The organism is Rhizobium sp. P1_E6, from assembly GCF_056405875.1.
In genome coordinates this window covers 1-57671 of the sequence record NZ_JBFUBG010000009.1, presented here as the reverse complement: position 1 = coordinate 57671, position 57671 = coordinate 1, and the positions used below count along the sequence as shown (strand labels likewise).

At 60.5% G+C, this 57671-nt stretch carries 48 protein-coding genes and 2 pseudogenes (1 of these 50 running past the window's edge); 21 read left to right on the top strand and 29 right to left on the bottom strand.

Features of this window, described 5'->3' with window-relative positions; genetic code table 11:
- Positions 1-4610: the 3' portion of a Ti-type conjugative transfer relaxase TraA gene (gene traA, locus AC1D35_RS07460; RefSeq protein ID WP_477938420.1), read on the top strand. Its footprint begins 25 nt before the window's first position; the window shows 4610 of its 4635 coding nt (coding positions 26-4635); its start codon lies beyond the left edge, outside the window; it ends in the stop codon at positions 4608-4610.
- 376 nt (positions 4611-4986) lie between these two features.
- Here the strand turns inward: traA and AC1D35_RS07455 are convergent, their stop codons facing one another.
- The 7 genes from AC1D35_RS07455 to AC1D35_RS07425 all read right to left on the bottom strand — a co-directional run bounded on the left by AC1D35_RS07455 (position 4987) and on the right by AC1D35_RS07425 (position 12093).
- Positions 4987-5289 (bottom strand): hypothetical protein, encoded by a 303-nt coding sequence (locus tag AC1D35_RS07455; RefSeq protein WP_477938419.1) that lies wholly within the window; start codon positions 5287-5289, stop codon positions 4987-4989.
- 896 nt (positions 5290-6185) lie between these two features.
- A complete protein-coding gene (locus AC1D35_RS07450) occupies positions 6186-6311 on the bottom strand; it encodes a hypothetical protein (protein ID WP_477938418.1) in 126 nt (41 codons plus the stop codon).
- A 205-nt stretch (positions 6312-6516) separates the two neighbouring features.
- The gene (locus AC1D35_RS07445) at positions 6517-6756 is read right to left on the bottom strand and encodes a hypothetical protein (protein ID WP_477938417.1); all 240 of its coding nucleotides are present in this window, start codon (positions 6754-6756) and stop codon (positions 6517-6519) included.
- 182 nt (positions 6757-6938) lie between these two features.
- Positions 6939-7178 carry a hypothetical protein gene (locus tag AC1D35_RS07440; protein ID WP_477938416.1) on the bottom strand — a complete coding sequence of 80 codons (240 nt, stop codon included), beginning with the start codon at positions 7176-7178 and terminating at the stop codon, positions 6939-6941.
- Between the two features lie 142 nt (positions 7179-7320).
- Positions 7321-8007: a glycosyltransferase family protein gene (locus tag AC1D35_RS07435; protein ID WP_113297770.1), complete on the bottom strand. Its 687-nt coding sequence runs from the start codon at positions 8005-8007 to the stop codon at positions 7321-7323.
- 35 nt (positions 8008-8042) lie between these two features.
- Positions 8043-9785 carry a glycosyltransferase family 8 protein gene (locus tag AC1D35_RS07430; RefSeq protein ID WP_477938415.1) on the bottom strand — a complete coding sequence of 581 codons (1743 nt, stop codon included), beginning with the start codon at positions 9783-9785 and terminating at the stop codon, positions 8043-8045.
- 982 nt (positions 9786-10767) lie between these two features.
- Positions 10768-12093: an acetyl-CoA hydrolase/transferase family protein gene (locus AC1D35_RS07425; protein ID WP_477938414.1), complete on the bottom strand. Its 1326-nt coding sequence runs from the start codon at positions 12091-12093 to the stop codon at positions 10768-10770.
- A gap of 511 nt (positions 12094-12604) precedes the next feature.
- Between AC1D35_RS07425 and AC1D35_RS07420 the strand changes: the two are divergent.
- Positions 12605-12700: pseudogene (locus AC1D35_RS07420) on the top strand (lactoylglutathione lyase); the annotation flags it as partial.
- Positions 12701-12717: 17 nt separating this feature from the next.
- Here AC1D35_RS07420 and AC1D35_RS07415 read toward each other — a convergent pair.
- Positions 12718-14592: a sigma-54-dependent Fis family transcriptional regulator gene (locus AC1D35_RS07415; RefSeq protein WP_477938413.1), complete on the bottom strand. Its 1875-nt coding sequence runs from the start codon at positions 14590-14592 to the stop codon at positions 12718-12720.
- A 222-nt stretch (positions 14593-14814) separates the two neighbouring features.
- On the opposite strand from AC1D35_RS07415, the gene AC1D35_RS07410 reads away from it, so the two are divergent.
- Together AC1D35_RS07410 and AC1D35_RS07405 are read left to right on the top strand one after the other, a co-directional pair.
- Complete coding sequence (locus tag AC1D35_RS07410; RefSeq protein ID WP_477938412.1) at positions 14815-15867, top strand: NAD(P)-dependent alcohol dehydrogenase; 1053 nt, start codon at positions 14815-14817, stop codon at positions 15865-15867.
- 114 nt (positions 15868-15981) lie between these two features.
- Positions 15982-16272 carry a ribbon-helix-helix domain-containing protein gene (locus tag AC1D35_RS07405; RefSeq protein ID WP_477938411.1) on the top strand — a complete coding sequence of 97 codons (291 nt, stop codon included), beginning with the start codon at positions 15982-15984 and terminating at the stop codon, positions 16270-16272.
- 57 nt (positions 16273-16329) lie between these two features.
- On the opposite strand, the gene AC1D35_RS07400 is transcribed toward AC1D35_RS07405, so the two are convergent.
- Genes AC1D35_RS07400 through AC1D35_RS07385 form a run of 4 tightly spaced genes read right to left on the bottom strand, consistent with a single transcriptional unit; the run spans position 16330 to position 18335 of the window.
- Positions 16330-16506, bottom strand: a complete 177-nt coding sequence (locus AC1D35_RS07400; protein ID WP_477938410.1) for a hypothetical protein — start codon at positions 16504-16506, stop codon at positions 16330-16332.
- 26 nt (positions 16507-16532) lie between these two features.
- Positions 16533-17651: a WD40 repeat domain-containing protein gene (locus AC1D35_RS07395; RefSeq protein ID WP_477938409.1), complete on the bottom strand. Its 1119-nt coding sequence runs from the start codon at positions 17649-17651 to the stop codon at positions 16533-16535.
- A gap of 1 nt (position 17652) precedes the next feature.
- Positions 17653-17988, bottom strand: a complete 336-nt coding sequence (locus AC1D35_RS07390) for a hypothetical protein (protein WP_477938408.1) — start codon at positions 17986-17988, stop codon at positions 17653-17655.
- Positions 17985-18335, bottom strand: coding sequence for a hypothetical protein (locus tag AC1D35_RS07385; RefSeq protein ID WP_477938407.1), 351 nt, complete (start codon positions 18333-18335; stop codon positions 17985-17987). The genes AC1D35_RS07390 and AC1D35_RS07385 overlap by 4 nt, the downstream gene beginning before the upstream one ends.
- Before the next feature lie 567 nt (positions 18336-18902).
- Between AC1D35_RS07385 and AC1D35_RS07380 the strand changes: the two genes are divergently transcribed.
- The 7 genes from AC1D35_RS07380 to groEL all read left to right on the top strand — a co-directional run bounded on the left by AC1D35_RS07380 (position 18903) and on the right by groEL (position 26886).
- Positions 18903-20576: an aromatic/alkene/methane monooxygenase hydroxylase/oxygenase subunit alpha gene (locus AC1D35_RS07380; RefSeq protein ID WP_477854843.1), complete on the top strand. Its 1674-nt coding sequence runs from the start codon at positions 18903-18905 to the stop codon at positions 20574-20576.
- 92 nt (positions 20577-20668) lie between these two features.
- Positions 20669-21754: a 2Fe-2S iron-sulfur cluster-binding protein gene (locus tag AC1D35_RS07375; protein WP_477938406.1), complete on the top strand. Its 1086-nt coding sequence runs from the start codon at positions 20669-20671 to the stop codon at positions 21752-21754.
- Positions 21755-21839: 85 nt separating this feature from the next.
- Positions 21840-22898: an aromatic/alkene monooxygenase hydroxylase subunit beta gene (locus AC1D35_RS07370; protein WP_477938405.1), complete on the top strand. Its 1059-nt coding sequence runs from the start codon at positions 21840-21842 to the stop codon at positions 22896-22898.
- Between the two features lie 17 nt (positions 22899-22915).
- On the top strand, positions 22916-23284 hold the full coding sequence (locus AC1D35_RS07365) for an MmoB/DmpM family protein (RefSeq protein ID WP_477854846.1): 369 nt from the start codon (positions 22916-22918) through the stop codon (positions 23282-23284).
- Between the two features lie 74 nt (positions 23285-23358).
- Entirely contained in the window at positions 23359-24381 is a 1023-nt protein-coding gene (locus tag AC1D35_RS07360) for an amidohydrolase family protein (RefSeq protein WP_477938404.1), read from the top strand.
- Between the two features lie 5 nt (positions 24382-24386).
- Positions 24387-25178: an iron-sulfur cluster assembly protein gene (locus tag AC1D35_RS07355; protein WP_477938403.1), complete on the top strand. Its 792-nt coding sequence runs from the start codon at positions 24387-24389 to the stop codon at positions 25176-25178.
- Positions 25179-25251: 73 nt separating this feature from the next.
- Positions 25252-26886 (top strand): chaperonin GroEL, encoded by a 1635-nt coding sequence (gene groEL, locus AC1D35_RS07350; protein WP_477938402.1) that lies wholly within the window; start codon positions 25252-25254, stop codon positions 26884-26886.
- 141 nt (positions 26887-27027) lie between these two features.
- Here groEL and AC1D35_RS07345 read toward each other — a convergent pair whose 3' ends face one another.
- Both AC1D35_RS07345 and AC1D35_RS07340 read right to left on the bottom strand, forming a co-directional pair.
- Entirely contained in the window at positions 27028-29085 is a 2058-nt protein-coding gene (locus AC1D35_RS07345; RefSeq protein WP_477938401.1) for a sigma-54-dependent Fis family transcriptional regulator, read from the bottom strand.
- Between the two features lie 76 nt (positions 29086-29161).
- The gene (locus tag AC1D35_RS07340) at positions 29162-29644 is read right to left on the bottom strand and encodes a hypothetical protein (protein WP_477938400.1); all 483 of its coding nucleotides are present in this window, start codon (positions 29642-29644) and stop codon (positions 29162-29164) included.
- 197 nt (positions 29645-29841) lie between these two features.
- Between AC1D35_RS07340 and AC1D35_RS07335 the strand changes: the two are divergent.
- Positions 29842-30198, top strand: a pseudogene (locus AC1D35_RS07335) (transposase); the annotation flags it as partial.
- An 825-nt stretch (positions 30199-31023) separates the two neighbouring features.
- On the opposite strand, the gene AC1D35_RS07330 reads toward AC1D35_RS07335, so the two are convergent.
- The 5 genes from AC1D35_RS07330 to AC1D35_RS07310 all read right to left on the bottom strand — a co-directional run bounded on the left by AC1D35_RS07330 (position 31024) and on the right by AC1D35_RS07310 (position 36632).
- Positions 31024-31281: a CrpP-related protein gene (locus AC1D35_RS07330; RefSeq protein ID WP_477938399.1), complete on the bottom strand. Its 258-nt coding sequence runs from the start codon at positions 31279-31281 to the stop codon at positions 31024-31026.
- A gap of 504 nt (positions 31282-31785) precedes the next feature.
- Positions 31786-33345 (bottom strand): gamma-glutamyltransferase family protein, encoded by a 1560-nt coding sequence (locus AC1D35_RS07325; protein ID WP_477854889.1) that lies wholly within the window; start codon positions 33343-33345, stop codon positions 31786-31788.
- 72 nt (positions 33346-33417) lie between these two features.
- The gene (locus AC1D35_RS07320; protein WP_477854852.1) at positions 33418-34899 is read right to left on the bottom strand and encodes an FGGY-family carbohydrate kinase; all 1482 of its coding nucleotides are present in this window, start codon (positions 34897-34899) and stop codon (positions 33418-33420) included.
- 15 nt (positions 34900-34914) lie between these two features.
- Positions 34915-35715, bottom strand: coding sequence for a BtpA/SgcQ family protein (locus tag AC1D35_RS07315; RefSeq protein ID WP_477854853.1), 801 nt, complete (start codon positions 35713-35715; stop codon positions 34915-34917).
- 65 nt (positions 35716-35780) lie between these two features.
- Positions 35781-36632, bottom strand: coding sequence for a DeoR/GlpR family DNA-binding transcription regulator (locus AC1D35_RS07310; protein ID WP_477938398.1), 852 nt, complete (start codon positions 36630-36632; stop codon positions 35781-35783).
- Between the two features lie 165 nt (positions 36633-36797).
- Between AC1D35_RS07310 and AC1D35_RS07305 the strand changes: the two genes are divergently transcribed.
- Together AC1D35_RS07305 and AC1D35_RS07300 are read left to right on the top strand one after the other, a co-directional pair.
- Positions 36798-37583: an SDR family NAD(P)-dependent oxidoreductase gene (locus AC1D35_RS07305; RefSeq protein WP_477938397.1), complete on the top strand. Its 786-nt coding sequence runs from the start codon at positions 36798-36800 to the stop codon at positions 37581-37583.
- A gap of 46 nt (positions 37584-37629) precedes the next feature.
- A complete protein-coding gene (locus AC1D35_RS07300) occupies positions 37630-38778 on the top strand; it encodes an ABC transporter ATP-binding protein (RefSeq protein WP_477938396.1) in 1149 nt (382 codons plus the stop codon).
- A gap of 113 nt (positions 38779-38891) precedes the next feature.
- Here the strand turns inward: AC1D35_RS07300 and AC1D35_RS07295 are convergent, their stop codons facing one another.
- The 3 genes from AC1D35_RS07295 to AC1D35_RS07285 all read right to left on the bottom strand — a co-directional run bounded on the left by AC1D35_RS07295 (position 38892) and on the right by AC1D35_RS07285 (position 42097).
- Positions 38892-39710, bottom strand: a complete 819-nt coding sequence (locus AC1D35_RS07295) for a carbohydrate ABC transporter permease (RefSeq protein WP_477854856.1) — start codon at positions 39708-39710, stop codon at positions 38892-38894.
- Positions 39707-40648: a carbohydrate ABC transporter permease gene (locus AC1D35_RS07290; RefSeq protein WP_113310879.1), complete on the bottom strand. Its 942-nt coding sequence runs from the start codon at positions 40646-40648 to the stop codon at positions 39707-39709. The genes AC1D35_RS07295 and AC1D35_RS07290 overlap by 4 nt, the downstream gene beginning before the upstream one ends.
- Positions 40649-40810: 162 nt before the next feature.
- A complete protein-coding gene (locus AC1D35_RS07285) occupies positions 40811-42097 on the bottom strand; it encodes an ABC transporter substrate-binding protein (protein ID WP_113297782.1) in 1287 nt (428 codons plus the stop codon).
- Positions 42098-42316: 219 nt separating this feature from the next.
- Here AC1D35_RS07285 and AC1D35_RS07280 point away from each other — a divergent pair, with 219 nt between their 5' ends.
- From AC1D35_RS07280 to AC1D35_RS07260, 5 genes are read left to right on the top strand one after another with little or no spacing between them, the layout of a single operon-like run.
- Complete coding sequence (locus AC1D35_RS07280) at positions 42317-43768, top strand: FAD-dependent oxidoreductase (protein ID WP_477938395.1); 1452 nt, start codon at positions 42317-42319, stop codon at positions 43766-43768.
- Positions 43765-44802 (top strand): questin oxidase family protein, encoded by a 1038-nt coding sequence (locus AC1D35_RS07275; RefSeq protein ID WP_477938394.1) that lies wholly within the window; start codon positions 43765-43767, stop codon positions 44800-44802. Before AC1D35_RS07280 ends, AC1D35_RS07275 begins: the two co-directional genes overlap by 4 nt.
- An 18-nt stretch (positions 44803-44820) precedes the next feature.
- A complete protein-coding gene (locus AC1D35_RS07270; protein ID WP_477938393.1) occupies positions 44821-46017 on the top strand; it encodes an amidohydrolase in 1197 nt (398 codons plus the stop codon).
- A 37-nt stretch (positions 46018-46054) separates the two neighbouring features.
- Entirely contained in the window at positions 46055-47404 is a 1350-nt protein-coding gene (locus tag AC1D35_RS07265; protein WP_477938392.1) for an 8-oxoguanine deaminase, read from the top strand.
- Positions 47405-47413: 9 nt separating this feature from the next.
- Positions 47414-48646, top strand: a complete 1233-nt coding sequence (locus tag AC1D35_RS07260) for an amidohydrolase family protein (RefSeq protein ID WP_477938391.1) — start codon at positions 47414-47416, stop codon at positions 48644-48646.
- Between the two features lie 183 nt (positions 48647-48829).
- Here the strand turns inward: AC1D35_RS07260 and AC1D35_RS07255 are convergent, their stop codons facing one another.
- From AC1D35_RS07255 to AC1D35_RS07225, 7 genes are read right to left on the bottom strand one after another with little or no spacing between them, the layout of a single operon-like run.
- Positions 48830-49720, bottom strand: a complete 891-nt coding sequence (locus AC1D35_RS07255; protein WP_477938390.1) for an MBL fold metallo-hydrolase — start codon at positions 49718-49720, stop codon at positions 48830-48832.
- 46 nt (positions 49721-49766) lie between these two features.
- Positions 49767-51152 (bottom strand): zinc-binding metallopeptidase family protein, encoded by a 1386-nt coding sequence (locus tag AC1D35_RS07250; RefSeq protein WP_477938389.1) that lies wholly within the window; start codon positions 51150-51152, stop codon positions 49767-49769.
- A gap of 1 nt (position 51153) precedes the next feature.
- The gene (locus tag AC1D35_RS07245; RefSeq protein ID WP_477854864.1) at positions 51154-51774 is read right to left on the bottom strand and encodes a cysteine hydrolase family protein; all 621 of its coding nucleotides are present in this window, start codon (positions 51772-51774) and stop codon (positions 51154-51156) included.
- A gap of 16 nt (positions 51775-51790) precedes the next feature.
- Positions 51791-52591 (bottom strand): ABC transporter permease, encoded by an 801-nt coding sequence (locus AC1D35_RS07240; RefSeq protein ID WP_477938388.1) that lies wholly within the window; start codon positions 52589-52591, stop codon positions 51791-51793.
- Complete coding sequence (locus AC1D35_RS07235) at positions 52588-53460, bottom strand: ABC transporter permease (protein ID WP_477938387.1); 873 nt, start codon at positions 53458-53460, stop codon at positions 52588-52590. The genes AC1D35_RS07240 and AC1D35_RS07235 overlap by 4 nt, the downstream gene beginning before the upstream one ends.
- Positions 53461-53462: 2 nt before the next feature.
- Positions 53463-54515: an ABC transporter ATP-binding protein gene (locus AC1D35_RS07230; RefSeq protein ID WP_477854890.1), complete on the bottom strand. Its 1053-nt coding sequence runs from the start codon at positions 54513-54515 to the stop codon at positions 53463-53465.
- Between the two features lie 14 nt (positions 54516-54529).
- Entirely contained in the window at positions 54530-55645 is a 1116-nt protein-coding gene (locus AC1D35_RS07225; RefSeq protein WP_477938386.1) for an ABC transporter substrate-binding protein, read from the bottom strand.
- Between the two features lie 307 nt (positions 55646-55952).
- Here AC1D35_RS07225 and AC1D35_RS07220 point away from each other — a divergent pair, with 307 nt between their 5' ends.
- Together AC1D35_RS07220 and AC1D35_RS07215 are read left to right on the top strand one after the other, a co-directional pair.
- Positions 55953-56585: a cysteine hydrolase family protein gene (locus tag AC1D35_RS07220; RefSeq protein ID WP_477854867.1), complete on the top strand. Its 633-nt coding sequence runs from the start codon at positions 55953-55955 to the stop codon at positions 56583-56585.
- Positions 56586-56596: 11 nt separating this feature from the next.
- On the top strand, positions 56597-57671 hold a 1075-nt coding region (locus AC1D35_RS07215; protein WP_477938385.1), incomplete at its 3' end, for an MATE family efflux transporter.

Genomic DNA, 57671 nt, shown 5'->3' with positions numbered 1-57671 from the left:
AGGTGATCAGCAGGGGAGCGGGACGCAGTATCGTCTCGGCGGCCGCCTATCGCCATCGCGCCCGGATGATGGACGAGCAGTCCGGCACCTCGTTCAGCTACAGGGGTGGGGCAACGGATCTCGTGCACGAGGAGCTGGCACTTCCTGAGGGTATACCGGTCTGGCTGAAGATCGCGATCGACGGAAAATCCGTCGCCGGCGCCAGCGAGGTCCTGTGGAATGCGGTCGATGCTTTCGAGACGCGCGCCGACGCACAGCTCGCGCGGGAGCTGATCATTGCGCTGCCGGAGGAGCTGACGCGAGCCGAGAACATCGCGCTGGTGCGGGAATTCGTCCAGGACAATCTGACGTCGAAGGGCATGGTTGCCGACTGGGTGTTCCATGACAAGGACGGCAATCCTCACATCCACCTGATGACGACGCTCAGACCTCTGACGGAGGAGGGGTTCGGGCCGAAGAAGGTGTCTGTCCTGGGTCAGAATGGAGAGCCGTTGCGGGTCGTCACGCCAAATCGTCCGAATGGTAAGATCGTCTACAAGCTATGGGCCGGCGACACGGAGACAATGAAAGCCTGGAAGATCGCCTGGGCGCAGACAGCCAATTGTCATCTGGCGCTTGCCGGCCATGAGATCCGCCTCGATGGCCGCTCCTATGCCGAACAGGGCCTCGACGGCATCGCGCAGAAACATCTTGGGCCAGAGAAGGCCGCGCTCGCCCGCAAGGGGATCGAGATGTATTTCGCCCCGGCCGCTCTCGCCCGCCGGCAGGATATGGCCGACCGCCTGTTGGCCGATCCGGAGCTTCTGCTGAAGCAGCTTTCCAATGAACGCTCCACCTTCGATGAGCGCGATATCGCCAAGGCGCTGCATCGCTATGTCGACGATCCCGTCGACTTCGCCAATATCCGCGCACGGCTCATGGCCTCGGACGATCTGGTGCTTCTGAAGCCGCAGCAGATCGAAGCCGAGAGTGGGAGGATATCGGAGCCGGCGATATTCACCACGCGGGACATCCTGCGCATCGAATATGACATGGCGCAGTCGGCGCGCGTGCTTGCGGATCGCCGAGGGCTCATTGTGGCCGGCGAGCGTGTGTCCAAGGCAATCAGCAGTGTCGAGACCCAGGACCCGGAAAGGCCGTTCCAGCTGGATCCGGAGCAGGTCGATGCTATCAGGCATGTCACGGGCGATACCGCCATCGCTGCCGTCATCGGGCTTGCGGGCGCCGGCAAGTCGACCCTGCTCGCGGCGGCACGCGTCGCCTGGCAAAAGGAAGGCCGACGGGTAATCGGTGCGGCGCTGGCCGGCAAGGCGGCCGAAGGGCTCGAAGACAGTTCCGGCATCAAGTCCCGGACACTGGCCTCCTGGGAACTGGCGTGGGCCGGCGGCCGCGAGTTGCTCGAACGCGGCAATGTGCTTGTCATCGACGAGGCCGGCATGGTGTCGTCGCAGCAGATGGGTCGCGTGCTAAAAATCGCCGAGGACGCCCACGCGAAAGTCGTCCTGGTCGGTGACGCGATGCAGCTTCAGCCGATCCAGGCGGGTGCGGCGTTCCGGGCGATCACCGAGCGGATCGGCTTTGCGGAACTTGCCGGCGTGCGCCGCCAGCGCGAAGAATGGGCGCGCGATGCCTCGCGGCTCTTTGCCCGCGCCGAGGTCGAGAAAGGTCTCGATGCCTATGCACAGCACGGCCATCTCGCCGAGGCAGCGATGCGAGATGAAATCATCGGGCGGATTGTCGACGACTGGACGGAGGCGCGTCAACAGGCGGTCCAGAAGTCAGCCGCGGCAGACAATGATGGCCGTCTTCGCGGTGATGAGCTTCTCGTGCTCGCCCACACCAATGATGACGTGAAGCGGCTGAACGAGGCGCTGCGATCGGTGATGACGAGAGAGGGTGCGCTGGGGGACAACCGCTCTTTCCAGACGGAACGCGGCGCGCGGGAATTCGCCGTCGGCGACCGGATCATCTTTCTTGAGAATGCCCGCTTCGTTGAACCGCGGGCAAGGAGCTTCGGTCCGCAATATGTGAAGAACGGCATGCTCGGCACTGTCGTTGCCACGGGCGACAAACGCGGCGACGCATTGCTCTCCGTGCGTCTCGATAATGGCCGCGATGTCGTCATCAGCGAGGACAGCTATCGCAATGTCGACCACGGCTATGCGGCGACCATCCACAAGTCTCAAGGGTCTACCGTCGACCGGACTTTCGTGCTTGCCACCGGCATGATGGATCAGCATCTGACCTATGTGTCGATGACCCGTCATCGTGATCGCGCCGACCTCTATGCGGCGAAGGAGGACTTCGAGGCGAAGCCGGAATGGGGGCGCAAGCCGCGTGTCGATCATGCGGCTGGCGTCACCGGCGAGCTCGTGGAAACCGGGCTGGCGAAGTTCCGCCCCAATGACGAGGACGCTGACGAAAGCCCCTATGCGGATGTCAAAACCGACGATGGCGCTGTTCATCGCCTCTGGGGTGTCAGCCTGCCGAAGGCGCTCGAAGAGGGCGGCGTGTCGGAAGGTGACACCGTGACGTTGCGCAAGGATGGCGTCGAACGGGTCACGGTGACTGTCCCAGTTATCGACGAGAAAACGGGCGAAAAGAGTTTCGAGGAACGGACGGTTGATCGCAATGTCTGGACCGCCAGGCAGGTCGAATCCGCAGAAACCCGCCAGGGGCGGATCGAACGCGAGAGCCATCGGCCGGAATTGTTCAAACAGCTTGTGGAGCGTCTTGGCCGATCCGGTGCCAAGACGACGACGCTCGATTTCGAGAGCGAGGAAGGTTACCGGGCGCACGCGCAGGATTTCGGGCGGCGCCGCGGTATCGACACGCTTGCCGCGGTCGCGGCCGGGATGGAGGAGGGTGTTTCGGGGCGGCTGGCGTGGATTGCGGAAAAGAAGGAGCAGGTGGCGAAACTCTGGGAGCGGGCGAGCGTGGCGCTAGGTTTTGCGATCGAGCGCGAGCGGCGCATTTCCTACAATGAGACCCAGAACGAAAGGCTCGCATCCGAAATCCCGGTCGACGGAAAATATCTGATCCCGCCCACGATCATGTTTGCCCGCAGCGTCGACGAGGACGCGCGTCGCGCACAGCTCGCCTCGGAGCGATGGAAGGAACGGGAAGCTATCCTGCGTCCGGTGCTCGAAAAGATCTATCGCAATCCGGATGAAGCGCTGGTCGGCCTGACCGCGCTGGCATCGGACGCGGCGATCGAACCCCGCAAGCTCGCTGACGATCTGGCTGCCGCACCTGATCGGCTCGGACGCCTTCGTGGTTCCGATCTCCTGGTCGACGGTCGTGTTGCTCGCGACGAGCGCGACGCGGCCATAACTGCCCTGTCGGAGTTGCTGCCGCTTGCGCGTGCCCATGCTACCGAGTTCCGCCGGCAGGCAGAGCGGTTCGGCATCCGCGAGGAGCAACGCCGCGCCCACATGTCCTTACCGATCCCGGCATTGTCGAAGTCGGCAATGGCGCGCCTTGTCGAAATCGAGGTCATTCGCGAGCGCGGTGGCGACGACGCCTACAAGACCGCCTTCGCCTGCGCCGTCGAGGACCGCCTGCTGGTCCAGGAGGTCAAAGCCGTCAACGATGCCTTGACCGCACGCTTCGGCTGGAGCGCCTTTGCCCCGAAGGCCGATGCGATTGCCGAGCGCAACATGGCCGAGCGCATGCCGGAAGATCTCGTTCCGGAGCGCGGCGAAAAGCTCGACCGCCTGTTCACTGTCATCAGGCGCTTTGCGGAGGAACAGCATCTGGCCGAACGGCAGGATCGCAGCAAGATCGTTGCCGGCGCCAGCGTCGAAGCCGGAAAGGAGGCGGTGTCCATGTTGCCGATGCTTGCCGCCGTGACCGAGTTCAAAACGCCGGTGGACGAGGAGGCACGAACACGTGCAACCGCGGTCCTGCACTATCGTCACTATCGCGCCGCGCTCGCCGAGACAGCGACGCGCATCTGGCGCGATCCCGCCGGTGCGGTCGCAACGATTGAGGAACTCCTCGTCAAGGGTTTTGCTGGCGAGCGGATCGCTGCGGCTGTCAGCAATGATCCCGCCGCCTATGGTGCGCTGCGGGGCTCCGATCGCATCATGAACAAGCTGCTCGCCGCAGGGCGGGAACGGAAGGAGGCACTGCTGGCGGTGCAGGAAGCGGTCGGCCGCGTGTGTTTGCTCGGCGCGTCCTGGATCACTGCCCTCGACACGGAGATCCAGGCCGTTACTGAGGAGCGGCGACGTATGGCGGTTGCCATTCCCGGTCTGTCGACACCAGCCGAGGACGCGCTCAAACAACTGGTGACCGACATGAAAAAGAAGAGGAACAAGGACAGGGTGGCGAAAGTAGACGTTACCGTCGGCACACTCGATCCGCGCATCCAACAGGAGTTCGTTGCCGTCAGCTGGGCACTCGACGAGCGTTTCGGCAGGAACGCGATCCTGCGCGGCGAGCAGGATGTCGCCAATCGCGTGTCGCCGGCACAGCGCCGCACCTTTGAAGCGATGCAGGGGCGGTTACAGGTTCTGCAGCAGGCGGTGCGGATGCAGAGCAATGAAGAGATCATTTCGGAATACCAGCGGCGCGCCATCGATCGTTCTCGCGGTCTCACCCGATAGGCAATTTGGGGAAGCGAAAGGAAAAGTACTCCTACGATGCGGTCGTCCGCGCCGAGATCTCGATAGAGATCCTCAACCAGGCGCGTGCGATCGTTACACCAGCATCAATGAACTCGAGGATACGGACGCCCAAGCGGCGGAGCGCTGCGCCGGCGGGATCTCATCGGGGCGTGGGGATCGCGCGTTCAGGATGAAGCCCGCTGCTGGGCGGAGTCCTGATCATGGTCGAGGCGCGATCCGGCCCGGGTGTGCCGGAGAGAACCGCCCTTTCCTTGCTGGATGTCCCCAGGCGTCCCTCAGACCCAAAAGCAGGAGGGGTGACTGGGTCCAAGGAGGCCCGTTTTTCAAGACGGGTCGATCGAGCGCGGCATGATGATCAACTCTCGAGCGGCCGTCCCATTGCTATGGCGCCGATCGTGTAGTTCAGGTCCACGCCCTCGAAGGCAAAGCCCCTGAATATCTCGCGGATGGAAAGCACGAAGCGGCTTTTCAGCTGCGCCAGCCTGTTAGCGATCTTTGTGAATGCTCTCGGCTGAACAGAGCCTTCCGGTAGTCCCCTCGCAGCCGAAGTAGGGTGGGTCAAGATAGATAGCGTGCCAGGCCGATCGTAGCGGTCTATGAAATCTAGCCAGTCCAGGTTCTCGATAACGACAGGCCAGCCGTTCGTGGACGTCCTCAAGCAACGGCGCCAGGCGCGTCAGGTTAAACCGTGCGCTTCCACTGTGCTAAACGCCGAAGTTCTGGCTCCCCCGCGCAGGCGGAAGGTAAAACCGCTCACGTGCACTGCGCTTCACGGCCAAGGTCGTTCGAAAGCCAAAATAGCCGAAAGGCAATGATCTGATCGGAACAACACGTCCTCGTAGCTGGAAGGCGTCGCGACCCGCCGATCTGCGAAGGAAGGGCTGCCCGATAGGGCAAATGACCGTGGTCTTCCCGGCGTACCTTGGAAGCTAATCTTGGGAGTACTCCCAACGATTCCCACCACCACAGCCCGCGCGCTTAGCCGAGGCGCGCTTTGTCGTAGCCAGCATTGGTGGTGGCCGGGATGAAGGCGCTACTGCCGTTGGCTAGTGCGCCGCTGATCGACGATGCGCCCATCTCTTTGACGGACCCCGATCTCGTAGCGCACCCCGTTGCGGACTGCGCGATAGGTAAAGTACCTGCCGCGGCAATTAACCTGACGGACACCGCGAAAGCCTCGAGTACGAAGCAGCCGCGCGCCCTGAGGGCAGGATATACCTCGTCCGTGGTTTAGGCTGCTGCCGGAGCCGATGATAACCTGAGCGCTCGCGTCCGCGGGGACCGCGATCGGTGAGACGAAGACTGCAAGAGCAAGCGTACATGAGAGAAGCGAAGATCCAAGTAGAGCCTTGACACTCATAATCAACCTCCGGGTTAGCCCGCCAGAAAAGTCAGGACATGAGAAAATCGCCTAAGTTGTGGATCAATACAAGAGGTGAACGTCATACGGTCGTATTGGCTGGCTGACGGCGTCATCCAATTCGAGTCGCGTGCACCACTATGAACCACCCGGTCGAGATCTGTGACGGGCGCTTTGACAGAGCATCCCAAGTGCTACTGCAGGGACTGACCGGTCGTAAAGAACACCAGGTAGGCCACCGCGACAATCATCGCGATGACGAAGATGGTCAGCACGAACTTGATCATGCCGTTGCTGGCTTTTTGTTCTGTGTTGCTCATTCTGCATGCAACATGATTTGAACCAGTTTGTTCCAGGCTTCTTCATGATGGAGTACGAATCGGCACCGATCGCTCAGCTGACCTTTACGAACTCTGCCGCGGCGAGGCGCCTTTAACCAAGCTCAAATTCTGAAACGAACGTTTGGCGCTGACCGATTCGCTGGCCCAACTCGGCTTGGGGAACATTCGCGCCTTTTCAGCGGGATCAGCCGACGCCGAGATGTTGAGCCGCTATTGCGGCGAGAACCGACAAAATAGTTGACAGTAAAAGAATACCAGATGTTGCGAACAGCCAGACTGTCGCGCCTGGCTCGTGCACAATTCCAGCGACATGACCGATGAGAGAGGCAAATGCTGCTGCCATCGCGATTAGGGTTGCCGCACTAAGGAAGATAACGACGGCTACCAAGCCATCAAGCACAACTTCGATAAGGCCATCGTTCACGATTGAACCTTCACGCTCGACGCGTTATATGTCGCACGCATCCTCCGCGAAAATTTTACAAGCTGCAACCCTCCGTCGTCAGGCTGGTGTGGTACGGCCGATGCATCATCGAGGGTCATTCGGCGCGTCTTCAAATTGCGCGCGCAACGCAGCAATGGCTTCGGTATCTCCACTGATCGATGTCATTTTGTTGGTGACATCAAGCCGGAAAACGCAGATGCAATGAACTCGCGACACTCGCCAGTTTTGCTGTCACCCTCTTCCCATCCACGGGTGTGAGGTGCCATTTCGTCCACTCGTTGCTTGCCGACACGATGCTCTCCTCTTCCGATCATGGCCGGCGGGGAAGACGGGATTCGAACCCGCGAAACGGCATCTTTGATCAATTCATGGATGATAGGGAACGCGCGTTCCTGAAGCATGGTGCGCCCTCCTGTCGCCGTCGACGGCCGTACAAAATCGGGGGCACCTCAGGGGCAAGGTCACCAGGCCTGCTCACCGCGAAGTTACTCCGTTTTGGGAGGCTGGGCCTTCGATAAACGCCCCATCCGCCCGGCATGCCGGTCAGCCGCGCTGCTGGACATGCAGCATGCGCTCGCGCGTCGCAAACCATTCCTCGGCGTAATCGTCGTTCCTGTATTCGTCGAAATAGGGTCCGCCATCTGTGAAATGCACGATCTTCGCGTCATCGCGCTTGTCATATTCGTTGACGAGATAGTTCCAGGTGACTGACAGCTCGCCGATCAGATCGTCGCCGTCGAGCCACTTGAATTGGTGCAACTGCAGCCCGGTTGCGGTGTTGACATAATCAGGCGTCAGCGCCCTGCATTTCGCGTTGTTGAAGAGGATCAGGCTCGACCAATTCTTTTTTTCATATTTCGTCTGCACCTGTCCGAGAAACTTCGTTTCGACCTTCGGCTGGTAATCGTGCTTCACGCACATGACGGAATAGCGCTCATCGCGCAGCGCCCAGAGCTCGGCAATATCCGTGCGCGCCAGCATGTCGCAATCCATGAAGAGGCTCCATCCCTCATACTGGCTGAGATAGGGCGTCAGGAAGCGCGAGAAGGAGAACTCGGTCGACTGCAGGGCATTGCGTTCACGCGTAAACGTGTTTTCGATATTGTACAGGTAGATCGGCGTGATTCTCACCGGCACGCTCGACTTTTCCAGAATACTTTGGGATAGCACGTGATGGGCGACAACTTCTTTTGAATCAAAACCAACGTAGATGTTGACGATATCGGTCATATCAATCTCTCCTTGGCACAAATTATGTATTGCATTCAGGAAGCTTGCTTCTTCTGGGAGTCGAGCGCGCGCTGCTTGCGGGTCTTTGGCCGCGCCTTGCGGAAGGCCTGATCGAGTGCCCGCTGCCATTTGGTTAGTGACATCAGGCCGTCGATGAGGGTCAGCGCATGATCGAGCCGCGTGGAGAGCGCATCGTTGGTCGCCGTCTGGATCTCCTCGCATTTCGCATCCGGAAAATGCTCGGTCAGAAGATCGAAGCGTGACGGCCTCGCATGTTCAGCGCTGGTGATGATACCCCTTCGCACCAGAAGCCTGAAATAGATCCGCTCGAATGTCCAGTCATGAACGTCGAAGACCTTCCAGCGCGCACTCCGTTTCCCGGAAAATCCGGCGAGCACGATCTTCGGCGTCACCTGAAGCTCCCGCATCCACGCAACCAGCGCAAAGCCGCTCGTCGGGATCTTGTCCGGTGGATAGTGCCCCGACATCAGCGTCTCGAGGTCGCTGTACATGACTGTCGCCCCGTTGAATGCTTCGACGGGACTGAAGCGCTCCTCGGGTGCGGTACGGATATTCAGAACGCCGAGGAACTTGTCCGAAGTGAAGAATTTCAGGACCTCATCCACCTCCCGCCGATGGACGATATTGGCGCCCATCATACCACTGCGCGCCACAAGAATGGCATGCCCGGGGAAACTGTTGTCGAGAACCTTGTAGACCTTGTTGAAGAAGACGAACAACGTATCGCCGGGAAACTCCGTCCGCATCGACTGCGGGTCGAGCGCCTCGCTATTGGCGACAAGAACGATATACGAAAAGCGATTGAAGAATGTGCGCCAGGCATCGGCCCCCTGTGTATGAAAGACCTGGCTTCCGGAGCTTTCAGGTCTGGGATTCCTTTCATCCATTGAGACCTCACTCGAGCCAAAATATGCCTTCAGCTGTTGGGAGCGGCTCATTGCGCCGGCGCGCTTGCCAAGCGACAGAAGATAATCGGCCGCCTTTCGGGAACGACTGCGACGGCTGACAAATCCCGACCACGACGTTTTCGAAAGCATGCTCGAATAGATCTCGGCATAGACCGACTGCCCTGTCTGCACCGACAAATGCCACGGCTTGCGACGTCCAGTGAAATGCAGCAGCACAGGATTGCGGATGTAAGGCATGGTCCCGGTCTGGACATTCCACCGGTTGTCCAGCCGCTGCCACGTCCCACGAAAGGCAATATTGAGAATATCCTGGTCGTTGGAGGCAAAGCATCGCCCCGATCTGAGCAGCGAACGCGCCGTTTCGAAAAAACCGCCGGCCCGGATGACGGCGCAATCCAACAGAAATACCCCAGCGTTGAAATATCCCGCGCCCCGGTCGAGGCCGAGTTCCTGCTCCCGCTGTCTGATTTTCTCGGGGAAGGCAACGACGTAGTCGTTAACGGCACCGATCGCCTTGCCGTTGAGATCGACATCGAAGAGCGGGCAGACATTGCCGACAGCCAATATATCCGCATCAAGGTAAAGAACCCGCTCCAGCACCTTGCCCATCAGCTCGTCGAGATAGAGGCGCGCAAGCGTCGATTTGTGCCAGCGGCCTGCCGTTCCAGGTGTATCGGCGGGAAGGGTAAAATCGACGACGTCGATATCGATGCCGTTCACCGCGTTGAAGGTAGCAACGCCAGCTTTCTGGTCCTCAGGCAAATCGATGCCGACGATCACCAGCTTGATGTCGTTCTCTTGACTATTACGTGCAACAGATAAAAGCGTGCAGCATGCTGCCGGAAGCATTCGCGCATCTGTGTATACGTATATGGCTTTGCTATGTATGCCAACCGACATCCCATCCCCCAGAGAAATGCAGTATTGAACGACGACAGAAGCCTGATTTATCTTGGTTGTTCAGTGAAAATGCAGGAAAATCCATCCGCACTCAACTATGTTAACGATTAGACATTGCACGCGAGAGTTTTGTCAATGCCATCAGGGATTTTTACTTTTGGGCATTCGCCGTAATATCACTGACGAGCCGGCGCGGTGTGGAACGTCAGGCCCGTGAGCTCAGGTGTCGGCCACCGACGCCCACGTCAACCCCTATTCCCCTCACACAAAAGCGAGGGCGGCGATGACTGTTCGTTGGCCAAGCTCTTGATATTGCCGGCAATCGAAATATTGTCTCTTCAAGGGTTGCGGAGTCCGGCTTCGAATGTTGCCGCCTCCTCGGCTTGTCTTTTCATCCGATCGCCCATTTCATGGACCATGCAAGGGACGCCATCGGCATAACAGCCTTCAGCCCCGCGACGATCTCGTCCGTCTCGATCGCGCCCTTGCCTTCAGGCTCAATTTCGCTCCGCTCTTCCTCGTCAGCACGAACGAAGAACCGATGATCGCGCCCGCCACTTCTATCGAACTGGCCATTTATTGCGGGGCAGTTAGAGTGTCATCACAGTCAGGTCCGCACAAAGTAAGGTGACTGCACGAACGCTACCAGCCTGACGCCTGACGACAACCTTTCTTTAGAACTTTCTGAAGTAATCCACAGATGATCGACCGACCCCGTTCCAAACCCCTTCTCGCCGACGACCGGTCGCTAAAAGGACCCGTTCGCAGAAGCACGATCCCGCGCAGCGTATGCGGGCGCTCCATCACCGGGTCGAGCGCCCTTCGGGAGGCGCAGCTTCGGCAAGCTCTTCGGCATGCGCGCTTGCCCTATCGGGCAGTCCTCACGCAGACGCGCGCGACCTCGATCTCAAACACGCGATCAACATGAAATTCAGCAAAGCCCTGCGCCTCTCGCTGTCCGGTCCAGCTCCTCGCGAAAATCGGGATGCGCGAGCCCGATCAGCGCTCTAGCCCGCTCGGCCACGGACTTGCCCTTAAGGTCCGCCCATCCATACTCGGTGACGACGATATGCGTGTCGTTGCGCGCTGTTGTCACCGGTCCGGTTAACGCCGGAACGATCCGCGAGAGCGTGCCTTTTGCCGCAGTCGAATGACAGGCGATGATCGATCGTCCCCCACGCGAGGCATAAGCGCCACGCACGAAATCAACCTGGCCGCCGGACGCGCTGAACTGCCTCCCGTTCATGAACTCGGAATTGCACGCGCCGTTTAAATCAATCTGCAGCGTCGCGTTGACCGAAACGACGCGATCATTTCGGGCGATAACGAAGGGATTGTTCACATAGTCGACGGGATAGGCCTCAACCGCCGGATTGTTGTTCAGGAAATCATAGAGCGCCTGATCTCCAAGCGCAAAGGTGAAGATGGAGCGTCCGGTATGTGTCTGCTTGCGGCTATTGTCGACCACGCCCGCCTTGACGAGGCTGGCGAGACCCGGCGTCATCATTTCCGTGTGGATACCAAGGTGGCTGTGCCGGGAAAGCCCGGAACACACTGCGTCGGGCAAAGCACCGATCCCCATCTGCAGGCAGTCGCCATCGTCCACCAGACCGGCAATGATCGCGCCGATCGCATCATCTACCTCATTACGCGCGGCAGCCGGCAACACGGGCAGGCTGATGTCGTTTTCGACCAGCGCTGTCACGCTCGACAAAGGGATCATGCAATCGCCCCGCACATAGGGCATATTGCGATTGACCTCGAGGATGAGGCGGATTCCAGGCTTTCGCGATACCGTCAGCGCATAGTCGGTGCTGGCGCCAAGGCTGAAATTGCCATCGGCGTCCATTGGCGACACAGTCGCAATCAACGTGTCCACGCCAACATGCTCGACCAACGAGCGCGGCACCTGACTGAAATGACAGGGCACCAGCTCGACGGCGGGCATCGCTTCCGCCAATCTTCTCTTGTCGAGCGCACGCTCCACGCCTGAATGAAAGTAGCTCATCGGGACAATCAGGTCGCGCAGCTCGAAATCGAACACACTGGTGCCTGCAACGCCCGTGCAGAGAAGATAGTAGAGCCGCACATTCTCGATGGCGCGCGCGCGGGCCTGTTGCGCAAGCGCGGCAAGGACAGCCGGTGGCTGACCGGCGGCCAGTGGCATCGCGACCTTGGCCCCGGACGGAACCATTGCGACCGCCGTATCTGCAGATGTCAGCCGCTCGCGATACAGCCTCTGATGGATCGTGGTCATTGGGCCCTCCTCCCAGTGCACACAGGACGCACGATTTGAATGCACGCCTCCGCAACGCCATTATGCGCATTGTCCACCACCAAAGCGAGAGCGTTCATCGCATGACAATGCCGATCTTTCAGTTCGGCTTGATATGTTCCGATCTCGTGGGCCTGTGGGGTAGAAGCAAAAGCGGCGCAAGCCATCGGGCGCACGTTCAGACGATGAAGCGACGCCGGTTTTGTTCGATTGCCCGCCAGCTGGACGCTCCTAGACAGCAAGTGTTGTTGCGAGGACCGGACCGCTTCGCGCGATGACATCATCGATATCGCACGGTCGTTGGTGCGGCCGGGCAGGTGAGGGGAGTGCAAGGCCGGCCTCGAGCGCGAGGGCTGCGATTGCTGGCGAGTCTGGCCCGAAAGCGTCACACGAGGACGTGGGGCAGTCGATCCCGCTTCTGCTTTCGCACCGCTGACGCTGAAGTTCCTCCGGCTGTTCTTCTTCACGCCCTCATGTGACGCGACCCGCTTTCCCGTGCCCCGCGCGCGATTTCAAGCATAATGGACGACAGCTGGCCCGCTTCTTCTTCATCAGCGATCCTGACTGCTACAAGGTCGAAGTGCTATGACGCTCAGGACGCTATCTTTAGTCGGCACCGTTCACATGTTTGTAGACTGTCGTCCTGGAAAGGTGGAGTTCTCGCGCCGTCTTTGCTATGTTTTTTCCGGCTCTGTGATAGACGGCGCGGATTTCCTGACACTTGCTGCGGGTGAGCGGCCGGTTGCGACATTCGTCGCAACAATCCGCGAATGGATGAGCCGCGGGCGTTGCGCCGTCGAAGCAGCTCTCGTCGATATAGCCCGAGCGACGTCGCACCAGCGCCCGCTGTAGCACGGTCTTCAGTTCGCGTATGTTGCCTGGCCATGTTCGTTGCGAGATCGCCGCGACTGCGGCATCAGTCACTGCCGTGCCGGGTGCCATGCGATCCATGAGATGCCGAACGACGCTTCCGAAGTCTGTCCGCAAACGCAGCGGCGGCAATCGGACGAGAAAACTGTTGAGCCTGTAGTAGAGATCGCTGCGGAACTGCCGCGCGGCGACCATTTCTTCGAGGTCGCGGTTGGTGGCGGAAACGATCTGCACGTCCACTTTCTGCGTCTTTTGTCCGCCGACGGCACGAACTTCCATGCTGTCGAGGAACCGCAGAAGCGACGTCTGGGCTGCGAGCGGTATGTCGGCAACCTCGTCCAGGAACAGGGTGCCGCGGTCTGCAGCGCGTGCCAGCCCCGGCGAGCCTTCGTTACGCGCGTTGGTAAAGGCACCGCGTTCGTGGCCGAAGATTTCGGCGATGAAAAGCTCTTCGGGCACCGCGCCGCAATTGACTGCCACAAACTCGCCCTTGCGACCGCTCAGCCGATGAACATGTCTTGCCATCAGCTCCTTGCCGGTGCCGGTTTCCCCCGTGATATGCACGGGCAGCGACAGAGCTGCCGCTTCGGCGATATCAATGAGCGAGCGCTTGATCTGAGGATCGTCGGCAACAAAATCCGGTGCATCAAGGCGTCGCAAGAGCGACGGTATCGCTGGCGAGACAGATTTGATGTTCACCTTTCCGCGTTCGCCGATCTGCCGGCAGACCATGAACACGCCGCTGCCGGCCCGGTCGCGCAGGCGCACGACGCCACCGTTCAAAAGCCCATCCATCGCAGGACCGAAGCCCGCTTCGAAAAGGCTGTCGAAGGGCTGGCCCGGCGTGGCCGGCAGTCCCGCAAGGAGCGCCTGGCCCGGCCGGTTGACCGAAAGAACCTCGCCTTCGAGCGAGACCGAGAGGAGCCCGGCCGACAAGGTGTCGAGATATTCCGCCCGCGGATGAAATGCGAAGACAAAGCTTTTGGCGCTGGCCTGATACATGAGGCTGTTCTCAATCTGCGCCGCTGCCATGCGCACAAGCGCATGGGTGTGCTCCTGACGTGCCTCGTTCACGCAGGAGGCATCCAGCAGGCCGAGGATTTCGCCGGCCGAATTGAAGATTGGCGCGGCCATGCAGCTCAGATGCCCATGTGAAGCGAAATAGTGTTCGCGCCCGTAGATCGCCACGGGTGYGCCCGTCATGCCGGCGAGGCCGAGCGCATTTGTACCGCGTTCGCTCTCATTCCACGTGCTTCCGGGAATGATCGAGCGGCCGGCATCGCTGTCGGCGAAATGCTGGTCACTGATCGTGTCGAGCACGATCCCGTCGGCATCACCAAACGCGATCATGAAATTCGAGCCGGCAATCTGTGAGTAGAGCAGTTGCATCTCGGCAAGAGCAAGCAGGCGCATTACTGCATTGGCCTCGCGTCGGCGTTTGACTTCTGCAAATGCCAGTACGCTGCGGCGTGGCGTGCCCCGCGGATCGAGGTTGGCGTTACGGCAGCGTTGCCAGCTTTCGGCCACCATCGGCTGCAATGCGCCGACGGGAAAGCGATCGCCTTTTTCGAGAGCTAAGCGGGCGCGGTCCATTCCGGATAGATGCTGCATGTCTCCTCCTCATGCATCAAGCTGAACAGGCTACCAGCCCCGTGGGCTGGCGCAATGGACAGAAACTGGACAGCGTCGCTGCTGGATACGTTCAGGCACTGTACGCCGCCGAGGGTACGATTTTCTGTCATGTGATTGATATTTTTGACGATTTCCTTATGGTATAAGACTTGCTGCGTATCTTTCGACCGGAAGCAATCCCGGCAACGGAGGAGGCGAAGCATGAAAGCGCAAATTTTGACCAAATATGACGACAACCTGACGGCCGACCAGTGGGTCTCGCTGCAGGATGTTGCCGACCCCAAGATCACCAAATCGACCGACGTCATCGTCCGGATCGGCGGCGCAGGTGTCTGCCGTACCGATCTGCACATTATCGAAGGCATCTGGCGGCCGCACATGGACCCGAACGGCAATGCGTTGCTGCCGCTGATCATGGGGCACGAGAATGCCGGTTGGGTCGAGGCGATCGGCAAGGAGGTCGAGGGCATCAAGGTCGGCGATCCCGTCATCGTCCATCCGAAGATCTCGGGCGGCACCTGCCTTGCCTGCCGGCGCGGCTTCGATATGCATGGGCCCGGCAAGTTCCCCGGTCTCGATTGCAACGGCGGCTATTCCGAATATCTCTGCACTTCGGAGCGTAACATAGTTGCGCTGCCGAAGACGCTGGCGCCCAAGGAGGTGGCCCCTTATGCGGATGCCGGCCTCACCGCCTATCGCGCGGTCAAAAAGGCAACCCGGCACCTCCTGCCCGGCGAAGCCTGCGTCGTGATCGGTGCCGGCGGCCTTGGCCACATCGGAATCCAGTGCCTCAAGGCGATGTGTGCCGCCGACGTGATCGTCGTCGACAAATCGGATGCGTCGCTGGAGCTCGCCGGCAAGATCGGTGCCGACAGGCTCGTCAAGGCCGATGGGAACGAGGTTGAGGCCGTGCTGCAGCTGACCGGAGGCCAGGGTGCCGAGGCCGTGATCGACTTTGTCGGTGAGAAGGGTACGACAACCAAGGGCCTTGCCATGACCCGACCGATGGGAAGCTACTACGTCGTCGGCTATGGCGAGGACATACGCGTACCGACGGTCGATATGGTGATCACCGAGAAGAACATCATCGGCAACTTGGTCGGCACCTGGGCCGAACTGGTGGAGCTGATGGCACTGGCCGACCGCGGTCTCGTCGATCTGACCACGGTCGAATATCGGCTTGCGGATGCAAATCAAGCACTCAAGGATCTGCACAACGGCAAGATTCATGGCCGTGCGGTGCTTATTCCCTGACATATGCCGATCGGCCTGAGCGTTGCGCGGTCTCCTTGATCGGGCAACGCTTCGTGCTGAGGCTTGAGGACGATTGTTTGCCATAAGCATAATCTCGCGGGAGGAGAAATGATGATGTGTAGGGTGTTGACAGGACAGAGTTCGCAGCAATTTCGCAAGGTCAGTCGCTCGATCAGGATATCGGGACATTCCACCAGCGTGCGCCTCGAAGCCGCATTCTGGGAGGCACTGGAAGAAATGGCGAAAATGGAGGGCCTTTCGACCTCCGGCCTCATATCCCAGCTTTATGCGGAGGCGCTTGAGATTTATGGCGGAATGTCCAATCTTGCCTCCGTTCTCAGGACAGTCTGCCTTCTCTATCAGGAGGAGCGTAGCCAGCGGGTTGCCGGCTCGCACCTCAGCTGAAGCGGAAGATCTGTAGCTATGTGATGAAAGCTGTCGGCCTTCTCGTTAGTCGACGTGTCAGTTGGTCTTCGCATCGACTTTGACGCGACCTTCGGCTATCCAGCGGGCGCCCAAAACCAGCGCTCCCATGCTGAATTCCTTGCCGTGGACAGCTACCATCTCCTCGGAAAGCCTTGCGATCTTTTCGAAAAACGCGTCCTTGCTCTTTTCCTCTGCGGTCACTTCTGTCTGCATCTTTTCCTCCCTTGTCATTACGGCGATCACTGCTTGAAGAGCTCATCCGGGAATGTGACGATCGCCACGTTACCAAGTGCGTCTCCAATCGCCAGGTGGCGGCCGTTCGGCGACCACGTCAGTGCAGTCACAGGTCCACCGTCCTCACGGACAGCCAGTTCCTCGGGTGCACCAATGGGCGCAACGACAACCCTGCCATTCACATAGGCCGCCGCTGCCAACCTCCGCGTCGGGTGTGCCGCGACTGCGGCCACTAGGACAAAGCCGGCGCGGCCGGTGAAAAGCGCGCCCTGAACCTTGTCGGAAAGCGAAGGTGTATCTGGCCGCCATCCGGCAATGCGATAGGCGCCTGATGCGAACAACGCATCGCATGCGGCACTCCAGCCTATCGTGCCGACAGGGCCGGGGAAGTCGGGCAATTCCAGATGGCTTCCCGTCTCCCGGTCCACCAGCAGGAGCCCGCCCTGTTGCATCCCGCAGCCCAGCCAGCCGCCATTCGGGCTCCATTCGAGTGTCAGCGGTCGATGCGGAAGGGCAAGATCGCCTATCGGCTCGCCGGGAGCCGATGCGGCATGGATGCGGAGGCCGTTGCCGCCGGCCATCGCTATCCATGCGCCGTCCCGGGAGATTGACAGCAATTCCATGGCCGCAGCACCGAGATCGATATTCGTGATCTCTCCGGCATCTCGCGCCTGCAGTCGCAAGCGGCCTCGCACGGTGACTGCGGTTAGTCCCGTGGACATGCAATGAGCGAAAGCCGAAATGGGACTTTGGTCTGCGAGCCGCTTTCCGTCGATCTCGCCGCCGCGGTTGATCTGCAGGAGCTCACCCTTGGCAGTCAACGCCAGAAAGCCGCCTTCCGGCCCTGCCGAAAGCTGCGTCGCCTCCTGTATGCGTGTGTTGATGAGCGGAGACGCCTTGCCCTCGCGCGGGCGGATCATGGCCTGGCCGTTATCAACGGTGATGCGTGCTTCCGGCGGCTCGTTGTCGGCAAGGCGCGCCAGCGCCACCGTCCCATCTGCAGCCGATATCGCCAGCAAGGTGCCGTCACCGTTGAAGCATAGCCTGGTAACGGCCGCCCGCCGCTGCCACTGGCGTGCCAGAAGGTCGAACAGGCTCGGGCTGGGCGTTGCATGCTGATCCATCTCATCCTCCCCTCGCCACGGCGATCAAATGATCGAGYGCTGCCAMATCCTCCTCAGCCGCCTCGATTTCCCCTGCACATTCCGCCAGGGTCTCCCGCATCGCTGCAGCGCTCTCTTCGGTGTCATGCAATTCCTGCACCAGCTTGCGGTCTGCCGGATTCCGGTCAATCTCCAGTTCGAGTCGAAGCACCTCCATTTCGACGCCGGCGATTGCTTGCGAGACCTTCAGGGCCTTGGCGGTGAGTGACGAGACGATGGCAACGGCCTCAGCCCGACGTCTGGTCAGCGCAAACGCCTCTTGGCCCTGCTCGTTCGGCGCACTGTTCGAAGGGGTCATTTCTTTTGGCTCCCAGGCGATTTCCAGTCTTCGAGAACGGCCGGCAATGTCGCCAACTGGCTCCGGAACTGGTCTTCGCCCGTACTGACATAGCTGCGCAGCTGGTCCCATATATCGACGCGTATCATCGTATCGCCTGTCAGCTGCTCCATTTCCTTGATGCGAAACTGCCGCGATAGAGAGACACCGGAAAACACGAAATCCCGCAGCATGATTGCGTGCGTTTCTGCGAAGGCGTGGATCATCGGATGCGTGTGTGGCGTCACCCCGGTCATCGCCAATTCTTTGAGGATAAAATTTTGAAAGTGGTTCTGCATCAGAAGCTGACTTTCGCCGATAAAGCGCATGACGAAGACGAGATCGCGTTGCATCAACCCCGCGAGCTCGGTTGTCACATCGTCAAGGGATCCGAAACTGTCCCCGTCGCCGCTCATCATGTCACCCTGCAAAAGGAAAATCAGCCTCTCGATAGAGGAAAGAATAATTAAAGAATAAATTCTTGTCTACATCTGTTTTTATCTGCAAAGCAGCAGAATATATTGATATTCATAACTATACATTTGTAAATTACGATCGTAAAATAATATTACACTCTCGAAGGAATTATACGGCAACTAGCCCCAAAAGCGCGGAGTTTTCGAATTGGCACGGCCGTTGCATTGCTTATCCCATAAGAAGCCATCGCGTTCACAGCGACGCTAGAAGAACGAAGGAGTGGGAGCGGCTTTGCACGCATCCGGTCGAGGAGGCCGGAATTCCTAGAGACCTTCGCCGTGATCCACTTGAGTGGCCGGACCCCGGATCGCGCCTTGGCGCGTCCTGTTGTCGTGCCGTTCCAACTTTCGCTTGCGGCGCCCGATGCGCCGTTCCGGCCGGGGCTATAGGGGCTTGCGGTTCAAACACAGTGGAGGCTGATGAAGATGTCGTCTTTGACGCTTAACAAGATCACCTCGCAGCGCGGTATTTCCGTTGGCGAGGCAACCAAGAAGATTTCCGATCTTGGTTGGAATCCCACCTATGTCCAGGAAGCGATGACTTTCCCGACAGACTACAAGATCACCAAGGCGCCACGCGATCCGATGAAGCAGGTGTTGCGCTCTTACTTCCCGATGCAGGAAGAAAAGGACAACCGCGTCTACGGAGCGCTCGATGCAGCGCTGCGCGGCGACATGTTCCGAAATGTCGAGCCCCGCTGGGTCGAATGGATGAAGCTGTTTCTGGCGATCATTCCGTTCCCGGAAATCTCGGCTGCCCGCTCGATGGCCATGGTTGCCCGCCTCGCCCCCGGCGAAGACCTCAGAACCGGCTTCACCATGCAGATGGTTGACGAGTTTCGCCACTCGACGATCCAGATGAACCTGAAAAAGTGGTACATGGAGAACTACATAGATCCGGCTGGCTTCGACATCACCGAAGAGGCCTTCGGCAAATGCTATGCCACGACGATCGGCCGTCAGTTCGGCGAAGGCTTCATCACCGGCGATGTGATGACCTCGGCCTGCATGTACCTGACCGTTGTTGCTGAAACCGCCTTTACCAACACGCTGTTCGTGGCTATGCCGTCGGAAGCCGCCCGTAACGGCGACTATGCGCTGCCGACCGTGTTCCTGTCGGTGCAGTCGGACGAAAGCCGCCATATTGGCAACGGCCACTCGCTGCTGATGGCAGCCCTCAAGGAGCCGGAAAACCACCTGCTGCTGGAGCGCGACCTGCGCTACTCCTTCTGGCAGAACCACGCGATCGTTGATGCCGCCATTGGCACCTTCATCGAATACGGCACCACGAACCGCGACAAGAACAAGGAATCCTATGCGGAAATGTGGCACCGCTGGATCTTTGAGGACTACTACCGCACCTACATGCTGCCGCTCGAAAAATACGGCATCAAGGTTCACCACGACGACGTCCATGAAGCCTGGAACCGCATCACCAAAAAGCACTATGTCCACAAGGTGGCGCAGTTCTTCGCCGTGGGTTGGCCGGTCAACTTCTGGCGCATTGAAGCCCAGCGCGAGGCCGACTTCGAATGGTTCGAGCAGAAGTATCCGGGCTGGTATGCTGAATTCGGCGATTTCTGGAAGTGGTATGACAAGCTCAGTCATCGCGGTGAGAAGATCATCACCTTCAACGAGGAAACCGGCTACGTCTATCCGCATCGCTGCTGGAGCTGCCTCGTTCCCTGCCTGATCCGCGAGGACATGGTGGTCGACGAGATCGACGGCAAGCTACACACCTTCGCCCACGAGCTCGAYCGCTGGACGGCCGTAGAAGCCTTCTCGGACGAATACCAGGGTCGCCCGACGCCGGCCATGGGCCGCTTCAGCGGCAAGCGCGAGTGGGAAACCCTTTACCATGGCTGGGATCTCGCCGACGCCATCAAGGATCTGAACTTCGTCCGCTCCGACGGCAAGACTCTGGTGCCGCAGCCGCACCTGCGTTTCGACGGCAAGGACATGTGGACCCTCGACGATGTCCGTGGCCACACGCTGATGTCGCCGCTGCAGATCCTGCGCGACATGTCGCTGGTAGATCGCGAGAAGCACGTCGCCGAATATCGCGCCGGCTTCACGATCACACCTTTCCACTGAGACAGAAAACCGCGGAGGCCGGCTCCGGCCTCCGCGACTTCAAAGAGGACCGGTCCCCAACGGGAACGCACGGGAATTGGGAGGTCGTGTAGATGGCTGAAGCTCTTAAGGCGCATCTGGAAGCACACAAGGTAAGGCTTGAGCCTGTCGGCGTCGAATTCGAAGTCGAACCGGGCGAGACGGTACTCAATGCAGCATTCCGCCAGGGCATCGCCCTGCCGCACGGCTGCAAGGAAGGCCAGTGTTCCGCTTGCAAATGCGTGCTGCTCGACGGCGAAGTCGACATGCTGAAATATTCGACATTCGCACTCAACGACATGGAGAAGGACACCGGGCATATCCTGCTTTGCCGTTCGCTGGCCTATTCCGACATGGAAGTCGAGTTGCTGAACTATGACGAAGAAGTGCTGTCGAAATCGATTGCGGTGAAGACGTTCAAGGGGCGCATTTCCCATGTCGAGAAACTGACCCACGATATCAGGGGCATCGAGATCGAACTCGCATCGCCGATGAAGTTCTGGGCGGGGCAATATGTCGACATCACGGTCACCACGGAAAAAGGGGAGACGATTACGCGCTCGTTCTCCATGGCAAATACGCCGAGCGAAACCCAGAAACTCTCCTTCATCATCAAGAAATACCCGGAAGGAAAATTCTCCGGCGAACTTGATGCCGGAGGCATCCGTGTCGGAGCCGACGTCACCGTCGTCGGACCCTACGGAACCTGCTTCCGACGCGAGAACCGGCAGGGACCCCTAGTGCTGGTCGGCGCCGGCTCCGGCATGTCGCCGGTCTGGTCCATTCTCAACGATCATCTTCAGAGCGGCGAAGATCGGCCGGTCTATTTCTTCTACGGCGCACGGACCGAACAAGACCTCTTCCATCGCGACCGGATAGACGAACTCGTCAGCAGTCATCCCGAAGTTACCTTCATCCCGGTTCTGTCGCATGCGCCGGAAGACGGCGGATGGAGCGGCGAACGCGGCTTCGTCCACCAGTCGGTCGATGCGAAGCTGAAGGAGCTGGCGGTGGATGGCGAAGGCGACGTCTACGCCTGCGGCCCGCCACCGATGATCGATGCGCTGCAGCCCGTGCTGTTCATGAACGGCTTCGAGTCGGAGCGCATCTTCTTCGACAAATTCACAACTTCGTCCGGGGGAGGAACCCCGGGGCATTAACCGTATGCGTCATGCGTGCAGCGCGCTRCCGGGCTGGACGAAGAACGGGCAGCATCAGAGGAACTGCAACAAGGGAGTGAGAACTATGCCTGCAATGTCGAGTTCAGTCGGGTCAGGTGCAGCGGGATCGGCGATCTTTGCCGACTCGGATAGCCGCAAGTATCGCTATTTCGAACCGCGCGGTCAGCGCGCCACCCACTACGAGGACGTCACCGTCGACGTCCAGCCGGATCCGGAACGCTATCTAATCCAGAACTGGATCATTTCCTTCGCGAACGGCAAGGGCGCCTATGTCAAGGACAACACCGCCGCACAGAGCTCCAACTGGCACGCCTACCGCGCGCCGGACCAGGAATGGGAACGCACCCACTACCAGCGTCAGTCCAAGATCGAGACCATGGTGCAGAGCGTCATCACCAACGCCCGCCGCGCCGGCGCACCAAAGGCCTTCGACAAGGTCTGGATCAAGATCCTGCAGGCGCATCTCGGCGCCTGGAAGCACGCCGAATTTGGCCTTGGCACATCGCTGATGCAGGCGCAGCGCTACGGCTATACGCAGATGATCAATAACGCGACGCTGACCAACTCGTCTTACAAGATGCGTCTCGCACAGGACATCACGCTCTATCTCGCTGAGATCGGCATGGATATCGACGGCTGGGACGACACGCTGGGCAAGAAGCACTGGCTCGAGGACAGCGTCTGGCAGGGCACGCGCGAAGCCATCGAGACGATCATGGGCACGTCCGATTATCTCGAGCAGTATTTCGCCATCAACATCATCTTTGAACCGCTCGTCGGCGAACTGTTCCGCTCCGGCTTCCTGATGCAGGCCGCCGCCGCCAACCATGACTTTATCACCCCGCCGGTGATCTCTGCTGCCGAGGCAGACTACGAGCGCAACCTCGCCAACACCATAGACCTCGTCTACCTCCTGGCAAACGACGCCACCCATGGCGCAGCCAATCGCAAGCTGTTCCAGGGCTGGGTCGCCAAGCACGGCGCGCTCGCGGATAAGGCAGCCCTCGGCCTTCAGCCGATCTGGTCGATGCCCCATTCCAAGCCGGTCTCTTTCAGCGACGCGCATGTGCAATCCGGCGAACGCCTGAAGCAGATCCTCGGCGAGCTTGGCTTGTCCCGCTAAAACAAGGAGTTAACAGCATGTCTACTGTAGCACGCGACGCATCGCACAATAACATCTTCAAGTCGATGAAAGACATCACCTTCGAGCAGACGATCTCGCATCAGTGTGGGGTTACCATGAACGATTCGGTAGAGGCGCGCGCCATTGCCGAGTTCATGGGCAAGAAGCCCGGCGTCATCGTCACCTATGCCCCGGCGATGATCCGTATCGATGGCAACGGCAAGCTGATCTTCCGCATGGACGAAATCAGCGAATACCTTGGGCGCGAGATGACTGCCGAGATCTTCGAGGTCAACACATCCACGCACTATGGCCGCATGGTCCGCATCGACGACAATGAGGTCATCCTGTTCGGCGATATGGACGAGGTCTTCGAATACATCTGAGCGGATACGGAGGAGGGCGGCGCGGCGCATTCGCGGCGCGCCGGAAATTCAAATCACTGCAAGCGGAGAGAACCATGTACGTCACACCCGAAGGCAAGGAAGTATTCATCGTCGACGGCCACACCCATTTCTGGGATGGGAGCCCGGAAAACCAGCGCAATATCCACGGCAAGCAGTTCGTCGAATGTTTCTACGGCTATCACACCGCTCTCAGCCCCAAGGAGCAGCTGTGGGAAAAGAGCAAGTTCGAGAAGTACAGCGCCGACGATCTTTATCGCGACCTGTTCATTGACGGCCCGGATGATGTTGCCATTATCCAGTCCACATACCTCAAGGACTTTTACAAGAACGGCTTCAATACGATCGAGCGCAACTCCGAGGTCGCAAAGCGATATCCGGAGCGCTTTATCGTCAACGGTTCCTTCGATCCGCGCGACGGCGAGAAGGCCCTCGAATACATCCACTTCATGAAGGAGACCTACGATATCAAGGGCGTGAAGATGTACACGGCTGAGTGGAACGGCGCCTCCAAGGGCTGGAAGCTTAACGATCCCAACGCCTACAAGTGTTTCGAGCTGTGTGAAAAGCTCGGCATCAAGAATATCCATGTTCATAAGGGACCAACGATCATCCCGCTCAGCAAGGATGCCTTCGACGTTCATGATGTCGATTATGCTGCCACGGACTTCCAGAATCTCAACTGGATCGTCGAACACTGCGGCCTGCCGCGTCTGGACGATTTCTGCTGGATCGCCGTGCAGGAAACCAATGTCTATGGCGGCCTGGCAGTTGCCTTGCCATTCATTCATTCCCGGCCGCGTTATTTCGCCGAAGTTATCTCCGAACTGCTGTTTTGGGCCGGCCCGGAAAAGATCTTGTTCGGATCGGACTATGCCATCTGGACGCCGCGTTGGCTCGTCGAGAAGTTCTGGGCCTTCGAACTTCCGGCGGATATTGCCAAGGAGCGCGGCGTCCAACTGACGCCCGAGATCAAGGAGAAGATCCTCGGCCTCAACGCCGCCCGCATTTACAATATCGACATCGCGGCGAAGAAGGCGGCATTCGCCAGTTCGCCGTTCAGCATCGCTGCGGAGTGAGCGAAATGACCTCCACCATTCCGTCAGAAAGCCGCCAGGGGGAACTCTGGCGGTGCCTTAAAGCGGTCGACGATCCCGAACTCGACGAGCCCGTCACCGAGATGGGCTTCGTCGAGCGCGCGGACATCGCGGCTGATGGCAGCGTCGAGGTCGGTTTTCGCCTGCCGACCTACTGGTGCTCGCCGAATTTCGCCTTCCTTATGCTCGATGATATCAGAACGGCGCTTGATGGTCTCTCGTGGTCGCCAGCCTATCATATCACGTTGCATGACCATATGTTCGCCGAAGAGGTGAACAAGGGGATCGCCGAGGGCCGCAGCTTCGCCGACATCTTCGGTTCGCTTGCCGAGGAAACCGACATGGAGGCGCTGCGGGAAAAGTTCCGGCAGAAGGCCTTCAAACGGCGGCAGGAGGCGGTGATCCTCGATTTTCGCGCTATGGGCATCGGCGACAGCGAAGTTGCCCGAATGACGCTCGGCGCGTTCGATGCGATCGAAATTGCCGACGGGGAGATCGGCAAGCGTAGGGCGCGATATCGTCAGGCACTGGTTCGGCGTCTGCCTGAACTCGTTCCACAGGAGCCTGTCATCGTCACCTACGATGGTCAACGGGTTTTCGCCGAAGACCTGCCGGCCTATCTCGCGGAGCTTCGCAGCGTCCGTATCAACATGGAGTTCAACGGCGCGCTCTGCCGGGGACTGAAGACGACCCGTTACAAGGAAATGGAAATCGTCGAGGGCGAGCCCACGCTCGTCGACTTCATCATGAACCGGGTACCGGCACCGGCGGCACACTAACTGAACCATCAAAACGGCCTTCCAGCATAAGGCCCTAAATCAACAAACCGCCCGTCAGGCGGAAGGAGGAGTCATGTCCAAATTGATGTTGCACAATTCCGATGCGCGGCGGTCGCTTGCCCGCGGCGTCGCCAGGCTGGCCGCCGCCGTCGAGCCGACGCTCGGCCCGAGGGGCATGAACGCCATGATCGACCGGCCGCTCGGGACACCCATGGTCACCCGCGACGGTGTCTCGATAGCCTCGGAGATCGAATTGCCTGACCGCTTCGAGAATATGGGCGCCCAGGTCRTCCGGGAGGTCTCGATGCAGACCAACGAGGTGGCCGGCGACGGCACGACTACGGCGATCGTGCTTGCCAATGCGCTGGTGCAGAAGGGCATCGAGGCAAATGAGCGCGGCGCCAAGTCCGTCGATCTCTGCAAGGGCATAGATTTGGCCGTCGACAAGATCGTCGAAGCGCTGAAGGCCAAAGCCAAGCCCGCCAAGGGCAATGGCGTGCTGAGGGCTGTCGCGAATATCGCCGCGACCGATCCGAAGCTCGGCGCGCTGGTTGCTGAGGCCTACGAGCGGGTGGGCTCCGACGGCATCATCACCACCGATTTCAGCGTTACCACCGAGACCACGCTTGACGTGGTGGAGGGCATGTCCTTCGAGCGCGGCTATCTCTCTCACCACATGGTGACCAACCAGGAGAAAATGGAAGCCGTTCTCGAGCGGCCGCTGATTCTGATGACGGACCTGAAGATCCGCGAGCCCTCCGCAATCGGATCCCTGCGTCGGATTGCGAGCCAGGCAGATCGGCCGCTCCTGATTGTTGCCGAAGAAGTTTCTCCCGATGTCGTGGTGACATTGCTCGGCAAGGAAGGCCCTGGAAAATACCTTATCGTTCATCCGCCGGAATACGGCCATTGGCGCAAGGCGATGATGGAGGATCTGGCCATCTTGACCGGCGGCCGGGTTATCGCCCGGGATCTGGGTGGCCAGATCGAGGACGTAACGCTCGAGGATCTCGGTTCGGCGGAAAGGGTCATCACCAGCGCGACCTRTACGACCATCGTTCGCGGCGGTGGGGATCACGCGGCCATCGTCGCGCGTCGGGCACAGGTGCAGCGACAATATGAAATGGCGCCGCCGAATATCGAGCAGGATAAGCTTCGTGAACGTCTCGCCAAGCTCTCGGGTGGTACCGCAGTCATATACGCCGGCGGTGTGACGCCGGTGGAGCAGAAGCGCACGATCCAGCTTATCGAGGATTCCCTGCATGCCGTGCGGGCGGCTGCGGAGGAAGGTGTCGTTGCAGGTGGCGGCTCGGCTCTGGCGCAGATTGCGCCGGTGCTCGACAGCGTGTTCGCAAGTGTCGATCACGATGTTGCGGAAGGCGTGCGCCTCGTTCGCTCGGTGCTCACCCGTCCGCTCTGGCGGATTGCAACCAATGCCGGTGGCGATCCGGATGCGATCATTTCCGAGGTCACCCGCGTCAACAGTGGCCACGGTTACAATGCCGCAACGGGGACCTATCAGAACATGATCGAGGCGGGTATCATCGACCCGGTGCGCGTGACCTATACCGCGCTGCGCAACGCCGCATCCGTTGCCAAGCTGATACTGACGACCGAAACACTGATTGGCGATCTTGCCGAGAACGAGGTTGATCCGACCGAGGGGCCGGCGCTCGGCGGCGGCGCGGAGAAACTCGGGCGACCATAGTCGCTATATCGACGCGCTTGCGGCCGTAACATCCGCGTGGCCGCTGATGTTACGGTCCGCGGTTCCTTTCCCTCGCGGATGGGGCGTTGTGCCGGATGAAGGGGGCCTACGCGGGCGTGGGCCTCCTCACAGCGGAGCATTTCAAACAAAGCTGCGTTTTATGCCGAACTGCTCCAGTTTCCGATAGAGCGTCGGCCGGGATATGCCGAGCCTCAGAGCGACCTTGCTGAGATTGCCGTGCTCAGCGGCGAGCGCATTCTTGATGGCCTGATGCTCCGCATCTTCGAAGCTTACGATCGGCATCGGATCCGGCACTTGCGACGCGCTTGCTGGAACATGCCGTTCGACGATTTCTATCGGCAAATCTTCCACGCCGACAAAGCTGTGGCGCGAAAGGATATGCAGCCTCTCGACGAGATTCCTTAACTCGCGAACGTTGCCGGGCCAGCGGTAAGCAAGCAGGCTATCGAGCGCCTCGTTTGAAAAGTGCAGCGGTACAACGTTCTTTCGCGTGGCCATCTTCTCGTTGAAATGGGCAATCAGCAGCAGGCTGTCGCCGCCACGGTCGCGCAGCGGCGGCACCTGGATCGAGACCGTGCTTATCCGATAGTATAGGTCGCGGCGAAAGCGACCTGCCTCGACTTCCCGTCTCAGATCTCGGTTGGTGGACGCGACAAGCCGCACATTCACCGGTCGCGCGCGGCTTTCGCCCAGCCGGCTCACGGTGCGTTCCTCCAGGACGCGCAGCAGGTAGGGCTGGATATCGAGCGGCATTTCGCCGATTTCATCGAGGCTCAGCACGCCGTCATTGGCAAGCTCGAACACGCCGGGCTTGCCTTCCCTCGTGGCGCCGGTGAACGCGCCGCTGACATGACCGAAAAGCTCGCTGCCGAAGAGGTCTTTGGTAACGGCGCCGCAATTGAGGGCGATAAACGGGCTTCCGGCCTGTTTCTGATTGCCGGCGTGGATCAGCCGGGCGAACAGTTCCTTGCCGACACCGGTCTCACCCTCGATCAGCAGAGAAGTGACCTCCTCCGTCTCCGCCACGCGGCAGGCGATGTCGACCGCTGCCTTCAGCCCTTCGCTTTCGCCGACGATCGCTGCACGTTCTTCCTGCAGCCTGAGGGAGGAGCGGCGTCCGATGGAAACCGGGTGGTTGCTTTGTTTCGGGAATACTAGCGCCGCACCCCGAACTGCTCCGTCGAGCTCCAGCGGCGAGACATGACAGGACTGCATGTCCTCGGGAAGGGCGGTAGCGACGCTGTCGAGGAAGCCGGAGTTGCTGAGCTCCGGCAACCGACAGCTTCGGTTGCCTCGGCGCAGTGTGTCGCCGAAGCGCTTCCGTTCCGCCAGCGGCACATTGTTGCTGTAGATTGCCCGGCCGTGGCGATCGACGATCATCACACCATCACTCGACCGGTAGTTGCTCGCCGAGGCGATGAAGGCCTCCAACAGGCGCATGCGCTGCTCGTTTTGAGAGTCGGACAGTGTTCGCTCGATCTCGCGGGCGGCGGCCGTCACCAACGCCATATTGTGTGGCCGGAAGATATCCGGATGGCCGGAGAGATCCACCACGCCGATGATCTTGCCGTCGAACGGGTCGCGGATGGGCGCGCCTGCGCATGTCCAGGTCTTGATGCCGGCACAGAAATGCTCTGCCGCATGGACGAAAACAGGCTCGCCGGTCCACAGCGCCGTGCCGATGCCGTTGGTGCCGACAACGTCCTCGGTCCATTTGCCGCCGACGCCGAGATGGATGTCCATGCCGTTATAGATCGTCCGCCTGTCACCGATGGCATCGATCAAAACGCCTTCGCTATCCGCCAGCACCAGCATGGCGCCCGTGCCGTCCAGCAGCCGGCCGATCGCCGAAAACGGCTGCTTCGCCGCCTCCAGCAGCTCGGAGCTGCCTCTCGCTAGAGCTTCCACGGCATCGCGGTCGGTTTCAAGTGGAGCTTCGTTGCACTGGGCATTGATGCCGCCATCAGCGCATCGATACCAGGAATCGTGGATGGCCGAGCGCACGGGCAGCGATCGGCGCGATGGCTCCGAGCGCCCCTCCAGCAACGTTTCCCATGCCTTCATCGTCTCGACTTCGTCGTAAGCCTGGTAGAGGGTTACCTCGTTTGCCATGCGGCTGCCGACCTGCTGCGCTCGGTTCGGAAGGATGTCCTCGGGCGTAAATGAATTTTGTCTCATCAACTGTCACCTTCCTCGCTCGAAATACTGGACATCAGACACGTAAAATACTGGCGGTCTTCAGCGCCTGCAGCCGTCACGTCGCGCGAGGAATGTCGAGTCTCTGGCCTATATCGGTCGCCAGATCCGTCTGCGTGTAGGATGGCCCCAAAAGCACTCCGTCGATATCGCTGAGCATATCGATTATTGCGTCTTCGAGCGGAACAATGAAGCCATTGGCCTTTGTCGCCAGCCGGAAAATCCTGACGCCACGCGCTTCACGGATCTCTCCGAAATATTGCAGCTGCCGTCCTGTCCCGTCGTCGACGACGATGACGCGGCCGTTGGTCGTCACGCGGATTTTCGGCTCCGGTTCCCGCACGGGCCTGGTGCTGTCGCCTATATGAATGATCAGGCCTTCCGCCCGGGGCACCGGCTTGGGCTTTTTCGATTCCGAATAGCGCCCACCGCTGAACTGGTCGGCCAACCGGGTGATCACGCCACGGTTCTCCTCGATCAGCCTTTTGACTTGCACGTCCTCCCGACGCGGTCCGTCCTGCTTCGAAAATATCTCGACCATGAATCCTCCCAGATCATGTCAGAGCGGACTATGCACCATCTTTCGACAAAAGCGTAGCACAACCCGCAGATACAAGGCAGGAAGTATAAGGCAGGAGAATTGAACTGGGTGGTATCCCGCTATTGCAGAAACACTATTCGTAGCACGGTCCCTTGTGGAACTGTGTTCCCATCAAATGTAAGCTCACCGTATGCAGTTTGACAACCAGCATAGACAACCTGACGAAGTCTGAAACCGTTCCCATCGCCGCGATCGAAAGCGGCGTTCCCTTGCTCGTCATGGCTCGCGATATCATCGCAGACTTCCATCTTGTGATCCGGTGCAAGGCAGAAAATGAGCTCACGCCGTGGATCGACCGCGCCCGCGACAGTCTGGTTTCCTCGTTTGGCAATGGAGTGGCGAAAGACATACAGGCTGTCCGGGCAGCGATCGTCTCACCGTGGTCCAACGGACAAACCGAGGGGCAGGCCACCAAGCTCAAGCTGGTGAAGCGCCAGATGCACGGTCGCGGGAAGCTTGATCTTCTTCAAGCCCGCCTGATCGGTGCGACATGAGAGAATTGCACCAAACCTGCGTCAGACAATATTCCACGCCGAAACACACCAGCGCCTACGCCGTGGTCAACCAATCCCATGCTCGGTGCGGCAATACAGTGCAGCTGGGCAGCTCGAAAGAAATCCGAGAAAGCGCGTGGTCGCGCATCCTACCGCTCCACTATCAAGGGCGTTGTGCTGACCTTACCTCGGAAACCAAAGAAGCCACCGAGGGGTGTCGGCGGCTTCTCAGGAGAAAGTGGGTGAAGGGCTCACTCTCGAACGAAATGATGCCCTTCTGCTGAGTTTGCAGCATCAGCAAAAGAAGCTAACCACGGCAACAGACATCAGTCGCGTGAAAAAGGCGTGACAGGGGCAGAGGCCCGATCCCTCGTGCTGACCGGGCCTCCCCATTGCCACCTCGTCAGAGCTGAGCATGGCGGTGGGCCACGTACCTTGATCATAATTCGTCGTCAATCACTGGCCGCTGTTCGGGCGGCTTTCGCATGGGCATAGCATTCGCGTTGGAAGGGCAGGGCATAAAAAGGATGTCGGACGATATGAGCAACAACAGCGATGCACGCCGGCCTGTACAGATGCCATCACTGCCCAGCTCGGCTCTGCATCGCAGCTTCCGTCATCTTCTGGCTGTAATTAACGAGTCCTGACCCTAGACGGGTTTCTTGCTTGTCAAGCAGACACATATAGGCCGCCTGAGCTGGTTCGGGAATTTTGAACAGCGGGGATAAGTGGAATTTCTGCCTGGCTTCGGCTTAAATGCCGGGAACAGGAGATACCATGACGAAATGACCACGCGGGAACCATAGCCCGGCTGTCCGCTAAACGTTATGGATCGAGCGCACGTCGATTGGCAGTCGAGATCAGATCCTTGAAGTGAACGAGAATCTTACCTTCGCGACTGGCGTCCTCCACTTCCCAGCCGAATTTCCATGCATCGTGACGTGCAAGCCAATCTCCGAGAGTGCTGGTATCACCACTAGGCATCCTATGGGCCGCGAGGTATGGGTTCTCGTGAACCTTCAGTCCAAGCACCCGCCCCCTTGAGCCTGCTTCCTGCAAATCTATCAATTCTTCGATTGTCATAATGCGCCCCCACGGTGTCGGCGACGGTAGCATCGTAGCTGGCGCATGCAAGTGAATGCTAAAATATGGGTTAACTTGGCACAGTTGCGGGGGGGGGTGACCGCTCCTGGCTACTGTTCGTCCTATCTGCAGGACGACAGACCGCCGCATTCATATGCATGCCGGACTGGTAGGCCTAGCGCCGCGTCCGGCGATTTCTGACTCACTGAAATCAACGTTTGTCGACCCTTATCGGCAAAGATCATCATATTGATTTTCAGATGTAATTTAAAACCTGGGGAGGTCGTGGCCAGCGCCGATTATGACCCAAAGCGCTAAGGCCTTCCACTGGGACCCTCGGCGACTTTCGAATCCGTAGCGGACGAATACCCAGTGTGGAGAACGTCGCCGATCTGCGAGGAGTACGATGCTCCAGAAGGTATTCGGTGGCCCGTCCGATCAACTACCGGCTTTGTCCCGCTTTCGTGCATTTGAAGGCGTCTCGCCGACGCGTAATCCCACAACTCATGCTCCAGAAGAGATCGCGATCGCCAATCCGTCGCCACGTGGATCATGCGCGCCGGTCGCCATGCCATCCTCGTCGATAGTGATTGCGCCGGCCTGCCCCGCAAGCGGGCTCTGCGCCTCGATCGGTGATAGTACATGGCCTCGTGCGGCCAGTTCGGCAAGAACCGCTTCGCCGGCATCTCCTTCCAGTTTCAGGCTGTCGCGGCTGTCAGAAAAGGTCTTGCCGAGAAGGAACCGCGGGCCGGCGAGTGCTGCTGCCGGCTGTTCGCCAAAATCGATCAGCCGGGTCAGTAGCATCGCCAGTGTCTGCGGTTGGCCGTCGGCGCCCTGCGTGCCATAGAGCAGGGCGGGCCTGCCGTTGCGCAGACCGAGGCCGGGGTTCAATGTATAGAAAGGCCGTTTGCCGGGGGCGATGCCATTGACATGCTTGAGATCTGGCGAAAAGGCTGCACCACGGTTCTGCCAGAGAATGCCCGTATCGCCGACGACCACGCCGCTGCCCCAGTCGAAATAGGTGCTCTGCAAGACGCTGACGCTGCCGCCCTCGGCATCGGTTGCGGCGAAGAATACCGTATCGCCATTGCGAAAGGGTGCCGGCCATTCGAGCGCTCGTGCGGGATCGATGGATGCCGCCGCCAGTGCAAGATGCCGCATGCTCAGCCATTCCTCCACCGGCTGCGGCGCGACATCGGGGTCGGCAATGTCGCCGCGGTCGAGGAAGGCGCGTTTGACGGCTTCTACGCAGAGATGCAGATGGTCGGCGCTGCCGGCTGAATAGGCGGCGAGATCGAAATGGGCGAGAATGCCCATGATCGCAAGTGTCGACAGGCCCTGTGTTGGCGGTGGCGGCGCAAGCAGCTCGAAATTGCGATAGGAGAGACTGATGGGCGCGACCTCGCGCGTGCGGGTGGCCTTGAGATCATGGCTGGTCAGGGGAGAGCCGGCAGCCTGCAGCCCCGCAGCAATCCGCGCGCCGAGTTCGCCCTCGTAGAAGGAGCGTGGTCCATCGTGGGCAATCAGCGAAAGCGACCGTGCCAAGTTCTCCTGCCGGAACAGGCTGCCTGTTTTCCGCGTTGCGTCGTTCGGCATGAAAAGGGCGGCAAAACCGGGCCAGTTGGCGGCTTCCGCCTGCCGGAAGGCAAGCCAGAAACTTTGCGAGCGTGTGATCGGAAAGCCCTCTTTCGCATGACGGATCGCATCGGCAAGCAAGACAGGAAAATCGATCCTTCCGCCCCAGTGCCGCGCGGAATAGTCATGCGCGTGCTGCCAGGCATCGACGGCGCAGGCCGAGGTCAGCGCGGAAAGCGGTCCGCGCAGCGGAATGCGTCCGTCGAAATCCGGCAATTCTCGTGCCGCTTGGCCGATGCCGAGAAAACATGTTTTCCGCCCGCTGCGATCGGCAACGATCCAGACGGAGTCGCCGCCGAGCCCGCAGAAATGCGGATAGACGACGGCAATCGTGCTGCCGATGGCGATCGCAGCTTCCAGCGCGTTGCCGCCGCTCCGCAGGATTACCGCGCCCGCCTCGCTCGCCAGAGTATGCGGAGACGTCACCATGCCGCCGCGTCCGACCGCCTGTTTTGTGGAGTTCCGGTTTTCCGCTGTCACCAAGCTCAAATCCCGACCCGTCTATGGTCTGTAAAGCGCACGATAGGTCCGATAGCCCTTAGCATAAATCGCCGCATTGTCAGGATTGGGTACGATCCTTTCACCTTGGCCGACAAAGGCGGTCACGCCGGACCAATCCTCGGTCAGTCCGGCGCCGATTGCCGCCGCCCAGGCGACGCCGAGGCAGGAGCCGGGATGGCCAGTGAGGCCCTGCAGCGGCTGCTGGAGCACATCGGAAACGATCTGCATCCATATCCGGCTCTGTGAACCCCCGTCTGAAACGATGAAACGCGTCGTCGGATGGCCGATGTCGTTCAGCACGTCGATATGATGACGCAGCGCATAGGCGTAGGCTTCCAGCATCGCCCGCCAGAGATGGCCGATATGATGCGACAGCGTCAGTCCTTCGATCAGCCCGCGCGCGCCGGCATCGTGGATAGGCGTCTTTTCGCCGAGAAAATAGGGCAGGATCGTTAGCCCGTCCGCGCCAGGGCCGCATCCCGCGGCCAGCCGGTCGAGATAGCGGTGCATGGATATTCCCTCCGTCTTCGCCGCGATCTCCTCGCGTCCGGCGAAGGTGCTAATGAACCAGTTAAGCGCCGAGCCGCCGGTCGACATGCAGCCGTTCGGCATATAGAGCCCCGGAACCAGGTGATAGTCGAGGAACATGCGTGGATCCGGTCGCACGACATTGGTCGCCGTCAGGATATCCACCGCGCCCCCGAATTTCAGCAGCACGTCGCCCGCCTTGTTGATCCCCGCGCCGAAGGCCGACGCGATCATGTCGGCCGCCCCGCCGATGACGGGCGTTCCGGGTGCGAGCCCCGTCACCTTGGCAGCTTCGTCCGTCACAGCGCCAAGAATCTTATGCGATACGGCCTTCCCAGGAATGGCGTCCCGCCGAATTCTGGCGAGCCGGATCAACTCGTCGTCGAGCATGTCGGTATTGATATCAACAAAACCCGCTTCAAGCGCCCAGTTCTGCTCGATGGCCCTCTCGCCGGTCAGTTTCCAGTTGATGAAATCGTAGGACCCCATGACCGTGGCAATACGCTCGAAAACAGCAGGCTCGTGCCGGGCGATCCAGCGAAGCTTCGCTGTCACCAGCTGCTGATTGATGCCGTTTCCCGCTCTGGCGAGAAAATCCGCCTCATCCCACTCGGCCCTAAGTTCCTCGACCTCCTCGCCGCAACGCCCGTCACTCTGCTGGATGCTGGGCCTCAGCACCCAGCCGGCGTCGTCAAGCAGCACGACGGCCGGCAGCATGCCGGTCACGCCAATGGCCGAGATTTGCCCGGCCTCAATCCCGCTGGTTGCAATCAGTTCCCTGGTGATCTTGCAGACATTCGCCCACCATTCGGCCGGGTCTTCCTCTGCCCAGCCATGCTGAGGCGAAAGAAGCGTCGAAGGCCGCGAGGTGAGCCCGAGCACGCGGTTCGGCAGCTCGATCAAGATGCCGATGGTGGAGGTGGTGCCGATATCGAGACCGAGCGTGATGGACATGGCGGCTCCTGTCGTTCAGCGCAGCGTTTCGACGATCTCCATGAAGCGCTTTACCCGGTCGCTGTCGACAGGGTTCCACGTATTGCCGTCAACCTTGAAATGCGTGCCGATGATGACGCCGCTGGCAACGCTCAATATATCGCGCACATTGTCTTTATTGACGCCGGTATTGGCAAAGACGGGAACATCCTTGGCCGTCTCGCAAACGCGCCTGAGGTCCGATTGATCGACGGCTTGTCCAGTCAGTGGTCCCGAAACCAGGATGGCATCAGCGAGCGACGAGAACACGGCGCTCTTCGCCCTGAGTTCAATCGGTCGCTGGTCCAGCGAATGGGCAAATTCGGCGTTAATGTTGAAGAGCATCTTCATGTCATCGCGGCCGAGGCTATGTCGCAGCCGTGCCGCCTTGGCGCAATCCGGCTGCCAGATGCCCATGTCTGATGCGAAAACGCCGGTGAAGATCTCGCGAACGAAGCTCGCGCCCGTCACTGCCCCGATCGCAACGCTTGCAGAGGGGTCCCAGAGATAATTGACGCCGAACGGCACGGTCAGATGCGGCTTCACCCGCTCGACGATCGAGGTCATCGCCGCCAGCCCTTCCGGCGGTGCCTGGAAGACGTAGGGCCGGTCATTCTCGTTGCCGAACATGATGGCGTCGACACCGCCCGCCTGCAGCTTCTCGATATCGGACAGAACGTCGTAGACGAGCTTGTTCAGCCCGCCGGCGGCATTATAGGCGGGCGAGCCGGGCAGGGCGCCGATATGCGCCATGGCGATGACCGCCTTCTTCTTGACGCCGAAAAAATCGAAAATCATGCGGAAACTCCCTGAAGCCGAATCTGTGGGACGTGCATCCGTGGGGTGGATGCGGGAAGGGCACATCAAAGCAGCGGCTGCTCCTCGGGCGCGATACGCACCTCGACGCCGGCGGCGGCGAGCGCATCGGCAAGGTCGGCCGGTGGCATGGCGTCGGTGATCAGCATGTCGAATTGCTGCAGCGGCGCGATATGCACCAGCGACATACGCTTGAACTTGGTAGAATCGCAAAGCACCACCTTTTGCGTGGCGCGGCGCAAGTAGACCCGCTTCATGTCGGTGTCCTCGAAGGAATAGTCGTAGATTCCCTGCGCCGTGATCCCCGACACGCCGACGAAGGCGATGTCGAACCAGAGCTCCTCGAATTGCGAAACGGCCGACTGGCTGCTGATCGCCATCTCCTCGCCACGCATGCGCCCGCCGGGCAGGTAAACCTCGCCAAAGCCGGTCCCTAGCTGCACTGCGTTGCGCACGCTGTTGGTGAAGATCTTCGTATGCGGCTGGTTGATCAGCAGGCCGGAAAGCAGATAGGTCGTGGTGCCGACGTCGAGCGCCAGGGTGCGCGCGCCGGCGGCAACGCCTGCCGCGGCCATCGCAATGGTCCGCTTCGAGCCGGCATTGCGCGTCAGCCGGGATTCGAAAGTCGGTTCCTCGCGGTCGACAGCCTCACTGGCGATCGGCTCGAAAGCCTTGCCGCTACGCACTGCGCCGCCGTGGGTGCGCACCAGTCTGCCGTCCTTTTCGAGTTCGATCAGGTCGCGGCGGACAGTCATTTCCGAAACGGCAAGCTGGGAGGCGACGTCACTGACGGAGACCGCGCCCTTGCGCGCCAGTGTCTCCAGGATGCGTGCATGCCGCACCTGGGCCAGAACTTTCGGTTTTTCCGCTGTCGCGACCATCTGCTGTTCTGCGTCCATGATGCCGTTATTATCCTCCCGCGATCGCAACTCGTGGCTACGATTGTCTGATTGTTGCTTCCTGTGTATCGAATAATACGAACAAATTCAAACACAAATTTTTCTTGTTGTGTGGGATTTTGTTGATATATGATCGATGGTGTTTCCATTCCATGAGGGCGGGCAATGCAGTCTCCGAGCTTTCCAGAACTGTCCGGTAAGCGTGCGATCGTAACAGGCGGGGCAACAGGGATCGGGCGTGCAATTGCGACCGCTCTCTCTCGCCAGTCTATCCAGGTGGCGATCTGCGACATCAACCTGGCGGCGGCCGAACGGACGGCGGCCGAGATCGGCAACGGTGCCACCGCGCATGCGATCGACGTTCGCAGACGCACCTCTGTCGAGGCGACTTTTTCGGAGGTGGTCGAGAGGACGGGCGGCTATGATATCCTCTGCGCCAATGCCGGTGTCTCCACCATGCAACACGCGCTGGAACTGACCGACGAGGAATGGGACTATAATTTCGACGTCAACATTCGCGGCATCTTCCTGACCAATCAGATTGCCGCCCGCCGCTTCACGGGCATGGGCACCGGTGTCATCGTCAACACCGCGTCACTTGCCGCAAAGATCGGCGCGCCGCTGCTGGCGCATTATTCCGCCAGCAAGTTTGCCGTGCTCGGCTGGACGCAGGCGCTCGCCCGCGAGCTTGCAGCTTTGGGCATTCGCGTCAACGCCGTCTGCCCCGGCTTCGTCAAGACTGGCATGCAGGAACGCGAGATTGCCTGGGAGGCGAGCCTGCGCGGCGTCACGCCCGAACGCGTCGTTGCGGATTATATCGCCCAGACGCCGCTCGGCCGGCTGGAAACGCCTGAGGACGTCGCCGATGTCGTCGTTTTCCTCTGCTCTAATTCGGCTCGCTTCATGACCGGGCAGGGCGTCAACGTCACCGGCGGGGTCTACACCACCTGATCCGTCCAGGATCTGCGACAGGCCTCCCGTTCAGCAAGGAAAAAGCATGGCTGAAATCGTCTTCGACCGAATCAGCAAAAGCTATGGCGATGGCTATGCGGCGATCCGCAACCTGAACATGACTATCCGCGACGGCGAATTCCTGGTTCTCGTCGGCCCCTCCGGCTGTGGCAAGTCGACGGCACTGCGCATGATCGCCGGCCTCGAAGAGGTCACCGATGGTCGCCTGACGATCAACGGCGTGGTCGTTAACGACCTCGCTCCGCGCGATCGTGATATCGCCATGGTCTTCCAGTCCTACGCGCTTTACCCGCATCTGACGGTCGCCGAGAATATCGGCTTCGGCCTTCGCGTCCGTGGCCTCGACAAGGCCGACATTGCCCGCAAGGTGCAGGAGACGGCGAAGCTCCTGGAACTCGAGGACTATCTCGCCCGCAGGCCCGCCCAGCTCTCCGGCGGCCAGCGCCAGCGTGTCGCCATGGGCCGGGCGCTCGCCCGCAGCCCTCATGCTTTCCYGATGGATGAGCCGCTTTCGAACCTTGATGCCCGTCTGCGCAGTCAGATGCGCGCCGAAATCGCCCGCATGCAGAAGATGTCGGGCATCACCACAGTCTATGTCACCCATGACCAGGTCGAAGCCATGACCATGGGCGATCGCGTCGCCGTCATGAAAAGCGGCCTCCTGCAGCAACTCGGCATGCCGCGCAGCCTCTATGATCAACCGGCCAATCTCTTCGTCGCAAGTTTCATGGGCTCGCCGGCGATGAACCTGCTGGCGGCCGATCTCGTCACGACGGAAAATGGACCCGAAGCCCGCTTCGGCCGAACCTCCATCCTTTTCTCGGGCGACGTGCTTGCCGAGCGGCCGCGGATCGCCTCCGCTGCAGGTCGTGCTGTCGTACTCGGCATCCGACCGGAAGCCTTCCAGCCGATCGATACCGGTGGTTTGGCCGGAACTGTCGCCATTGTAGAGGATCTTGGCGCCAACCTGCTCATCCATGTCGATGTCGAGGCGGCCGACCGGCTGAAATCGCTGTCGGCGGAGGAGGATGACGTGGCATTGTCTGCCCCGCGCCTGCGCGTCATTGTTGACGGCACCAAACGCGTGAAGATCGGCGAGCGCCTGTCGCTTGCCGCCGACCCCGCCCGCATCCATGTCTTCGATGCCGCGACGGAAGCGGCCATTCGCGGCTGAGGCGTGTCTCTTTAACGCGCGTCGCGCCGAATCGGACTCATACGACGCGCTTTAGATCTTTGTTTTTATGCATGTCGTTGTCCCAAAACCGCTGCGCTTTTGGGCGACATGCATTAGTGAATGCCCTTCGTCAGGCCTTGCACGAAATAGCGGTTGAGGAAGAGCACGATCAGCACGATCGGGATCGTCGAAAAATGCGCCAGTGCGCCGAGCGTGCCCCAGGTGATGTCCTTCGTTCCATAGGCTGAAAGCAGCGCCACCGAGATCGGCTTGGAATCGAGCCGGGTGAGGAACATCGGGTAGAGGAAGTCGTTCCAGGAAAACATCAGGCAGAACAACGTGGAGGCGACGACCCCTGAGCGCACCGCCGGCAGCGCCACGCGCCAGAAGGAGCCGAACAGCGTGCAGCCATCCGTCAGCGCTGCCTCTTCCAGCTCTTTCGGCAGGCTGCGGAAATAGGAAAACATCATCCAGGTGACGAAGGACGAATTCAGCATCGCGTTGATGAGGACGACGGCGACCCAGCTGCCGAGCAGGCCGATGTCGCGCATCATCAGGTAGAAGGGGATGAGTGCTGCCACCGCCGGCACCATGCGGATCGCCATGAAGAAATATGCAACGGCAATGGCGTAGCGGCTGGTCGAACGCGCCAGCGCATAGCCCGCCGGCACACCGAGCAGCAGCGACAGGATGACGGAACCGCCGGCGATCAGCAGACTTGACGATACGAGACTCCAGACGTCGAACAGGCGGAAGACAGTCGCGAACTGTTCGAAGGTCGGCACGAAGGTCAATTTCGGTGGGATCGAGAAGATATCGCGCGACGGCTTGTAGGCGGTCGATGCCAGCCATAGGAATGGCAGCAGGAAAAAGGTGAGCATGACAAGGATGAAGGCGCGCTGACCGATGCGACTGAGGGTGGGTGTGCTCATCGCCCGTTCGCCTTTCTGTCCGCCTTGCGTATCAACAGAATGAAGCCTGCCGCGATTACGGCGATGCAGATCAGTGTCAGGTTCGAGATTGCCGAGGCTCGGCCGATATTGAAGAATTCCAGCCCCTGCTTCACCGCATGCAGCATGAGCGTGTTGGTTGCATTGCCCGGACCTCCGCCCGTCGTCACGTAGACGCTGTCGAAGACCCGGAAGGCATCGATGGTGCGCAGCGTCAGCGCCAGCAGGATCGAAGGCAGCATAAGCGGAATGATGATGATCCTCAGACGCTGCAGGGCTGTTGCGCCATCCACTTCCGATGCTTCGAGAATATCGCCCGGCAGCGCTTTCAGGCCGGCAAGCAGGATCAGTGCCACCAGTGGCGTCCATTCCCAGATGTCGACGAAGATAAGGGTCGCCAGTGCCGAACTCGGATTGGCGAAAAGCCCGCGCGGATCGGAAAGCCCGAACTCGGCCAGATAATAACCGATGAGCCCATAGTCGGCGAGCAGCAGCGCCCGGAAAATCAGCCCGACCACAAGCGGTGTGATCGTCACCGGAATCAGGATCAACGCCAGGCAGATCCGGTTGAAGCGGTCGTCGCGCCAGAGCGCCAGCGCAATGGCGAAACCGACCAGCAGTTCGACGGTCACGGCGCCGACCGTGAAGATGACGGTATTGATGAAAGCCCCGCGCGTCACCGTGTCGGAGAGAAGATCGACATAGTTGCCGAGCCCGACGAAGTGCGTCCGTGCCGGCTTCAGCAGATTGTATTCGTAGAGGCTGAACCAGATACCCTGTGCCAGCGGCCAGACGCCGATGACGAGCACGTAGAGGATGGCCGGCAGCGTCATCAGGATGAAGAACAGCCGCCTGCGCTCGAGATAGGAAATGCTCAAGGCCGGAGAGGGCTTCAGCGCGGAAGTGAGGGATAGGGTCACGTCATGTCCATCAGGTTCCTGGTTCGATGTCCGTCCCAGAGGGTCGAGCCCAGGGCTCTCCCGATCATGAAGCCGGAGGCGCATCGGATCAATGGTCTGGAAACGGCAGGGRCCGCGACATAGGCCGCGGCCCCTGGGATAACTGACTGGCGGCAACCACAATCAGAATAGCTTCACAGCAGCTTCCTGGGCGGCATCGAGCGCCTTTTTAGGGTCGGCGTTGCCGACGAGGACGTCGCTGACGGCGGTGCCGAGCAGATCCTGAATCTCCGGATATTGCGGGATGCGCGGGCGATATTCGCCGTCGCCATGCTCGAAGGTCTCAGCGATGACGGGCAGGAAGGGGAACTTCGCGAGTAGATCGGCATCGGTCATCTCGCTCTTGCGCAGGAAGCTGCCGGCGCCCATCATGTTGAATTCCTTGTGCACCGGCGGGCTGACCAGCCACTTGATGAAGGCCCAGGCGGCTTCTTTCTGAGGCTCCTTGATGCCGGCGTTGATCGCCATGCCCCAGCCGCCGATGCCGTAGAGCTTCGGCAGGCCGGCACCGCGCGGCGCCGTCGTGATCGCCACCTTATCGACGATCTTCGAGATTGCGGGATCGTAGTAGCCAGGGGCGCCGACCGACCATGTCTGCATGGTCGCGGCAATGCCCTGGCGGAAGCTTTCCTCGCGTCCACCCCAGTCGTAATTAACGGCACCTGGAGGAGCCGCTTTCATGAATAGATCCTTGTAGACGGTCAGGCTCTTGATATTGGCTTCGGAATTCAGTGCCGGCTTGCCGTCGGAGCCGAGGATCGAACCGCCCATCTCGGTATTGTACTGCATCCAGTCCTGGGCGACCGCCGGGCCTTTCTGGCCATTGGCGACGAAGCCATAGGTCTTCTTGCTGGCGTCGGTCAACTTATATGCCGCCTCGATCATTTCCTCCATCGTCGTCGGCGCCTTCAGGCCGGCGGCGTCGAAGAGATCCTTGCGATAGGCGAGCACGTTGGCATAACCGGCAAAGGGAAAAGCAACCTGCTTGTCGCCCCAGTGGCCCAATGCGTTGAGAAGCGTCGGATAGATATCATCGAGTTTCAGTTCGGCGGCGTCGCGTTTCATCCACTCGGTGAGGTCGACGGTGTATTTGTTTTCCGCATATTGGCCCGCCCAGACGATATCCATCGTCACCAGGTCATAGCCGCCGGTGCCGCCGACGAAATCGGTCGTGGTCTTGGTCAGCAGCGAGCCGTAGTCGAGAATGTCGACTTTGACGGCGGCGCCCGTCTCCTCAGTAAATTTGGGGGCGATGGCAGCCAGAACGGCTGCGAACTGATCGTTCTGCGAGGCAAGCGTGAGGGTGATGCCTTCATATTTCCTGTCGGCGCCGATGGCGGAGCCCACAAATGCGACGGAGACGAGGCTCGCGATCGCCAATTTTCGTGTGACACTGCTGAGCGATTTCATGTCTGCTCCCCTTTTTTGATTGCTTTGAGGCACTATACATCAAACAAAATCGCACTCAAGCGCACTTGACAAAAAATCGTAAACATTAAAAATCACAAATTAGAACATATTCGCGCATAAATGTCCCTATTTTATGCGCGTTGCATAAAAAATAGCAGGGAGCTGATCATTCCCTGCGCGTTTATACTGTCCTGTCCAACGCGCGTGAGCTGCATATTCATGACGACCCCACCGGATGAGCGCCTGAGAGAGCTGGAACGTCGCGCCCATGATGAAATGGCGCGCATCGAAGCGCTCTGCGCCGACTGGCCGAAGCTGGGCGATGAAGACCGTAAAGACCTGCATTCGGTTGTGATCTGCGGCGCCGGCCTCTCCGGTCTCTCGATCGCCTTCGCCCTGAAGCGGCGCGGTATCAGGTCCGTTCACGTGATCGATCAGAGCGAGGAGGGCCGGGAGGGTCCTTGGGTCACCTGCGCCCGCATGCAGACCCTGCGTTCCCCAAAATATCTCTCAGGTCCGGACCTCGGCATCCCGAGCCTGACGTTGCGCTCCTGGTACGAGGCACTGAATGGTGGCGACGCCTGGGACGCACTCGACAAGATCAGCCGCCAGGACTGGATGGCGTATCTCATCTGGTTTCAGAGGACTGTCGGCATCGACGTCGAAAACCGCACGACGCTTTCCTCCATAGATCAGGCGGAGGGCGGACTTGCTCTCACCTTGACGAACGCTGGCGGCACCAGCCGCACAATCACCTGTCGTCATCTGGTAATGGCGACCGGTATCGACGGCTGCGGCGGGCCGCGCATACCCGCGATGGTCAAGACGCTGCCGAAATCCGCCTGGACGCATAGCAACGAGCCGATACCGATCGATTTCCTCAAGGACAGGAATGTTGCGATCCTTGGCAGTGGCACGTCGAGCTTCGACTGGGCGGTGGCGGCGCTCGAAACCGGGGCTCGGGACGTGACGATGTTTGCGCGAAGCGCCGATCTGCCGCGCACCGAGGTTCTTGCCTGGACAAACTTTCCCGGTTTTCTCGGCCATTTCGCCGACTTGCCGGATCTGGAGCGCTGGCGCTTCGCAAATCTCTACTTCAACTTCAAGGTGCCGCCGACCCAGGAGCAATATGACCGGGCCTGCCGCCACCCCGGTTTCACGATGCAGCTCGGCTGTGGCGTCCGCGAGCTCTCGATGGACGGCGGCAGGATCAGGCTGACGACCGCAAATGGCATCTTCCATGCCGATCACCTCCTCCTAGGCACCGGTTATGAAATTAATTTCGCGCTCAGGCCCGAGCTTGCCGGTCTCGTCGCGACCGCTGCGCTTTGGAAGGACCGTTTCCAGCCACCGCAGGGAGAGGAGAATGCCATGCTTGCCGGCCATCCCTATCTCGGCCCCGGTTTCGAGCTCACGCCCAGATATGCCGAAGCCAGCTGGGTCTCGCGCATCCATATGTTCAATGCCGGCGCGCTGGCGAGCCTCGGCCCGATCAGCAACGGCGTCACTGGTCTCAAATACGGCGTGCCGCGCATTGTCGACGCCCTGGTGAAAGCGCTGTTCATCGGGGATTCCAACCGGTATCTTGCAGCATTGGCGGCCTATGACGAACCGCATTTCGATCCTGGCATAGACGAGGACGCCACGACACCAAGGGAGGTTTTGGCATGAGACAGGCTGCCGCTATTCAACTTTCGGGATTGGAGACCATCCTTTTGCGGGCACGCGAGGACAGCGTCGAATTTCCCTATCTGCTGGCCAACCACGTTCCGATGGTGCTGATCGCGCTTGATCGCCTCGGCGCCTCGTCGGAACGGCTGGAACAATGGTACGAACAGTATCGTGAGAGCCATGCACTCCCGCCTGTGCCGCCATCGGTTGCTCCGATTATCGGGGCAGCCTGGACCGAGGCGCTCGGCGACCGCACGCGTGAGGCGGACTACCGTGCCTTCTTCATCGGCGAAACCCGCCGGCTCGGCATCGATACCGTTATCCGCACCTATCTGCCCGCCATGGTGAACGGCCTTGCCGGCAGCGCCATGCATCCTCTGATGCGTCTTGCCTATGGTGTCCTCAAGAAGGACGACGAGGAGGTCGGCACCGCGCTCGGCTATTGGGCGGCCTGCTATCTGCCGCTGCCATCAGCGACCGGTGCCGCTCCCGATACGGACGATCCGGGAAAGATCCTTGCCGATGTCGGCAATATCGAAGGCATCCGCGATTATGAGCCTGAAACCGACCTGCTCTGGCATAATATCCGCGCCGTCGCAGCACTTCCGGGCTTCCGTCCTGTTATCGATCGCCTGGCTTTCGGCGCCGATTCACCGCGCCGCATGGCCGCGACCTCGCTCGCGCTCTTTGCCGGAACCATGGATTTCTCCGCACTTCATTCCGTCACCGGCATGCACTGGCTGCGCCTCGTCTCTCCGCACCTCGAAAATGCCGAGCCCTTTTATCGCGTCTTCTGGCAGGTGATCGCCTCGCTGGTGCCGAAGATCGGCTTTCCAGCACTCCCCAACGCCGAGGCGTTGGAAGAAATGCGCAGCCGACGGGCGCCCGCCTGGGCTGAGATCAAACGCGCCGCGGTTTCCTCGGACGACGAACACGATGTTAGCCTGGTCTTTTCCGCCCTGCAGGAGGAAGAGGTGTGGAAGGATCCGCTCTATCGCGTCGTCGCGGCGCGCAGGGTCGGGCTGATTGCATAGCGAATGATGGAAGAAGTGATGACGCCGAGCCTCGTAGTCGAAAACGCCAGGACCGAAGCTGGCGAGATCGTCTCACTCGTTCTGGAGAATGACCGGATCGCCGCGCTCGGCCCGAATGCGGCCGCCGGCATCGACCCCGCAGTGCCGCGTTTCGATGCTGCCGGCGGCCTGCTTTGCCTTCCCTTCGTTGACGGTCATATTCATCTCGACAAGACGCTGATCGGCTTGCCTTTCATACCGCATATCCCCGGCGATACGGTCGCCAAGCGCATCGAGGCGGAAAAATCCCTACGGGGCACGGTGGCTCTGCCGGTCGAAGCCCGCGGCGGCGCCCTGCTGGAGAAACTTGTAGCCTATGGCACTCTCTCCGTCCGCAGCCACGTCGATATCGATACCGAAGTTGGCCTGAAAGGCCTCGAGGCCGTGCTTTCACTGAAGCAGAGCCATGGTCATCTCGTCGACATCCAGACTGTTGCCTTCCCGCAATCCGGCGTGCTGCGCGATCCCGGTACCGCGGAGCTGCTCGATGCGGCTATCGCCGCCGGCGCCGATCTCGTCGGCGGCCTCGACCCCGCCGGCATCGATAACGACGTGACCGGCCATCTCGATGCGATCTTCGCTGTCGCCGGCAAATACGGCGTCGGGCTCGATATCCATCTGCATGACGGCGGCGCACTCGGCGCCTTCGAGCTTCGCCAGATCGCTGATCGCACGGCCGCACTCGGCCTCGAAGGCAAGGTGGTTGTCAGTCACGCCTTTTGTCTCGGCGAGTTGGAAGATGCCGATTTCGGCCGCACGGCCGCCGCACTCGCCAGGTCGGCCGTAGCGATCATGACCAGCGCGCCGGGACCCGTGCCCATGCCGCCGGTCAAGCGGCTTGGCGCTGCCGGCGTCCGTCTCTTCTGCGCCAATGACAATATCCGCGACGCCTGGTCGCCTTTCGGCAATGGCGACATGCTGGAGCGTGTCGGCATTCTCTGCGATCGTCAGGATTTCCGTTCGGATGAGGATCTGGCTGCGGCCTTCCGCCTGGCGACGCAGGCGCCGGCCGAAATCCTCGGCCGTGCCGTCGGGCCGCTCCAGGCCGGTTCGCCCGCCGATTTTGTCATCCTGCCTGCCGCGTCGCTGGCAGAGGCCGTCGCTGCCCGTCCCCTCGATCGTACCGTCTTCCGTGGCGGCGCCATCATCGCCCGCGGCGGCCGGCTCGTCGTCTGACTTTTCCATTCACGCATGGCGCATGGGAGCATCGCTGATGAAGGGCCGACTCTGGATACAATCACCGCTCGCTATCATGGCCGAGGACGCTGGAGGCGGCATTGTCATCGAGAATGGCCGCATCATCGAGCTGGTCGCGGCGGGACGGCAGCCTGCTGCCTCGGTTGATGCACGCTTCGACGCCAGCCGCCACGTCGTCATTCCGGGTCTCGTCAACACCCATCACCATATGTTCCAGACGCTGACGCGCGCCCATCCGGCGGCAATCAACAAGTCGCTCTGGCCGTGGATCCGCGCACTTTACCCGATCTGGGCGAAGAACATGACGCCCGAAGCCTTCCGTCTTGCCGTCCGTCTCGCGCTGACCGAACTGCTTCTCTCCGGCTGCACCACCACCTCAGACCATCACTATCTCTACGCCACTGGCCTCGAAGACGCGATGGATGTCGAGGCCGAGGAGGCGGCCCGTCTCGGCATGCGCATCACGCTGACGCGGGGCAGTCTCAACATCAAGGACCAGCAGGGCGTCATTTCGCCGGCCAATGTCGTGCAGGATGACGACACGATCCTCGCCGACAGCGAGCGCGTGCTCAGGCGCTATCACGACCGCTCCGAAGGGGCGATGACGCAGGTGGCGCTCGCGCCCTGCGCGCCGTTCGACGTCACGCTGGAATTAATGCGCGAAACGGCGGCGCTGGCGGAACGCTACGATTGCCGGCTCCACACCCATCTGGTCGAGACCAAGGCGGAAGCCGAATTCTGCCGCAGCAAATTCGCCTGCACGCCGGTGGAATATCTCGACCGCTGTAATTGGCTGAACGCCCGCACCTGGCTCGCCCACGGCATCCATTTCGACGATGCCGAGATCGCCGAGCTCGGCCGGCACGGCGTCGGCATCTGCCATTGCCCGACCTCGAACATGGTGCTTGCATCGGGCATGTGCCGCACCTGCGAGTTGGAGGTTGCCGGGGCGCCAGTCGGTCTCGGCGTCGACGGTTCGGCCTCCAACGACAATTCCAACCTGATGGAAAGCGTGCGCCATGCCCTGATGCTGAACCGCCTGACCTATGGCGCCGAAGCCGTCACCCATCTCGACGTGCTGCGTTGGGGAACCGCCGGCTCGGCAAGACTGCTCGGCCGCGACGACATCGGCACCATTGCGCCCGGCCGCCAGGCGGATCTTTCCTTCTACAAGCTCGACGAATTGCGTTTCTCCGGTGCCGGCGATCCGCTGGCTGCCCTGGTGCTCTGCGGTGCCACCACGGCCGACCGCGTCATGATCGCAGGCGAATGGCGCGTCACCGACGGTATGCCCGCGGGCGTCGATATCGAGGCGCTGATCGCCGATCACAACCGCGTCGCCCGCAATTTCCTTTTGTCCGTCTGAGGAGGCTTCATGGCGATCGACTTTGTCATCCGCAATGCCCGAATGGCCGGCTTGAGCGAACCGACCGACATTGCCTTCGAGGTGGGCCGCATCGCGGCGATTGCGCCTCGTTTCGTCTGCGATGCGCCGCACTATGATGCCGAAGGGAAATTCGCCTGCGCAGGCCTCATCGAAACCCACATCCATCTCGACAAGGCCGGCATCATCAGCCGCTGCAACCTCTGCGCAGGAACACTCGCTGAGGCTGTCAGCGAAACCTCCCGAGCCAAGGCCGTCTTTACCGAGGAAGACGTCTATGCCCGCGCTGCTGCGGTCGTCAAAAAGGCGATCCTCAACGGTACCACCCGCCTGCGTACCTTCGTCGAGATCGACCCGCGTGCCGGTTTCCGCTCCTTCGAGGCGATCAAAAAACTGAAGGCCGACTATGCCGCCCTCATCGACATCGAGATCTGCGCCTTTGCCCAGGAGGGCCTGACGAACGATCCCGGCACGGAGGATATGCTCGAACAGGCGCTGAAGGCGGGTGCAGATCTGGTGGGGGGCTGCCCCTACACCGATCCGGCGCCGGCCGAACACATCCGCCGCATCTTCGATCTCGCCATTCGCCACGACGTTGCCGTCGATTTCCACCTCGATTTCGACCTCGAGCCCGCTGGCTCCAACCTCCCTGTCGTCGTCGCCGAGACCCTCGCACGCCGCTACCAGGGGCGCGTCTCGGTCGGCCATGTCACCAAGCTCTCTGCTCTGCCGCCGGAAGAGTTGGAGCCGATCGGCCGTCGTCTTGCCGAGGCCGGCATCGCATTGACCGTCCTGCCGGCCACCGATCTCTTCCTCACCGGCCGTAATTCGACCCATCTCGTCCCGCGCGGCGTGACACCCGCTCACCGGTTGGCAGCACTCGGTGTCGTCACGACCATCTCCACCAACAACGTCCTGAATCCGTTCACGCCCTTCGGAGACGTCAACCTGATGCGCATGGCCAATCTCTTTGCCAACGTCGCCCAGATCGGCACCGCCGATGGCCTCGACACTGTCTTCACCATGATCACGACGCAGGCTGCCACCCTCCTGGGAAGAAAGGGTTACGATATTGCGATCGGCAGCGCGGCAGATATCGTCCTCTTCGACGCCCCCTCGGCTGTCGACGCCGTCGCGACAATCGCCCCGGCGAGCGCCGGCTGGAAAAATGGTCGCCAAAGCTTCCTTCGCCTGCGGCCGCAGCTTTTCCTCGAACAAGGCTAGCACCRCACACGCTTCGCGTTAGGTGTCCGGAAGAGCATTGGCCAGAAGGACGGCGGTCCCTGGACTGAAACCTGGCCGCAATCGCTCGAGAGCGGCTGGCAGGACGGCGCACGGAATGCTTCGCGCCCTGGCGCGAGGGCGACATGGGCAGATCAGTTGCGGTCCGGAAACCCCCGCGGGTGTTCAGGCCTTGTCGCGATAGGCTTTTAGCAGAGCGATGTTGGAGGCGTGTACTTCCTCGTAGGCGGGAATGTAGATCAGCGCGCCGCTCTTGACGTCCTGGCCAACGGCCTCGGACAGGGCCTGGTTCCAGATTTCCGGTTCGGTAACATCCTCGTTCATCGCCTCGACATAGCGGATCGTCGCGTCGATGAACGAAGGCTCGTAGCCGCCGGCAATGATGCGGTCCGGGTCGCCGTGGCAGGGAAGGATTTTTGCGATGGGGAAGGAGCTCAACCGCCTCAGTTCATCCAGATGTACCGGTAGGGCGGCGGGGTCCGTCATATAGGTAACGGTGTCCTCCAAAGTATCGCCTGCAAACAGTAGTCGTTCTTCCGGCAGCCATAGGACCGTCGCGTCCGCGCTGTGGATGTTGAATTCATGAAGCTCGACCACGCGGCTGCCGACGGTGATCGTCAGGCTGCGGTCGAACAGGGTGTTCGGCATGACGACGGGTTCGATCTTCGGCAGGCGGGTAGCGATCCGCGGCTTTTCCGCTTCGAGAAGGCTTGCAGTCGCACTGTTGGCGACAATTTCGCAATCGGCAAACACCTCGTTGCCGGCGATATGGTCGTTGTGGAAATGACTGAGGACGACGGTAATCTTCGCCACACCCAGACCTTCCAGATGAGCGCGAATGGCGCGGGCGTGGTCAAGGCTGATATGGGTGTCATAGACCAACGCTTCGTTTCCATCGACGATCGCATAGGAGGCGATGCCGAGGCTGAAGGCGCCGTCATCCAGCCAATTCGGCCCTTCCGAATAAAGCCGCTTGCCGGCGATACGGCCGTCATAATAGGCAAAAATGCCCGGATAGGGTTCGAATATCCTGAAGTCGTCCAGCATTCCCGTCATTCGATCGTCTCCGTATATCGGCTCCAAGTTCTGATGACCGGGGCACCTATCGCGCCCAGGTCGCATCCCAGAAGGACTGCGGGTCCTTTGCCAGCACGTCGGAAATTGTCGGTGCCGGTCCGGCAATGTGCTTGCCGCCGGTACGCCCGGTGAGCTCCGCCTTGGCGGCGGCGACCGTTTCCGGCGATACCAGCAATGCAATCGCGGCCATGGCCAGCGCTTCGGATGCCATCAGCGGGCCGGGACTGCTCGACGAATGCCCCGACAGCGCCGTCCAGGCCCAGTGATGGATCGGCACATTGTCCGGATAGGCCCAGTTAACCCGGCCGAGCGGGATTTGCCAGCTGATGTCGCCGTCGTCCTGGCCGTAATAGTCGATGCCGGTGTCGAAATATTCCAGCTCGCGATGCAGCTTGAATGGCTTGCCGGGATCGCAGGCCGCGGAGAGTTCCTCCATCCATGCGATGTCCGCATCGGTCCAGCGCGGCGGGCCGAGTTCCCGAAGGCATTTATCCAGCACGCGGCCGACCGTGTCATTGCCGAGATAACCGCGGCAATTGGCGATCTGCTCGGATACCAGCTCGACACCCTGTTCGGCGGCGATGCGGCTATAGGTGTCATGCATCAGCTTGTAGCCCACCTGCACCACGTCGAAGTCGTAGTGCCGGACGGAAGACCAGAGGCGGACTTCTTCGGGTGTCACGCCGGGCGTGATGCCGGCAAAACGATAGACGTGCTTAAGCTGCAGGTCGGGCACGTCCTGGCGCAGGCGGTCGAATTCCGCATAAGCAGCTTCGGCGGCGAGCAGTGCATTGCGGGTGGCGGTCTTGCCGCCATGGGCACTTTCGCCGATGAACTTGAACTCGCCGCTTGCCATTGCATGACAAGGCCTTGCAAGCGAACCGTTCTGGTAATCGCCATGCGAGGTCAGCACGAGGTCGAGACCGTCGAACACGCCGGCGGCCTGAAGCGCCAGCTTGCCCCAGCCGATYTCTTCGGCCGGGCAGCCGATGATGACGATCTCGCCCCCAAGACCGAGCTCGACCATCGCCTTTGCAGCGACGATACCGGCGCCGGTATTGGCCGGGCCGATATGGTTATGGCCGCAGCCATGACCGGGCTTGCGGCGGTTGCCCTGGCGATAGGGAACCGCATCATTGTAGAGGCTCGGCAGCGCGTCATATTCGATCAGGATGCCGACCTTCGGGCCTTCGCCACTAACAATGCGGGCGATGAACGCCGTCGGCACACCGCCGACACCCCGCTCGACGGTAAAACCGTGCCGTTCGATGAAGTCACAGAGGATCGCCTGCGACCTATATTCCAGTGCCGGCAGTTCCGGCACTTTCCACATCTCGGCAAAAAGCTCTTCGATCTCGGCGGCAAGGCCGGACCAGATGCGGCGCGTCTCCGTGGTCAGGCGATCTGGCATATCAGGCGGCCTTGCCTTGCTTGAAGGAAAGGAAGGCCTCGTTGATCTCGGTTGCCGTGCGGCGGGCGCCGTGCTGAAGATACTCCATGTTGGCGAGGGCTGCGTCATGCGCCTCGATGGAAGACCCGGCGACGCAATCCTCGACAACGCGGCAATGGTAATCCGACTGGTGACCGTCGGCGAAGGTATAATGCACGCAGATATTGGTGAGGCCGCCGACGAGGATCAGCGTATCGGCCTTCAGCCCGCGCAGAAGGATCTGCAGGTCAGTGCCGATAAAACCAGAATAACGGCGCTTGACGATGACATAGTCGTCGTCGCGCAGGCCGACTTCCTCGGCGGCGATCGCCGTGCCCGGCCAGTCTTCGCGCAGATGCATGTCCTCGTCGCCATCCATCTCGCGGCCGTAATCGACGCCGCTCTTGCGGTGGCTTTCCTGCAGGAAGATGATCGGCACGCCGCCTTCGCGCGCGGCGTCGATGACGGTGCGGGCCATGCGCATGCGCTCGACTATGCCCGGCATCAGGGGAATGGAGCCATCATCGTCGAAACCGACCTTCTGGATATCGACGACGATCAGCACTGGTTGGCCGACGATCATGGGGTTTTGCTTCTTTGGCATGGGATGCTCCTTGATCTTAAAAACGTGCACCGAGAAGTTTCGGAAGATTGCCCAGGCGGGCGACGGTGATGAAGCCGAGAAGGCCGATCAGCATGAAGAATACGGCGCCGACGCACATGGTCGGCGAGAAGCCGGTGCGCATGCTGGAGAAGATCTTGACCGGCATGGTTTCGGCGGTGAAACCGGCCACCATGAAGGCGATGACATATTCGTTGAGGCTGAAGATCGCGACGAAGATGAAGCTGGACGCGACGAAGGGCAGCACCATCGGTATCGCGACAGTTCTGAGGATGTCGTTGTCGCGGGCGCCCATCGTCCGGGCCGCCTCGACGAGCGACTTGTCGATGCTGGAGAAACCGAGCGAGATCATCACCAGCGGCACGGCAACGAAGGTGACGGCATGGCTGATGACAATGTTCTCGATCTGGCCGACATGCCGGACCGTGCCCCAGAAAAGCAGGAACAGGACGGCGATGACGACCGGCGGCAAGATGAAGGGAACGCCCGCCATTCCCGCCAATATCTTTGCGAAGCGCGAATTGGTCTTCCACTGGCTGTAGGCGATCGGGAAGGCGACGCTGATTGTCAGCAGCGAGGCGGCGATGGCGATGCCGACCGAGCGCATGAAGGCGGTGGTCCAGGCCGGGTCCTGCATGAAGGCAGAATACCAGCGCAGGCTGATATTCTGCGGAGGAAAGGTCATCTGTGCCGTGCTGTTGAAGCTGACGCCGGCGACGATGATCAGCGGTGCCGCCAGGAAAAGGGCCAGGCAGACGAGGAAGATCTGACGCACGGTTTTCTGGATGAACCGGCTCATGACCTATACCCCTTTCCGCCGACCTTGCCGATGATGAGGATCATCGCGCCCGTGACGAGCATGAGGAGAACGGCGATGGCTGCTGCCTGCGGCAAGTTCTGGGCGGAATTGGCGACTTCGCTTATGATGACGCCGATCGTCCAGTTGGCCGGACCGCCAAGCACGAGCGGCGCGACATAGGCGCCGATCGCCATTACGACGGTCGTCAGATAGGCGGTGGCGATCGGCTTGCGCATCAGCGGCAGGAGCACGTTGAAAAAGGCCTGGATCGGCGTGGCGCCCATGGTAGAGGCGGCTTCCATATAAGAGGCATCCATGCGCGACAGGCCTGGATAGATGGTCATCACGTTGAAGGGGRTGACGACATAGATGAGGCAGCTGACGACGCCGTAAAAGCTGGGCGTCAGCGAAACGGGCTTGTCGAGCAGGCCGAGGAAGACGGCGATATTCGAGATGCCGACCCGTTTAGACAGGATGATCTGCCAGGAGAAAGTGATCAGTACCTCCGAGAGCGCCAGCGTCGTCAGAAGGCCGATCAGCCAGACGATCTGCGCGTTGCGGCTCATGCGGGTAATGAAATAGGTCGCCGGAAAGGCGATGATCATGCTGAACGTTGCGACCGTCAGCGCCAGCCAGAGCGAGAACGTGAGGCCATTCAGCACCATGGGCTGGAACAGGCTTGCCATCGCCTCGAGCGACCAGCCGCTTCCCTGGTAATAGGCGGGGTCGACGCGGGCGACGCTGACGCGCAAGAGCAGCGCGAAAGGTACGCCGAAAAAGGCGACGATCATGAAGAAGGGCCACGCGAGGCCGGTTGTCACGGAGAGGCGCCGACGGTTCAAACCTTCTTGTCCCGAAACGAGCGACATGGTCAGTCCTCCAGGACTGTCACCGAACCCGGTGCGAAGGAGACAGCAAATTCTCGTACGTCTTCAAGCTCGGCCCAGGCAGCGGGCGCGAGCGAGGCGACGACCTGCCGGCCGTTCCTGTCGAGAAACACCTCGACGCTGGAGCCGAGGTCGCGCACGAAAGTGACGGTTGCGTTCGGTGCGGTGCCGCCGGATTGCTGTCGCGACAGGAGCGTGCTTTCCGGGCGGGCGCAGATCGTGATCTTGTCGCCGGGCTTGAATTGGGAGGGCGCGAGGCAGGTGGCGACGACGTTTTCGCCGATCCGGACATGCTCGCGGTCGACGAGAACGCCTTCGGCAAGATTGCTCTGACCGATGAAGTCGGCGACGAAACGGTTGACCGGCTTGCGGTAGATCTCCACCGGGCTGCCGACCTGCTGCACCTTGCCATGCGCCATGATGACGATCTGGTCGGCGATGGTCATCGCCTCGCGCTGGTCGTGGGTGACGAAGATCGTGGTGATCTTCAGCTTCTGCTGCAGCTGCCGCAGTTCGACCTGCATATGGTCGCGCAGTTTAGCATCGAGCGCGGAAAGCGGTTCGTCCATCAGGAAAAGGAGCGGCTCCTGCGCCAGCGCGCGGGCGATCGCGACACGCTGCCTCTGGCCGCCCGAGAGCTGGTCGACCCGGCGCGACTGCATTCCGGGCAGATCGACGAGCTTCAGAAGCTCGTCGATCCGTTCCTGCTTATGGTGCTTCGCCATCGTGCGATAGCGAAGGCTGTAGCCGATATTGCCGGCCACATCGAGATGCGGAAACAAGGCAAGGGCCTGGAACACCATTCCGAAGTTGCGTTCGTTGGTCGGAACACCGGTAATGTCGCGACCGTCAAGCCGCACCGTGCCGCTGGTCGGTTGCTCCAGACCGGCGATGATGCGCATCAGGGTCGTCTTGCCGCAGCCGGACGGACCGAGGAAGCAGACGAACTTGCCCTGTTCGATCGCAAGCGAGACGTCGGAGACGACCGTATTTGCGCCAAAGGACTTCGTGAGGTTTGAGATTTCCAGGCCTTGCATCATTGCGTCCAGACTTACTGACCAAGCATCTTGAGCATTTGCGCGGAGATGTAGTCGGCGTGCTTCACCTTGGCGTCGGAGGCGACGACGATCGGCTTGCCGGTGCCAGACACCGCGTTGAATTCGTCCGCGGTCAGGTTGAGCTTCGACTTTTCGATCAGCGGCGCGGCGCCGACATTGCGGGCGATCAACTCGTGGCACTCGGGCGTGGCGCTCCAGTCAAGGAAGGCGATAGCGGCATCGCTGACGTCGCCGACCTTCGGCACGCACCAAGCGTTGTAGCCGAGGACTGCGCCCTCCTTCGGGAAGATCGAGGCGACGTCGGTGCCCTCCTTCTTCATGATCATTGAGACGTCGTGGAAATAAAGGCCGCCGACGACTTCGTCGTTCTGGTAGGCGCTCTGCATCGAACCTTCGTCGGTCCACCACAGTTTCGCGTTCGGCTTCAGTTCGGCGATCTTGGCAATGACCTTGTCAATACCTTCCTCGGTGTCGAGCACGGACGGGCCGCCGAAATAGACGGAAGCGACGATATCGAGAAGCACGCTGTTGCCGCCGCCCTGCAGGCCCCAGGCCGAAGCGCGCTGCTTCCACAGTTCGGTCCAGCTGTCCGGCAGCRTTTCGAATTCAGACGGGTTGGCGATCAGAGTGATGTACCAAGCCATGGCGCCGACGCCGTCGACCTTGCCGGCGTCCTCATAAAGGAAGCCGTCCATCAGGTTGYCGATATTCTTCAGCTTGGACTTGTCGACGCTTGCCCAAAGGCCGCGCTGGCGGCCGCGGATGACGTCGGCCTGGCCGGCGCAGCAGATATCCATCGGAGCCGAGCCTGCCTGGATCGCCTGACCGAGCTGGACGAGGAACTGCGCGCTACCCGATTGCGCAATCGACTGGACGGCGATGCCGGTCTGTTTGGTGAAGGCCGGGTAGACGCTCTTTGCAAAAGCTTCCTCGAAAAAGCCGCCGAAGTTCGAGACCCTGAGCGTCGTTGCGGCATAGGAGGGGCGCACGAAGGGTGCGGAAACGAGTGTCGCCGCGGCAAGGCCGCCGGCGGCCTTCAGGACCGATCTGCGCGATATCAACGAGTTCATGTCCTGGCCGAAAGGCGCGGAGGGCTTCCTGGATGCCATGCTGTGTTCTCCTTTGCTGTCCCCTTGAGTGGATGCTGAAGATCTATGCAACGACCATGCCAGTTTTAGAAAAACATTAAAAAACAGTAATTTAATGGTGCAGTTGTGATTTGCTGATTGCTGAAAGTCGACCTGAAATCTTAGAAGTAATAGGCATATGCACAAATTATGATCGTATTGTATGCAATATTGCATACTGTACTCTGTCGTGTATAACGGAGGCGGTAAACGCCACTCCGACCGGATTTGATGACGGAGAAAGACGGAGCGGCGGCCGTGTTTATCGATAAGCAAGCGAGTGTAACTGATGGCTGGAAATCCGATCGTCCCGAAGCCCCTGATCGTCGGGCGCGCCGCCCTGATCGTCGTTGATATTCAGAAATCGGGCTTCATGCCCCGTCCGACGACGTCCCGTCTGGAATTCATGGGTGACCATATTGAGCGGAACTGGCGCGCGAAGTCGGTGGTCGATGCCGCACGCAAGGCCGGCATTCCGGTCATCTTCGTGCAGGAAGCGCATCGCGACAACCTGATCGATTTCGGTCGCGAGCTGGATGGTTCGGAAAGCATTCACTGCCTCGAAAGCTCGCCAGGCACGCCTTTCCCGGTCGAGGAAATGGAGATGAAGCCGGATGACCTGCGCATAACCAAGCGCCGTTATTCGGTCTTCTACGGTACCGAGATGGAAATCCTGCTGAAGGCCGTCAAAGCCGAGACGCTTTTCTTTGTCGGGGGTTTTACCGACGTCTGCATTCATTACAGCTTCGTCGATGCGCATCAGGGCGATTACTACTGCCGCGTCATCGAGGATTGTGTTTCGGGTTCCGGAACGGCGGCGCATGACGCGGCGCTGGTCGCCATGGAATATCTTCAGGCGGGCGCACGGCGCAGCGCCCAGGAGGTCATCGGTGCCTTCGCCGCCCAGGCAGTCGCAGCCTGATCGGGACAGGTATGAGCCGTATGAGATGGAAAGAGCTGCGATCGCTCGGCGGTATCGCGGCTCCGCTGGCCGTCACCCAAGCGAGCCAGCTGATCATGGGTCTGTCGGCGAGCGTGATGCTCGGCCGCCTCAGCGGCTCTGCGCTTGCGGCCGGCGGGCTCTGCGCGATCTTCATTCAGGCGCTGACCGTCGTTTCCCAGGGTGTGATCGCCGGTGCCCATCCACTGATGGCGGCCGCCAAGGGCAGGAGCGAAACGGAAACAACTGAAGGCGATGAGGTGGCCTATGCCTTTGGCGGCGCGGTGTTGGCCGGTCTTGCCCTCTCGCTTCTGTCGATGGCGGTCCTCCTGAACCTGCCTGCGATCCTCGCCCCATTCGGCGTTGCACCTGAAATTCTCGACGATGTGGGAGAGTTCATCGGCAGGGCCGCCTTTGCGCTGCCGGCCATTCTCTGGATCGCGCCGATTCGCCTTTATTGCTCCGTCAGCGCAAAATCCTGGCTGATCATGGCCTCGGTCGGGCTTGGTGCGCTTTGTTATATGCCGCTTCTGTCTGGCCTGACCTTTGGCGCTTTCAATTATCCCGGTCATGGAGTTGCCGGTGCCGGTCTTGCCTATGCCGTCGCCTGGTGGCTGATCGCCGTTGGGTTGACAGCTTATGCGATCATCGGAAAACATCTCCCGCTCGCAACCTTCCGTGCCGCCATCCCAACTGCGGCCAGGGCTGTCCGGGATGTCTGGTCGATCGGTTGGCCGATCGCGCTTGTCTATGCGGCGGAGCTCGGCATGACGCTGGTCCTGACCTTGGTCACCAGCGGTTTCGGCACGATCGCGATCATTGCCAACCAGATCGCCTATACCCTGAACAGCATCGCCTTCAATCCAATCGTCGCGATCGCCCAGGCGGCGACCGTTCGGGTTGCCTACCATCGCGGCGCGGGCAGGGACGCTGCCGCCCGGCTGACAGGCAATCTTTCACTGATCACGGTAGCCGGGTTGATGGCGTTGTTCGGCGTGATCATGCTCGTCGGTTCCAAGCACATTATCAATCTCTTCCTAGCCGGGGAGACCGCGGATTTTGCAGCAA

What these genes read in the sequence shown, in the direction of transcription:
- AC1D35_RS07270 (WP_477938393.1), top strand. Translation starts at nt 44,821, where the DNA reads ATGACGCCGAGCCTCGTAGTCGAAAACGCCAGGACCGAAGCTGGCGAG.
- AC1D35_RS07435 (WP_113297770.1), bottom strand. Translation starts at nt 8,007, where the DNA reads ATGACCGATATCGTCAACATCTACGTTGGTTTTGATTCAAAAGAAGTT.
- AC1D35_RS07345 (WP_477938401.1), bottom strand. Translation starts at nt 29,085, where the DNA reads ATGAGACAAAATTCATTTACGCCCGAGGACATCCTTCCGAACCGAGCG.
- AC1D35_RS07425 (WP_477938414.1), bottom strand. Translation starts at nt 12,093, where the DNA reads ATGACCACGATCCATCAGAGGCTGTATCGCGAGCGGCTGACATCTGCA.
- AC1D35_RS07410 (WP_477938412.1), top strand. Translation starts at nt 14,815, where the DNA reads ATGAAAGCGCAAATTTTGACCAAATATGACGACAACCTGACGGCCGAC.
- AC1D35_RS07330 (WP_477938399.1), bottom strand. Translation starts at nt 31,281, where the DNA reads ATGACAATCGAAGAATTGATAGATTTGCAGGAAGCAGGCTCAAGGGGG.
- AC1D35_RS07285 (WP_113297782.1), bottom strand. Translation starts at nt 42,097, where the DNA reads ATGAAATCGCTCAGCAGTGTCACACGAAAATTGGCGATCGCGAGCCTC.
- AC1D35_RS07315 (WP_477854853.1), bottom strand. Translation starts at nt 35,715, where the DNA reads ATGATTTTCGATTTTTTCGGCGTCAAGAAGAAGGCGGTCATCGCCATG.
- AC1D35_RS07310 (WP_477938398.1), bottom strand. Translation starts at nt 36,632, where the DNA reads ATGGACGCAGAACAGCAGATGGTCGCGACAGCGGAAAAACCGAAAGTT.
- AC1D35_RS07265 (WP_477938392.1), top strand. Translation starts at nt 46,055, where the DNA reads ATGAAGGGCCGACTCTGGATACAATCACCGCTCGCTATCATGGCCGAG.
- AC1D35_RS07280 (WP_477938395.1), top strand. Translation starts at nt 42,317, where the DNA reads ATGACGACCCCACCGGATGAGCGCCTGAGAGAGCTGGAACGTCGCGCC.
- AC1D35_RS07230 (WP_477854890.1), bottom strand. Translation starts at nt 54,515, where the DNA reads ATGCAAGGCCTGGAAATCTCAAACCTCACGAAGTCCTTTGGCGCAAAT.
- AC1D35_RS07220 (WP_477854867.1), top strand. Translation starts at nt 55,953, where the DNA reads ATGGCTGGAAATCCGATCGTCCCGAAGCCCCTGATCGTCGGGCGCGCC.
- AC1D35_RS07405 (WP_477938411.1), top strand. Translation starts at nt 15,982, where the DNA reads ATGTGTAGGGTGTTGACAGGACAGAGTTCGCAGCAATTTCGCAAGGTC.
- AC1D35_RS07355 (WP_477938403.1), top strand. Translation starts at nt 24,387, where the DNA reads ATGACCTCCACCATTCCGTCAGAAAGCCGCCAGGGGGAACTCTGGCGG.
- AC1D35_RS07325 (WP_477854889.1), bottom strand. Translation starts at nt 33,345, where the DNA reads ATGGTGACGTCTCCGCATACTCTGGCGAGCGAGGCGGGCGCGGTAATC.
- AC1D35_RS07320 (WP_477854852.1), bottom strand. Translation starts at nt 34,899, where the DNA reads ATGTCCATCACGCTCGGTCTCGATATCGGCACCACCTCCACCATCGGC.
- AC1D35_RS07275 (WP_477938394.1), top strand. Translation starts at nt 43,765, where the DNA reads ATGAGACAGGCTGCCGCTATTCAACTTTCGGGATTGGAGACCATCCTT.
- AC1D35_RS07295 (WP_477854856.1), bottom strand. Translation starts at nt 39,710, where the DNA reads ATGAGCACACCCACCCTCAGTCGCATCGGTCAGCGCGCCTTCATCCTT.
- AC1D35_RS07395 (WP_477938409.1), bottom strand. Translation starts at nt 17,651, where the DNA reads ATGGATCAGCATGCAACGCCCAGCCCGAGCCTGTTCGACCTTCTGGCA.
- AC1D35_RS07440 (WP_477938416.1), bottom strand. Translation starts at nt 7,178, where the DNA reads ATGCTTCAGGAACGCGCGTTCCCTATCATCCATGAATTGATCAAAGAT.
- AC1D35_RS07370 (WP_477938405.1), top strand. Translation starts at nt 21,840, where the DNA reads ATGCCTGCAATGTCGAGTTCAGTCGGGTCAGGTGCAGCGGGATCGGCG.
- AC1D35_RS07400 (WP_477938410.1), bottom strand. Translation starts at nt 16,506, where the DNA reads ATGCAGACAGAAGTGACCGCAGAGGAAAAGAGCAAGGACGCGTTTTTC.
- AC1D35_RS07245 (WP_477854864.1), bottom strand. Translation starts at nt 51,774, where the DNA reads ATGCCAAAGAAGCAAAACCCCATGATCGTCGGCCAACCAGTGCTGATC.
- AC1D35_RS07260 (WP_477938391.1), top strand. Translation starts at nt 47,414, where the DNA reads ATGGCGATCGACTTTGTCATCCGCAATGCCCGAATGGCCGGCTTGAGC.
- AC1D35_RS07365 (WP_477854846.1), top strand. Translation starts at nt 22,916, where the DNA reads ATGTCTACTGTAGCACGCGACGCATCGCACAATAACATCTTCAAGTCG.
- AC1D35_RS07430 (WP_477938415.1), bottom strand. Translation starts at nt 9,785, where the DNA reads ATGCTTCCGGCAGCATGCTGCACGCTTTTATCTGTTGCACGTAATAGT.
- AC1D35_RS07305 (WP_477938397.1), top strand. Translation starts at nt 36,798, where the DNA reads ATGCAGTCTCCGAGCTTTCCAGAACTGTCCGGTAAGCGTGCGATCGTA.
- AC1D35_RS07255 (WP_477938390.1), bottom strand. Translation starts at nt 49,720, where the DNA reads ATGACGGGAATGCTGGACGACTTCAGGATATTCGAACCCTATCCGGGC.
- AC1D35_RS07375 (WP_477938406.1), top strand. Translation starts at nt 20,669, where the DNA reads ATGGCTGAAGCTCTTAAGGCGCATCTGGAAGCACACAAGGTAAGGCTT.
- AC1D35_RS07385 (WP_477938407.1), bottom strand. Translation starts at nt 18,335, where the DNA reads ATGCGCTTTATCGGCGAAAGTCAGCTTCTGATGCAGAACCACTTTCAA.
- AC1D35_RS07340 (WP_477938400.1), bottom strand. Translation starts at nt 29,644, where the DNA reads ATGGTCGAGATATTTTCGAAGCAGGACGGACCGCGTCGGGAGGACGTG.
- AC1D35_RS07450 (WP_477938418.1), bottom strand. Translation starts at nt 6,311, where the DNA reads ATGAGCAACACAGAACAAAAAGCCAGCAACGGCATGATCAAGTTCGTG.
- AC1D35_RS07360 (WP_477938404.1), top strand. Translation starts at nt 23,359, where the DNA reads ATGTACGTCACACCCGAAGGCAAGGAAGTATTCATCGTCGACGGCCAC.
- AC1D35_RS07240 (WP_477938388.1), bottom strand. Translation starts at nt 52,591, where the DNA reads ATGAGCCGGTTCATCCAGAAAACCGTGCGTCAGATCTTCCTCGTCTGC.